This is a genomic window from Nocardioides sp. P4_G4, assembly GCF_056401085.1.
Window position 1 is genome coordinate 1 of the sequence record NZ_JBFUKA010000034.1, and the last position, 40,441, is coordinate 40,441.

The following is a 40,441-nucleotide window of genomic DNA, read 5'->3' on the forward strand; positions in this document are numbered from 1 at the left end:
GAGGTGGGCTTCGACGACGACGGTCGGGTGCTGGGCCTCGACGTGATGTTCTGGCACGACCACGGCGCCTACTCGCCGTACGGGCTGATCGTGCCGATCATCACCGCGACCCAGCTGCTGGGCCCCTACAAGCCGGGCGCCTACCGGGTGCGCTTCGAGTCGCTCTTCACCAACACCGTGATGGTCACGCCCTACCGCGGCGCGGGCCGGCCCCAGGGGTGCTTCGTGATGGAGCGGACCATCGACGCGATCGCCGCCGAGCTCGGCCTCGACCGGACGGCGGTGCGGGCCACCAACTTCATCCAGCCCGACGAGTTCCCCTACGACCACGGCCTGGTCTTCCAGGACGGCCGTGAGCTCGAGTACGACTCGGGCGACTACCCGGCGTCGCTGGACAAGCTCAAGGCGCTGATCGGCTGGGACGACTTCCCGGCGCTGAAGGCTCGGGCCGCCGCCGAGGGACGCCGGATCGGCATCGGCATCGCCTGCTACGTCGAGGGCACGGGCGTCGGTCCCTACGAGGGCGCCCACGTCCACGTCGAGACCTCCGGCAAGGTCAAGGTCGCCATCGGCCTCACCACCCAGGGCCAGGGCCACGCGACCGTCTTCGCCCAGATCGTCGCCGACGAGCTCGGCGTGCCGCTCGAGGACATCGAGGTCGTCTCCGGCGACACCCGCAAGATGCCGTACGCCGTGGGGACGTTCGCCTCCCGGGCCGCGGTGATGAGCGGGTCGGCCGTCCAGCTCGCCGCGCAGGCCGTGCGGGAGAAGGCACTGCGCATCGCGGCCGAGGCGCTCGAGGCGGACGTCGACGACCTCGAGATCGTCGACGGCCTCGTGCAGGTGCGCGGCACGGACGCCGCGCTCGCCCTGGGCACCGTGGCCGTGCTCTCCAACCCGCTGCGCTACGCCTTCGACGAGGCGTCCAAGGCGGCCACCCAGTTCGCCGTCGGCGACCCGGGCCGGCCTCCCGTGGCCGAGGACGACGAGCCCGGCCTGGAGGCCCGCGACTTCTACTCCCCGCAGCGCGCGACCTTCGCCTCCGGCATGCACGCGGTGATCGTCGAGACCGATCCCGACACCGCGGAGATCAGGATCGTGCGCTACGCGGTGGTCCACGACTGCGGTCGGATCATCAACCCGATGATCGTCGAGGGGCAGATCCACGGCGGGGTCGCGCAGGGCGTCGGCGGTGCGCTCTACGAGCGGATGGCCTACGACGACTCGGGCCAGCTGCTGAACGCGTCGTTCATGGACTTCCTGATGCCCTACGTCACCGAGGTCCCCGACACCATCGAGATCGACCACCTCGAGACGCCGTCGCCGCTCAACCGCCTCGGCATCAAGGGAGCCGGTGAGGCGGGCGTCATCCCCGTCTCCGCGGCGATCGCCGCCGCCATCGAGGACGCCGAGGGCTTCGTGATCAGCGCGATGCCCATCTCCCCGTCCGAGCTCCATGCCCTGCGCCTGTCGAAGGAGACCCCATGAAGATGTCGGGCGAGAACGTCCTGCACGCCCCCGTCGAGCGGGTCTGGGACGCCCTCCTGGATCCCGCCGTGCTGGTGCGGAGCATCCCCGGGTGCTCGCGGCTCGAGGCCACCGGCGAGCACGGCTACGACATGACCGTCACCGCCGGCGTCGCCGCGATCAAGGGCACGTACGCCGGCACCTGCCGGCTCCACGACCTGCAGGAGCACCAGTCCCTGCGGATGGACCTGCAGGGGGCAGGCGCCCCGGGCACGATCGGTGCCGATGTCGCCGTGTCGTTCGCCGACGCCGGCGACGGCACGACCCGGGTGACCTACGACGCCGACGCCGTCGTGGGCGGCATGGTCGGGGGAGTGGGACAGCGGATGCTGACCTCGGTGTCGCGCCGGATGGCGGGCGAGTTCTTCGACAACGTCGACGCGGTCCTCACCGGGGTCGCGCCCGCGACCGCCCCGCCTGCGGTCGCGCCCGGCCCCACGGGCGAGGTCGGGACCGTCGCCGGCCAGGTCTTCACCGCCCCCGCGGCGCCCGTCTCGCCGCAGACCGACTTCCTGCGGGGCGTCGCCGTGGGAGCCGGCCTCGTGCTCGCCGGCGTCCTGGCCGGGGCCGTCGCCGCCCGACGCCGATGAGCGACGTCACGCTCGACTCGACGGCGCGCGAGATGGTGGCCGCGGTCGCCGCGCGCGAGATCTCGGCCCGCGAGCTGCTCGACCTGCACCTGGCGCGCATCGCGGAGAGGAACCCCGGGCTCAACGCGATCGTCTCCCTCGACGAGGACCGTGCCCGCGCAGGGGCCGCCGAGGCGGACGAGACGCTCGCGTCGGGCGCCGGCACCGGTCCGCTGCACGGGCTCCCGTTCGCCTTCAAGGACACGCACGCGGTCGCCGGCTGGCGCACGACATACGGCTCGACGCTCTTCGCCGACCACGTCCCCGAGCACGACGAGCTCGTGGTCGAGCGGGTCCGCCGTGCCGGCGTCGTGACGATCGGCCGGACCAACGTGCCGGAGTTCGCCGCTGGATCGCACACCTTCAACCGTGTCTTCGGCACGACGCTCAACCCGGTCGACCCCCGGTTCTCGGCCGGCGGCTCCAGCGGCGGAGCGGCCTGTGCGCTGGCATCGGGGATGGTGCCCCTCGCGGAGGGTTCCGACATGGGCGGATCGCTGCGCAACCCGGCATCGTTCTGCGGCGTCGTCGGGATGCGTCCCTCGCTGGGCCGGGTGCCCGAGTGGCCGCTCTACAACCAGTGGGAGTCGACCTCGGTCGCCGGCCCGATGGCCCGCAACGTCGGCGACCTCGCCCTGCTGCTCTCCGTGCTCGCCGGTCCCGACCCGCGCGCACCGCTCGCCCTCGGCGACCCCGGGTCGACCTTCGCCCCACCGGTGACCGGTCACCTGCGCGACCTCCGGGTCGCCCTGAGCGTCGACCTGGGCGGAGCCTTCGAGGTCGACGACCGCGTCGCCGCCGTGGTGGAGGAGGCTGGCGGGACGTTCGCCCGCGAGGGCTCCCGGGTGTCGGCGGCCCACCCGGACCTGGGACTGGCCGACGACACCTTCCGCACCCTGCGCGCCTGGCACTTCCAGGCCAAGCTCGGACCACTGCTCGCCGAGCACCCGGAGGCCTTCAAGCAGTCCCTCGCCGACAACATCCGCCTGGGTGAGGACCTGACCGGCGCCGACGTCGCCCGCGCCTACAGCCAGCGCACGGCGCTCGCCGAGACGATGCGCCTGTTCTTCACCGAGCACGACGTGCTGGTGCTGCCGGTCTCCCAGGTGCCGCCGTTCCCCGCGGACCAGGAGTTCCCGTCGGACATCAACGGCCGGCCGATGGAGACCTACCTGGACTGGATGCGGTCGGCTTACTTCATCAGCGTCACCGGGTGTCCCGCCATCTCCCTGCCCGCCGGCCGCACGCCGGAGGGGCTGCCGGTCGGGATCCAGGTCGTGGCCCCGCACGGTGCGGACCGTCGGCTGCTGGAGATCGCGGCGGCCTACGAGGCCGCCGGCCAGGTGGGCTGAACCGGTCCGATCTGGCCCATCCGGAGGATGGTGCGGGCGGGCGGGGAGGACTATTTTCGAAGACACCAATCTGTCGCGCCCCGTGCGCCTCGTGACGCCCTCCGACGCCCCTGTTGCCCCTGCGTGGCACCTGTTGCCTGCGAGGAGGCCCCACGATGGACAGTGCAGCGCTCGCRTCCTTGCGCGAGAACGTCAGAGGAACCGTGATCACCCCGGACGACGAGGCGTACGACGAGGCCCGCCAGGTCCGCAACGGCATGATCGACAAGCGCCCCGCCGTGATCGTGCGGCCGGCCAACGCCGGGGACGTGATGTCGGCCGTCCGGTTCGCCGGGGACAACGCCATGACGGTCGCGATCCGCGGGGGCGGCCACAGCGTCCCCGGGTACGGCACCAACGACGACGGGATGGTCGTCGACCTCTCCTCGATGCGCGAGGTCCGTGTCGACCCGCTCACCCACACGGCACGCGTGGCCGGGGGTGCGACGTGGGGCGACCTCAACTCGGCGGCGTACGCGTTCGGGCTGGCCACGACGGGCGGCATCATCTCCACGACCGGGGTGGGTGGGCTGACCCTGGGCGGTGGCATCGGCTACCTCGCCCGCGGACTCGGCCTCGCCCTGGACAACCTGCTGTCCGCGGACGTGGTCGCCGGGGACGGCTCCTTCCACGTCGCGAGCGAGAAGGACGACGCGGACCTCTTCTGGGCCATCCGCGGAGGCGGCGGCAACTTCGGTGTCGTCACGTCGTTCGAGTTCCGGCTGAGCCCGGTCAAGGACGTCTACGGCGGGCCGATGTTCTTCGAGCTCGACAAGGCCGGTGACCTGCTGCGCCTCTACCGCGACTTCATCGCCGAYGCACCCGAGCAGTTCGGCGGCTTCCCGGCGTTCCAGGTCGCCCCACCCCTGCCGTTCATCCCCGAGGACCGGCACGGCGACCGGATGGCCCTCTTCGTCGCCTGCTGGGCGGGCGACCTCGACCAGGGGGAGCGGATGCTCAAGCCCTTCCACGACCTGGCCCCGGTCGTGGCCGAGCACGTGGGACCGATGCCCTACCCGGCGCTCAACAGCGCCTTCGACGCGTTGTACCCGTCCGGGCTGCGCCACTACTGGAAGGCCAACTTCGTCAAGGAGCTGACCGACGACGCGATCGCAGCGCACGTGGAGCACGGGTCCCAGGTGCCCGAGCTGACCACCACGATGCACATCTACCCGATCAACGGCGCCTGCCACCGGGTGGCCCCGGAGTCGACCGCCTTCGCCTACCGCGACGCCAACTTCGCGACCGTCATCGCGGGCATGTGGCCCGACGAGGCCGACGACGAGGCCAACACCGCCTGGGTCCGCGGCTACTACGAGGCCACGGCCCCGCACTCGCAGGAGGGCGGCTACATCAACTTCATGGCCGAGGACGACCAGTCACGGATCCGCGACAACTACCGCGGCAACTACGACCGTCTCGCCCAGGTCAAGCGCACCTACGACCCGGGGAACCTGTTCCGGCACAACCAGAACATCGTGCCCGCCTGAGACACCCACCGGAGCCGTTCCGGCGCAGGCATCGCTGGCATGACCTGACAGCCCGTCGCCGATCCGTCGGCAACATGTGACCTCGCCGGGCGGCGTACGGGATCGTTTGAATGGTCCGCATGCCTCCAGCAACGCGGCGCATCCGGATCGGCATCGACACCGGCGGCACCTTCACCGACGTGGTCGCGCTCGACGAGGACACCGGGGAGATGGTGACGACCAAGACCCCGTCGACGCCCGGCAACCCGGCGGACGGGTTCATGGCCGGCATCGACAAGGTCCTCGACCTGCTCGACCTCCCCCAGGGGAGTGGCGACGCCGTCACGGCGGTGAGCCACGGGACCACGGTGGCGACCAACCAGCTGCTGGAGGGCAAGGTCGAGGCGCTGGGCTACATCACGACCGCCGGCTACGACGCGATGCTGGAGATCGCGCGCCAGTCGGTGCCCGACGGCTACGGCAACTCCTACTTCTGGGTCAAGCCGCCCCGCATCGTGCCGCGCGACCTCGTCCGGGGCGTCGAGGGGCGCCTCGACTTCACCGGCGCCGAGGTGCGGCCCTTCGACGAGGAGGGGGCCCGGCGGGTGGCCCGCTGGTTCCGGGCCCGCGGCATCGACACCCTCGGCGTCTGCTTCCTGCACTCCTACGCCAACCCCGACCACGAGGAGCGGATGCGCGCGATCCTGCGTGAGGAGCACCCCGACGCGGTCGTCTCGCTGTCCAGCGAGGTGCTGCGCGAGTACCGCGAGTACGAGCGGGCGATGACCACGCTCGTCGACGCCGCCGTCAAGCCCCGCCTCAGCCGCTACGTTACCAACATCAGCCACCGCCTCGAGCAGTACGGCGGCCGGAAGGTGCCCTTCTACGTCATGAAGTCCAACGGCGGCGTGCTCTCCGCCGACGAGGTGGTCAACCAGCCGATCACGACCGTGCTCTCCGGCCCCGCCGCGGGAGCGCTCGGCGCCGCGCTGATCGCCCAGGTGGCCGGCTTCGACCGGGTGCTGACCAGCGACGGTGGCGGTACGTCGACCGACGTGTCGGTCGTGATCGACGGCGAGCCCACGCTCACCACCGAGGGCTCGGTCGGCGCCTTCCCGTCCAAGATCCCGATGATCGACGTGGTGACCGTGGGCGCGGGCGGCGGCTCCATCGCCTGGCTCTCGCCCGAGGGCACCCTGAAGGTCGGGCCGCAGTCGGCCGGGGCCGACCCCGGTCCGATCTGCTACGCCAAGGGCGGCGCCGAGGTCACCATCACCGACGCGCACGTGGTGCTCGGCCGCATCCCGCCCCACCTGCTGGGCGGTGAGATCCCGCTCGACGTCGAGGCGGCACGGGCCGGCATCGACGCCCTCGCCAGCCGGCTCGGGATGACGCCCGAGGCGTGCGCGAACGGCGTGCTCGAGATCTCCGCCTGGAACCAGGCGAACGCCTTGCGGCAGGTGACGGTCAAGCGGGGGCTCGACGTCCGCGACTTCACGCTCACGACGTTCGGTGGCTCCGGCTCCCTGCTGCTGTGCCGCCTCATGGACATCCTCGGCATCCCGACGGTGCTCGTCCCGCCCAACCCGGGCAACGTGTCGGCGTTCGGGTTGCTGACCGTCGACGTCAAGAACGACTACGTGCAGACCCACGTCGCCCTCCACCGGGCACTCGACGTCGCCACGGTCCAGGCGACGTACGACGCCCTGACGACGCAGGCGCGCGATGCACTGGACAAGGAGGGCTTCGACCGCGAGGTGCACCGGTTCGTGCGGACCGCCGACGTCCGCTACTTCGGGCAGGCCTTCGAGGTGCGCGTCGGCGTGCCGGACGGTCCACTCGACGCGGACGCGGTCGACGAGGTGGCCCGGCGCTTCCACGCCGAGCACCGGGCGCTGTACGGCTACGACTTCTCCCGCGACGACTCGCAGCAGGTCGAGTGGGTCAACCTGCGGGTCTCCGGGATCGGGCCGATCACCCGGCCCGAGATCCGCAGGAGCGACGGTGGCCTCGAGACAGTCGCCAGCGCGACTTCCTCGACCAGCGGCGGGGTCAACCGGCCCGTCTGCTTCGAGACCTCCGACGGGTACGTCGAGACGCCGGTGCTGTGGCGCCCCGACCTGCCACCGGGCCACACGGTCGCAGGGCCGGTCATCATCGAGGAGTTCGGCTCGACCGTCCCGGTCCACCCGGGGTTCGCCGCCCGCATCGACGACTTCCTCAACATCATCGTGACGCGGGAGGCACTCGCATGAGCCGCAGGGCGCCCACCCAGTTCCCCTACGGGATGCTCACCGACGACGCCGGAGCCAGTGCCGACCCGGTGCTGGTCGAGATCGTCCAGGGCTCCCTGGCCAGCGTGGAGATGGAGGTCGAGACGGCCATCGGCCGCACCAGCCGCAGCCCGATGATCCGCGACGCGCACGACTTCCGCGCCGGCATCCACGACCGCCTGCTGCGCAAGCTCACCGGTCGCTCCTACTCCGCGCTCGTGCACCCGGTCGCCCGGGACTTCCCGATCGAGGAGATGCGCGAGGGCGACGTCTTCTTCCACAACGACGTCTACCGCTCGGAGGGCGGCATCGGCCACCTGCCCGACCTGTGCGTGACGGTGCCGGTCTTCGCCGAGGGGCGCGTCGTCGCGTTCGTGCAGGCCTTCGGCCACCACGACGACATCGGCGGCGCCGTGCCGGGCTCGATGCCCAGCCACGCCACCAGCGTCTTCGAGGAGGGCCTGATGGTGCCGCCCATCCGGCTCTGGGACGCGGGGGTGCCCAACCGGGCGGCGCTGGCGATCATGACCCGCAACTCCCGGATGCCCGAGTCGCTCGCCGCCGACCTGGACGCCGAGTGCTCCGCCTGCCTGATGGGCGCACGCCGCCTCGGCGAGCTCTTCGAGCGGTACGGCGTCGAGGTCGTCGAGTCGTGCTTCGACGCGATCCTCGACCGCACGACCACGACGTACCGTCGCGAGATCCTCAGCCAGGTCCCGGTCGGCACGTGGACCTGGGAGGACTACGCCGAGCACGACGGCGTCGACGAGCCGCGGCTGCACACCCAACGGATCACCCTGACGCGCACGCCGGCCGACGACCCGGACGGTGAGCGGCTGGTCCTCGACTTCGACGGCACCGGCCCGCAGGCCAAGGGCCCGATCAACCACTGCGGCGACTACAGCGACGGCGTCTTCCTCAAGAAGTGGCTCGCGCCGATCCTGCGCAACCTGGCCGAGTCGCCCGAGCGGATGGCCGAGCTCGACGTCAACGAGGGCATCGTGCCGCTCATCGAGATGCGCTTCCCCGAGCCCGGCACGCTGCTGACGCCGGTCTTCCCGGCCCCGACCAACGCCCGCACGTTCGTCATCCTCCGGCTCCTCGGCGTGCTGGCCGGCGTCGTCGCCAAGGCGGTGGACGGCAGGATGCCGGCCGACCAGGAGACCATCCGCTACACCGGTGTCTACGGCGAGGACCGCGACGGCCGGCCGTACCTCATGCGCGAGGTGCTCGGCGGTGGCTCCGGGGGGCGCTACTACGCCGACGGCGAGGACACCATCCATGTGGTCCCCGACTCCCGCAACCTGCCCAGCGAGTTCACCGAGTCGCGCTTCCCGTTCCTGGTCGAGTCGCTCGGGCTGGCCATGGACTCCGGCGGCGCGGGCGAGCGCCGTGGCGGCCTCGGCTATGAGAAGCAGATCAGGATGCTCAAGGACGCTCACTTCATGTCCATCGCCGACCGCTCGATCCTGGCCTGCTGGGGTGTGCGCGGCGGGCGGGCCGGCAGGCCGTTCTCGGTGACCATCGACCCGGGCGGTCCCCACGAGCGCGAGGTCGACGCCCTCGCCGACGACGAGCCGGTGCGGGCGGGCGAGGTCATCCGGATCCGTACGACGGGTGGTGGCGGTTGGGGCGACCCGCTGGTCCGCGACCCGGCCCTGGTGGTGCGCGACGTGGTGTGGCGCAAGGTCTCGGCCGGGGCCGCCCTGGCCGACTACGGCGTGGTGCTGACGGGCTCGCCGGACACGGACGACCTGGGCTTCGACGCCGACGCGACGGCCGCCGAGCGCGCGGGGCGACCGCGGCAGGACGAGGCGTTCTTCGACCGCGGCCCGGGCTACGCGCGACTCTCCGGCGGCGCGAGCTCCGCGGAGGTGGACCACCTGTGACGCCGACGACCACCGAGATCAGGGCCGCCACGGCGCAGGACGCCGCCAGCGTGGCGCGCATCTGGGCGACGGGCTGGCGCGACGGCCACCTCGGCCACGTCCCCGACGAGCTCGTCGCGCTCCGCACGCCCGAGTCCTTCGCCACCCGGGCCGTCGCCAGGGTCGCGGACACGACGGTCGCGGTCGTCGGCGACGAGGTCGTGGGCTTCGTGATGGTCGTGGCCGACGAGGTCGAGCAGGTGTACGTCGACGCCGCCCACCGGGGGAGCGGCGTGGCCGACGTGCTCATCGACGAGGCCGAGCGCCAGGTCTGCGCCGGTGGCCACGCCACCGCCTGGCTGGCCGTGAACGCGGGCAACGCCCGCGCCCGCGCCTTCTACGAGCGTCGCGGGTGGAGCGACGAGGGCGACCTCGACTACCCCGCCGCCACGGCCGCGGGCACCTTCGTCGTGACGTGCCGCCGCTACACGAGGGCGACGACGTGAGGGCCCTGCTCGCGCTCGGCGGCAACGCCATGACCAACGCCGACGGGCGGGCGCGTCCCGAGGACCAGATCGCCGCGGCCGAGACCGCGATGGAGTCGGTGGCCGCCCTGGTCGCCGCCGGGGTCGACGTGGTCGTGACCCACGGCAACGGACCCCAGGTGGGCAACCTCCTGGTCAAGAACGAGCTCGCCGCCGCCGTCGTGCCGCCGGTGCCGCTGGACTGGTGCGGCGCGCAGACGCAGGGGACCCTCGGCTTCGTGCTCATGGACGCGCTCGACGCGGCGCTGGCCCGCCGCGGCGTCGACCGGCGCAGTGCCGCCGTCGTCACCCGCACGCTGGTGGACGCCGACGACGCCGGCTTCACCACCCCCACCAAGCCGATCGGCCGCTACCTGCCGCCGGAGGAGGCGCGCCACCTCGTCGAGCACGGCGAGACCTGGGAGGACCGGGGCGCGAAGGGCTGGCGCAGGGTCGTGGCCTCACCCGAGCCGCTCGAGGTCGTCGACGCCCCGGCCGTGCACGCCCTGGTCGAGGCCGGCTTCGTGGTGATCGCCAACGGCGGTGGCGGCATCCCCGTCGTACGCCGCGACGACGGCGTGCTGGCCGGCGTCGAGGCCGTCATCGACAAGGACCTCGGAGCCGCGCTGCTGGCCCGGTCGATCACCGTGGACGTGCTGGTCATCGCCACCGACGTGCCCCAGGCCGTGCTGCGCTTCGGCACCCCCGAGGCGACCCCCGTCGGCCGGGTCACCGTCGCCGAGATGCGGGCGCTGGCGGGCGACGGCCACTTCGCCAGCGGCTCGATGGGACCCAAGGTCGACGCCGTCTGCCGCTTCGTCGAGGACGGCGGCTCCCGCGCCGTGATCACCAGCCTGGAGCACATCGTCGAGGCGGTGACCGGCTCCCGGACCGGTGGCGCCGGCAGCGTCGGCACCGTCGTCGTACCGAACCAGTAGCACCCCACCCGAGAGGAACACCCATGCCCAGTGCCATCGAAGTCCGCAAGGTCCCGATCCACTCCGTCGCCGACGCCAGCGAGCTGGAGAAGCTCATCGACGACGGCGTGATGGCGGCCGACCGCGTGATCGCCATCATCGGCAAGACCGAGGGCAACGGCGGGGTCAACGACTACACGCGCATCATCTCCGACCGTGCGTTCCGCGAGGTGCTGGTCGCCAGGGGCGCCGACCCCGCGGCCGTCGCGCAGATCCCGATCGTGTGGTCCGGCGGCACCGACGGCGTGATCAGCCCCCACGCCACGATCTTCGCCACCACCGACGCGGAGCCCACCGACGAGCCACGCCTGACCGTCGGCTTCGCGATGAGCGAGGTGCTGCTGCCCGAGGACATCGGCCGGGTCGCGATGGTCTCCAAGGTGGCCGACGCGGTGAAGGCCGCCATGGAGAAGGCCGGCATCACCGACGTCGCCGACGTCCACTACGTCCAGACCAAGACGCCGCTGCTGACCGTGCACACCATCCGCGACGCGAAGGCGCGCGGCAAGACCGTGTGGACCGAGCACACGCACGAGTCCATGGACCTCTCCAACGGCTGTACGGCGCTCGGCATCGCGGTCGCGCTCGGTGAGATCGAGATGCCGACCGACGAGGACGTCATGCACGACCGGTCGCTGTTCTCGGCGGTCGCGTCGTGCTCCTCGGGGGTCGAGCTCGACGTGGCCCAGGTCGTCGTGGTCGGCAACGCCACCGGCGTGGGCGGTCGCTACCGGGTCGGCCACTCGGTGATGAAGGACGCCCTCGACGCGGACGGCATCTGGGACGCGATCCGGTCGGCCGGCCTCGAGCTGCCCGAGCGCCCGCACCACACCGACCTCGACGACCGGCTCGTCAACGTCTTCCTCAAGTGCGAGGTCTCCCAGGACGGACAGGTCCGCGGCCGGCGCAACGCCATGCTCGACGACTCCGACGTCCACTGGCACCGGCAGATCAAGGCGGCCGTCGGCGGGGTGACGGCCGCGGTCACCGGTGACCCGGCCGTGTTCGTCTCGGTGTCCGCGGCCCACCAGGGCCCCGACGGCGGCGGCCCGGTCGCCGCGATCGTGGACCTGGGGTAGTCCCCGGGGCCCGCCCGCCCGGCCATGCGACAGGATGGCGGCATGCGCGTCCTGATCGCGCCGGACAAGTTCTCCGGCACCCTCACCGCGGTCGAGGCTGCCGAGGCCATCGCGACCGGGTGGGCCCGGCACGCGCCCGACGACGTGCTCGACCTCGCTCCCATGGCCGACGGCGGACCCGGGTTCGTGGACGTCCTGCACGCCGCCCTCGGGGGCGAGCTGCTCGCGGTGACCGTGGAGGCGCCGCACGGCGAGCGCGTGCCGGCGACCCTGCTCTTCGTCGACGACGTCGCCTACGTCGAGAGCGCCCAGGCCGTCGGCCTGCACCTGATCGACGGGGGCGTGGAGTTCGCCAGCAGCAACGGCGTGGGCGAGCTGCTGATCGCCGCCGTCGAGAGCGGGGCCTCGACGGTCGTCGTCGGCCTCGGTGGCTCCGGCACCAACGACGGTGGCGCGGGCGTCCTGGCGGCCCTGGGCGCGCTCTCGGACGGGATCCTCGACAGTGGCGCCATCGCCCTGGACACCGTCACCACGGTCGACCTCGGCCCGGCCCGCGAGCGGCTGGCGGGCATCACCCTGGTCGCCGCCACCGACGTCGACAACCCGCTCACCGGACTCTTCGGCACGACCAAGTCCTTCGGTCCCCAGAAGGGCATCGTCGAGGAGCAGGTCGCCCTGATCGACGGGTGGCTGGAGGCGTTCGCGACCGCCACCGATCGTCGTACGTCGTTGGAGAAGGGGGCCGGCGCCGCCGGCGGCATCGGCTACGCGCTCCTGGTCCTCGGCGCCCGCCGCGAGCCGGGCATCGCCCTGGTCGCCGAGCACGTCGGGCTCGCGGCCCGCGCCCGGCAGGCCGACCTGGTGATCACCGGGGAGGGTGCCTTCGACTTCTCGAGCCGCTCGGGCAAGGTCCCGTACGGCGTCGCGGAGATCGCCGCGGAGGCCCTGCGGCCCTGCGTCGCGCTCGCCGGCCAGGTGCTCGTGGGCAGCCGCGAGATGCGCGCCCTGGGCATCGAGTCGGCGTACTCGCTGGTCGACCTGGTGGGGGAGGAGCGCGCGTYCAACGACCCCTCCGGGGCCCTGAGCGACCTCGCCGAGCGGGTCGCCCGCACCTGGTCGAGGTAGGCACCCCCCTCCGTGCGGGGGTGGGGCGGTGGACCGGGAGGAATAACCCGGCGTGTGCGACCATTGGGACAGGTATCCACCTCGACCGACTGATGGAGCAGCACATGACCGAGCAGGTCGACACCACCACTGACCGCCGCACCGACCAGATCAACCTGAGCGATGTTGCCGCGGGCAAGGTCAAGAGCCTCCTCGAGCAGGAGGGCCGCGAGGACCTGGCCCTGCGCATCTCCGTGCAGCCCGGCGGCTGCTCGGGCCTGCGCTACCAGCTCTTCTTCGACGAGCGCACGCTCGACGGCGACGTGACCACCGACTTCGACGGCGTGACCGTCGTGGTCGACCGGATGAGCGTCCCCTACCTCAACGGCGCGATGATCGACTTCGTCGACAGCATCGAGAAGCAGGGGTTCACGATCGACAACCCCAACGCCACCGGCTCGTGCGCCTGCGGCGACTCGTTCCACTGACCCGTTCCACCACGAAGGGCCCCCGCCGTCGGCGGGGGCCCTTCGTCGTCCGTGCGTCCGGCCGGGGACTACCTGCCGTAGAGGGCCTCGGCCAGGCGGGCGGTCGCCTCGCTGACCCGGATCTCCCGCTTGGCGACCTCGCGGGGGTAGTCCTCGTAGCGCAGGCTCGGGGGTGCGGACACCGCGGCCCGGGCGGCCCTCTCGAGGCGCAGGTTGCGACGCGTCGCGCGGCAGTCGTCGGCCATCTCGCTGGTGCTCGCGAGGTCGGCGTGCGGGAGGCGGGAGGCGCTCTCGGGGGAGGTCATGGCGCCGACGCTAGTGGCTACCGTGAGGTAGCCCCACCAGTACTCAGGGGTAGTCTTCGCTGGTGCCTCTGCTGATTGCCGGATCCATCGCGACCGACCATCTGATGTCCTTCCCGGGGAAGTTCTCCGACAGCCTCGTCGTCGACCAGCTCGACAAGCTGTCGGTGTCGTTCCTGGTCGAGGAGCTGGAGGTGCGCCGCGGAGGGTGCGCCGCCAACATCTGCTTCGGCCTCGGCAACCTGGGCCTGCGCCCGGTGCTCGTCGGCGCGGTCGGTGAGGACTTCGCCGAGTACCGCGCCTGGCTGGAGCGCCACAACGTCGACTGCACCGCGGTCCACACCTCGCAGACCCGCCACACGGCCCGGTTCGTGTGCACCAGCGACTCCGCGCACGCGCAGATCGCCTCGTTCTACGCCGGCGCCATGAGCGAGGCCCGCGAGATCGAGCTCAAGCCGATCGTCGACCGCGTCGGCACCCCCGACTACGTCCTGGTCGGCCCCGACGACCCCCAGGGCATGCTGCGCCACACCGACGAGTGCCGCCAGCGCGGCTACCGCTTCGTCGCGGACCCCTCCCAACAGCTCGCCTTCGGGGACGGCGACCTCATCCGGCCGCTCATCGACGGCGCCGAGATCCTCTTCTCCAACGAGTACGAGGCCAGCCTCATCGTCCAGAAGACGGGCTGGTCGGCCGAGGAGGTCCTCGAGCGCGTCGGCACGTGGGTCGTGACGCTGGGCGCCGAGGGCGTGCGCATCGACCGCAAGGGCGAGGAGTCCGTCGTCGTCGCGGCGGTCCCCGAGATCCGCAAGGTCGAGCCGACCGGTGTGGGCGACGCGTTCCGCGCCGGCTTCCTCGCCGCCCTCGACTGGGAGCTCGAGCTCGAGCGCGCGGCCCAGCTGGGCTGCCTGCTGGCCGTCTACGTCGTGGAGCAGGTGGGCACCCAGGAGTACACGCTGTCGCGAGTCGACTTCCTGCGGCGTCTCGAGGCGGCGTACGGGGCGGACGCGGTCGCCGACGTCTCGCCGCACCTGCGCACCCTGCACCCCTGACGGGTCAGGCGAGCCGCCGCACCAGGTAGCGCGGTGCCCCGTCGTCGGCGAGGTCCTGCCCGACGTACTCCTGCTCGCGCATGCGGCACCACGCCGGTACGTCGACGCGCGCGGCGGGGTCGTGGGCCACGACCGCGACCACCTGGCCGGGCTCGACGTCGGCGATGTGGCGGGCCAGCTCGATGACCGGCATCGGGCAGCGCAGGTCGCGACAGTCCAGCTCGAGGTCGGGTGCGCTCACAGGCCCACCCGCGCACGCAGGTCGCGCACGACCCCGGGCAGGACGTCGCAGAACGCATCGACCTGCGCGCGCGTGGCCTCGCGTTGGAGCGAGAGCCGCACGTTGCCGTGCGTGAGCACTCCCATCGCCTCCAGCACGTGGCTCGGCGCGAGCGTCGAGGACGTGCAGGCCGAGCCGCTGGCGATCCCGAAGCCGCGGCGGTCGAGCTCGAGGACGAGGGCCTCGCCGTCGACGTACAGGCAGGAGAAGGTCACGAGGTGGGGGAGCCGGGTGTCGGGGTCCCCGACCACCTCCACGTCCGGCACCTCGGTGGCGACCCGCTGGCGTACGACGTCGATGAGCCCGTGCTGGCGGACGGCGACCTCGTCGCGCTCGGCCACCAGCGCCTGCAGGGCCGCGGCGGCCGCCAGGGCCGCCGGCACGTTCTCGAACCCGGAGGAGCGCTCGTCCACGCGATCGTCGCCCGGGAACGGGTTGCGCCAGCGGGTGCCCTTGCGGACCAGCAGCACGCCGACGCCGGCGGGACCGCCCCACTTGTGCGCCGAACCGGCCGCGACGTCCCACCCGCCGGGCAGGGGCAGGCGTCCCATCGAGGCGCACGCGTCGGTGAAGAGGGGCACGCCTGCCGGCAGGGTGAGGCCGCCCAGGTCCTGCAGGGTCCCGACCTCGTGGTTGGCGCTCTGGAGCGCCACGGCGGCGACGTCCGGGCCTCCGGCCAGCTCGGCGACCTCCCGGGCGTCGGCGCGGCCCCGGCGATCGACGGCCACGGACAGGCCCCGGGCGCCCCAGGCGACGGCGTGCAGGACGGCGGAGTGCTCCACCGCCGGGTGGACGACGACGTCGCCACGGCGTGAGCCACGCACGAGGCCGAGCAGGCCACGGTGGACGGCGTCGGTGCCGCTGCTGGTGAAGGTGACCTCGTCGGGGCGCACCCCGAGCGCGTCGGAGGTGGCCTCGCGGGCGTTGTCCAGCAGCAGTCGCGCGTCCCTTGCGTGCCCGTGCAGGCGGCGCGGGTCGGCGTACCCCCTCTCCAGCGCGGCGCGCAGCACGTCGCGCGCGGCCGGGTGGAGCGGTGTCGAGGACGCGGCGTCGAGGTCGACCGAGCGCCCGTCGGTGGCGCTCGCGGGGCCGGGGCCGGACGCGTTGCTCACCCGCCGAACCTAGACCATGGCGACCCGCCCGGGCCCGGGTCGGGCCCGGGCGGGGCACTGTGCGCCGCGACACCCCACCCGCCCCTCGCCCGTACCCGGAATGGCGATAGTGTTCGTCCAGTCGAGACTGACCGAAAGAGAGGCTCGTTCGTGGGTCTGCAACTCCCCAAGCGTGCAGCCGTGCCCGTTCGTCGGGTCGCGACTGGCGTGGCGGTCACCGCCGTGCTGTTGTTCCTGAGCGCGTGCGATGCCGCTGACAGCGACCAGTTCGCCCGTCTGGCGATGCCGGAACCGATCACGGAGCAGGGCCCGGCCACCTTCGACCTGTGGAAGTGGGCATGGGTCGCCGCCCTGGCGACCGGCATCATCGTGTGGGGCCTGATCGGTTGGGTGGTGGTCCGCTTCCGCCGCCGCAGCGACGACGAGATCCCGGTGCAGACGCGCTACAACCTGCCCCTCGAGATCTTCTACACGATCGCCCCCATCATGATGGTGATCGTCTTCTTCTACTGGACCGTCAAGGTGCAGGACGACCTCGTCGAGCTCGACCCCCAGCCCGACCTGGTCGTCGACGTCGTGGGCCAGCAGTGGTCCTGGACGTTCAACTACACCGGCCAGGGCGAGGGCGGCACCACGCCGTACACCGCCGGCACCGCATCGCAGATCCCCACGCTGGTCCTGCCGGTCGACGAGACCGTCCAGTTCAACCTGCAGTCGCCCGACGTCATCCACGACTTCGGGGTGCCGTCGTTCCTCATGAAGATGGACGTCATCCCGGGCCGGGTCAACAAGTTCCAGGCCACCCCCACGGTCATCGGCGAGTACCGAGGCAAGTGCTACGAGCTCTGCGGCACCTACCACTCGCGGATGCTCTTCAACCTTCGTGTGGTCAGCCAGGCTGACTACGACACCTACCTCGCTGACCTGGCCGACCAGGGCTTCGTCGCCGACCAGCCCCTCCTCGGTGGCGCCGACGCGACGACGCAGGCCGGCCTCGACGAGAACAGCGACCAGGAAGGGAGCCAGGAGTGACCGCCACCGCGACACCCGGCACCGCCACCACCCCGGCCCCGGGCAAGAGCCTGGGCCAGCAGCTGGTCCGCATCATCACCACCACCGATCACAAGCTGATCGGCAAGATGTACCTGATCACGTCGTTCGGGTGGTTCATGGTCGCCGGCCTGATGGCCATGCTGATCCGCTCCGAGCTCGCCTTCCCAGGCCAGCAGGTCGTCAACGACGAGCTGTACAACCAGCTCTTCACGATGCACGGCACGATCATGCTGCTGCTCTTCGCGACGCCGCTGTTCTTCGGCTTCGCCAACGTGATCATGCCGCTGCAGATCGGCGCTCCCGACGTCGCGTTCCCGCGGCTCAACATGTTCAGCTACTGGCTGTTCCTCTTCGGCGGACTCATCGCCGCCTCGGGCTTCCTGACCCCGTCGGGTGCCGCGAGCTTCGGCTGGTTCGCCTACACCCCGCTGTCCGACGGCGTCCGCTCGCCGGGCGTCGGCGGTGACCTGTGGATCATGGGCCTGTGGATGGCCGGCCTCGGCACGATCCTCGGCGCGGTCAACTTCATCACCACCATCATCTGCATGCGCGCCCCCGGCATGACGATGTTCCGGATGCCGATCTTCGTCTGGAACGCGCTCATCACCTCTCTGCTCGTGCTGATCGCGTTCCCGATCCTGGCCGGTGCGCTGCTCTCCCTCGAGGCTGACCGACTGCTCGGGGCCCACGTCTTCGACCCATCGCACGGTGGCCCGATCCTGTGGCAGCACCTGTTCTGGTTCTTCGGGCACCCCGAGGTCTACATCATCGCCCTGCCGTTCTTCGGCATCGTGTCGGAGATCCTGCCCGTCTTCAGCCGCAAGCCGCTGTTCGGGTACGTCGGCCTGGTCGGCGCCACGCTCGGCATCGCGATCCTCTCGGTCGCGGTGTGGGCCCACCACATGTTCGTCACCGGCGCCGTCGACCTGCCGTTCTTCTCCGGCATGACGTTCCTCATCGCGGTGCCCACCGGGGTGAAGTTCTTCAACTGGATCGGCACGATGTGGGGGGGATCTCTGTCCTTCGACACCCCCATGCTGTGGTCGATCGGCTTCCTGACGACCTTCCTCTTCGGCGGCCTGACGGGCGTCATCCTGGCCAGCCCGCCCCTGGACTTCCACGTCTCCGACTCCTACTTCGTGGTGGCGCACTTCCACTACGTCGTCTTCGGCACCGTGGTGTTCGCGATGTTCGCGGGCTTCTACTTCTGGTGGCCCAAGATGACCGGCCGGATGCTCGACGAGCGCCTCGGCAAGGCCCACTTCTGGCTGCTGTTCGTCGGCTTCCACACCACCTTCCTCGTCCAGCACTGGCTGGGTGTCGAGGGCATGCCGCGTCGCTACGCCGACTACCTGCCCGAGGACGGCTTCACCACGCTCAACCAGGTGTCCACCATCGGTGCCTTCCTGCTCGGCGCCTCGACGTTGCCGTTCCTCTACAACGTCTACGTGTCGATGAAGTCCCCGATGGTCGGCGTCGACGACCCGTGGGGCTGGGGCCGCTCGCTCGAGTGGGCCACCAGCAGCCCCCCTCCGCGCCACAACTTCCACACCCTCCCGCGGATCCGCTCGGAGTCGCCGGCCTTCGACCTGCACCACCCGGAGATCGCGATGCTCGAGCTGGACGAGAACGACGCCGCGCGCCGGGGAGACGCTGCTGATGCACCTGAGATGCACGGTCGCGAGGAGATGCTGCGCGAGCGCGTCAGCGACGACGACACCACCGAAGGAGACGCCCGGTGAAGGCTGAGTCCTGGATCTTCATCATCACCACCATCTTCCTGGTGCTGGTGACGCCGGCCTACTGGCTGCTCGCCGGTGACTGGACGGGCACGTCGGCGCTGACGATGACCACCCTGCTGACGCTGATGATCTCGCTCTACCTCGGCTTCCACGCGGCCAAGATGGACCCGCGTCCCGAGGACCGCAAGGACGGCGAGATCGCCGACGGCGCGGGCGAGCTGGGCTTCTTCCCGCCCTACTCGTGGTGGCCGCTGTGGTGCGCCATGGCGCTCGGCACCGTGGTCTTCGCCACGGCCATGGCCGCGTGGTGGCTCCTGATCATCGGGGCTGCCGGCGGCATGATCGTGCTGTGCGGCTGGATCTTCGAGTACTACCGCGGCGAGCACGCGCACTGATTCTGCGCCCCACCGGGTCCCGGTTACCCTTGGGGAGACCTGGCTCCACGTCTCTTCGGGGGATCGCTCGCCCATGCACTCACTGGCCCGCCCCACCTCTTCCTCGGCACGCCGCGTCGTCGCCGCCCTGTCCGCAGTGCTCCTCTGCGCCTCGTTGGCTGCCTGCGACGCAGCCTCGGAGGAGCCCGGCGCCGCACCCGGTGAGGGTGCGTCCGCCCCGGCTCCGGAGAAGGTCGACCCGGTGCGCTTCGCACTGGGCGTCCGCAACGCGCGCGCCGTACCCATCGGGCAGCCCGTCGAGCTGTCCGCCGAGGGCGGCGAGCTCACCGCGGTGACGGTCGCCGCGAGCGACGGCACCAAGGTCGAGGGAAGCCTGCGCGACGGGACCTGGCGCTCCACCGGCCGCCTGGAGCCCGGGACGGACTACGTGGCACGGAGCACGGCCGAGCGGACCGACGGCCGGGCCGTGACGCGTCCGGTGCGGTTCCACACCCAGGAGCTCACCCTCGACCAGCAGACCTACCCCTCCGTCGCCCCGCTCGCGGGGGAGACCGTGGGTGTCGGCATGCCGGTGATCGTCACCTTCGACGTACCGGTCACCGACAAGGCGACCTTCGAGAAGCACATGTCGGTCACCAGCACGCCTGCGCAGCCCGGCACCTGGCACTGGATCAGCGACAACGAGGCGCACTACCGGCCCCGTACCTACTGGCAGGCCGGCACCGACGTCTCGGTCGACATCGACATCAACTCGGTGCCCGCCGGCAACGGCGTGTTCGGCCAGGAGAGCCGCACCGTGGACTTCCAGGTCGGAGACGCCCACGTCTACAAGGTCAACGCGCAGACCCACCAGATGCAGGTCTTCTCCAACGGCAGCCTGCTGCGGACGATCCCGATCACGACCGGCAAGCCGGGCTTCACCACCCGCTCGGGCACGAAGGTCATCATCGAGAAGTTCGAGGAGAAGCGGATGAACTCCGAGACCGTCGGCATCAGCGCCGACGACCCGGAGGCCTACGACATCGACGACGTCCAGTGGGCGATGCGGGTCACCTACTCCGGTGAGTTCATCCACGCCGCCCCGTGGTCGGTCGGCTCCCAGGGCCACGCCAACGTCTCGCACGGCTGCACCGGCCTGTCGACCGCGGACGCCGCCTGGCTCTACGCCATGACGCGCCGCGGTGACGTCGTCGAGTACTCCGGCACCGACGAGTGGATGACGCTGACCAACGGGTACGGCGACTGGAACGCCTCCTACGCCGACTACAAGGCCGGTTCCGCCCTGTCCTGACGCTGGGCCTGATCCACGCGCCCGGCGGGGAGGTCTCCCCGGCCCGTCCGGAGCCTGCCCGTCGTACGCCGTGCCAACTGGCAGCGTACGACGCGCGCGGGACCGCAGCGGGTGTCGCCCGCCGCCAGTGTGTGCCGGCGGCAGCCGGGGAGGCTCAGTCCCGGGGCCGCCCGGCGGGGGAGCCCGCGTCCTGGTGCTCTCCGGCCGCGACTGGCGGAGTACGACGTGGGCGGGGGCGGGGTGGGTGTCGCCCGCCGCCAGTGGTGTCGGCCGCGACAGGGAGCCCGCGTCCTGGTGCCGCCGACCGCACAAATGGCGGCGTACGACGTGCGCAGAGGCGGCCTGGGTGTCGCGCGCCGCCAGTTCCTCCGGCCGCGGCAGGGAGCGGCCACCCGGACTGACCCGCCCTCGAGCGCCACCACGGAACGGCCGGGTTCGGGTGCCTGCCGCCCGGAGACGCGACGTGCCCCGGACCCAGCAGGGTCCGGGGCACGCACGGTGCTGGTGCGGTGTGTCAGTGGCCGCCGCGCAGCGGAGCCTCGTCGACCGTGTGGTCGCTGTGGCCGTCGAACTGGTGGCCGTCGGCCGGGTGGTCGAGGCCGGCCTCGAGCTCGTGCTCGTGGGCGGCGTGGTGGTGCGCCTCCGCGAGCTCGTCCGCCGTGGGCTTCTGCACGTTGTGCTCGTACATCTTCTCCGAGAGCTTGGCCCGCAGCGCCTGGACCCGGGAGCCCGGGGCGACGACGCCGTTGGCGTCGGTGTGGCCGTCCACGGTGTAGGCCTCGTCGCGGTCACGTGCCGTGAGCCTGTACGCCGCCGTGTTGCTGATGGGCAGGTGACGCTCGGAGTAGCCGCCGTCGGGGGAGCGCATGATGATGCCGGTCTCGTAGCCGTGCAGCAGCTTCTCGTTGTCGTGACGCTGCAGCGAGATGCACCAGCGGCGGGTGATGAAGAACGCGATAGCCGGCCCGACGAAGATCATCAACCGCATGACGTGGGTGATGTCGTTGATGCCCACGTGGAACTTGATGGCGATCAGGTCGTTGCCGCCGGCGGCCCAGGCGAGACCGTAGAAGGTCATCAGGGACACCATCACCGCGGTCCGGGTGGGGGCGTTGCGCGGGCGCTGGAGCAGGTGGTGCTCGCGCTTGTCCCCGGTGATCCAGCCCTCGATGAACGGCAGCAGCATCAGGATGACGAGCATCAGCGGCGGCACGATGAGGATCGGGACCATGACGTTCCACGAGATCGTGTAGCCGAAGATCACCGACTCCCAGCCGGGCATGATGCGCAGCAGGCCGTCGGGCCACCCCATGTACCAGTCGGGCTGTGAGCCGGCCGTGACCTTGGTCGGGTCGTAGGGGCCGAACTTCCACACCGGGTTGATCGACAGCAGGCCACCCATGATGGCGGTGACGCCGAAGACGATGAAGAAGAAGCCACCGGCCTTCGCGGCGTACACGGGGAGCATCGGGAAGCCGACGACGTTCTGCTCGGTGCGGCCGGGTCCGGGCCACTGCGTGTGCTTGTGGTAGACGAGCAGCAGCATGTGGGCCGCGATCAGGCCGAGCAGCAGGCCGGGGATCAGGAGCACGTGGATGATGTAGAGGCGCGGGATGATCGCGTCTCCGGGGAACTCCCCGCCGAAGAGCAGGAACGACATCCAGCTGCCCAGGACCGGGGTGGCCTTGAGGAAGCCGTCCGCGGCCCGGACGCCGGTGCCCGAGAGCAGGTCGTCGGGCAGCGAGTAGCCGGTGAAGCCCTCGAGGGTGCCGAGGAGCAGCAGCAGGCAGCCGATGACCCAGTTGAGCTCACGCGGCTTGCGGAACGCGCCCGTGAAGGCGACGCGCAGCAGGTGCACCATCATCGAGGCGACGAAGAGCATGGCCGCCCAGTGGTGCATCTGGCGCATGAGGAGGCCGCCGCGGACGTCGAAGGAGATGTTCAGCGTCGAGGCCATGGCCTCCGACATCTGGATGCCGCGGAGCTGGTCGTAGGAGCCCTCGTAGTGGACCTCGCCCATGCTGGGGGTGAACCACAGCGTGAGGAAGACACCCGAGAGCAGCAGGACCACGAAGCTCCACAGGGCGATCTCGCCCAGCATGAAGGACCAGTGGTCCGGGAAGACCTTGCGGAGGTTCTTGCGCATCGCCCCGGCGAGACCGAGACGGTCATCGGCCCACGTGGCCACGCCCCCGATCGCCGAGGGCTTGGACGGGGTCGCGGCGCTCGATCCGTTGGTGCTGGCGACCTTGCTCGTGTCGAGACTCATTCCTTCTCACGCTCCCAGTAGCTGGCCCCCACGGGCTCAGTGAAGTCGCTCTGTGCGATCAGGTAGCCCTCCTCGTCAACTGCCAGGGGCAGCTGGGGGAGGGGACGGTGAGCGGGTCCGAAGATGACCTTCGCCGCGTCGGCGAGGTCGAACGTGGACTGGTGGCACGGGCAGAGCACGTGGTGCGTGGTCCGCTCGTACAGGGAGATCGGGCATCCGACGTGGGTGCAGATCTTTGAGTAGCAGATGATTCCGTTGACGGTCCAGTTCTCTCGCCCCGGTGCGGGGTCGATGTCGCTCGGCTCCATCTTGACGACGATGACCGCGCCCTTGGCCTTCTGCACCTGGAGCTCGACACCCTCGATCTCGGGGTAGCCGTTCTCCTCGGTGGGGAAGAGCGCCTCGGGAGCGGCGTTGACGAGGTCGCCGATCTCGAGCTCGGAGGCCATGATCGGCGTGCCGACCACGTCGCGCACGACGCGCATGCCCTTGGTCCAGATGGTGCTGGCCAGCTTGTCCTCCGGGGCGGGACCGAGGTCGCGCAGCAGGACGACGGCGGGCAGGCCCAGGAGGCCGACGGCGCCGAGGAGCGTGTTGCGCACCAGCGGACGGCGGCCGATGCCGGACTCCTCGCCACCGAGGGCCAGCGCCTCGAGCGTGGCCGCGCGGTCATCCTCGGAGGAGCCGGCCGGGTGGCGCAGCTCGGAGATCTCGTGGTCGCCCATGAGCTTGCGGGCCCACTGGATGATGCCGACGCCGATGAAGAGCAGGGCACCGCCGAGCGCGAGGCCGAGCGCCACCGTGGAGGCGCCGAGCCCGAGGAAGGTGTCGAAGTTGTCACCGATCTCGAGCGTGAAGTAGGCGACGACGAAGAGGAACGCGCAGATCATCGACAGGCCGAACATGCCGGCGATCTGTCGCTCGGCGCGCTTCTCGGCGTGCTCGTCGACGTCGGTGGGACGCCACTCGTGGGCGGGAAGACCGGGGTTGGCGATCGGCTCCTCCGGCACGGCCGGAGTGTTGTCGTGCGAGTCGGTCATGCCTTGGCACCTTCCTTGGTCTTCGAGCTGCGGGTGCTGTGGGCGGCGATCCAGACGCAGAAGCCGACGAGGCCGCCGATGCCGAGCACCCAGGCGAACAGGCCCTCCGACACCGGGCCGAGGCCACCGAGGCCGAAGCCGCCGTACTCGGGGGTCTCCTCGAGACTACCGAGGTAGGCAATGACGTCGCGCTTCTCGTCGGGGGAGAGGTTGCCGTTGCTGAACGTGGGCATCGCCTGCGGGCCGGTGAGCATCGCCTCGTAGATGTAGCGGGGCTCGACGCCGTGCAGGGTGGGTGCGTAGCCGCCGCGGGGCATCGCGCCGCCGGCGCCGTTGAAGTTGTGGCACGCCGTGCAGTTGGTGAGGAAGATCTGGCCACCGCGGGTGATGGCCTCCTCGCGCTCCTGCTCGGAGAGGCCGTCGATGGAGTAGTCCTCCGAGCTGGGGATCGCGGGGCCGGGGCCCAGCGAGGCGACGTACGCCGCGAGGGCGGCGACCTCGTCGTCGTTGTAGACCGGCTTCTTGCGCGGGGCCTGCTGGCCGGGGTTGGCCAGCGGCATGCGACCGGTGCCGACCTGGAAGTCGACCGCGGCGGCGCCGACGCCGACGAGGGAGGGGCCGATCTGCTTGCCGTCGCGGGAGGTGGAGATGCCCTCACCGTTCTGGCCGTGGCAGAAGGCGCAGCCCACGAGGAAGAGCTCGCGACCCTGGGCGACGAGCTCGTCGTCGCTGGTCGTGTCGGCCTGGGCCGGCGAGAACGCGGTGTAGAGACCACCGGTCATGAGCAGGCCGAGCACGAGCACGACGAGGCCGGCGAGGGGGCCGCGGCGGTGCCGGGAGATCCGACCTGCGGAGCGGTTCAACAAGCGCACAGTGAGTCCTAGCTGTCCGGGTTCCGGGGGCTTACTTGATGAGGTAGATCGTGGCGAACAGCCCGATCCAGACGACATCGACGAAGTGCCAGTAGTACGACACGACGATGGCGCTCACGGCCTGCTCGTGGGTGAAGCGGCGCGCGATGTAGGTGCGGCCGAGGACGAGGAGGAACGCGATGAGGCCACCGGTCACGTGGATGCCGTGGAAGCCGGTGGTCAGGTAGAACATCGTGCCGTACGCGGAGGACGGGATCGTCACGCCCTCGTGCACCAGCTCGGCGTACTCCAGGGCCTGGCCGCCGATGAACACCGCACCCATGCAGTAGGTGAGGATGAACCACTCGCGCAGTCCCCAGCCGCTGACCTTGAACACCGAGCCGGAGCGGCCGACCTGGCCACGCTCGGCGGCGAAGACGCCCAGCTGGCAGGTGAGCGAGGAGAGCACCAGGATCGCGGTGTTGACCGTCGCGAACGGGACGTTCAGCAGGCCGGTCTCCTGCGCCCACAGCTCGGGGCTGACGGCGCGGATGGTGAAGTACGCCGCGAAGAGGGCTGCGAAGAACATCAGCTCGCTGGAGAGCCAGATGATCGTGCCCACGCTGACCATGCTCGGCCGGTCGTGGTGCCCGTGCAGTCGGGATGCCGGAATCGCTGTTGCTGTCGCCACGGACGCCATTATGTCTGTGCATCCTCACGGAGGGCACCCCGACCCCCTCACTATCCGCGTCATATTGTTCACATCGTGATGACCGCCGTATGGACGACCGATCCGGTCCTCCCGAGATTCACCGTCAGCCGGGTGTTCACCGACTGGGGGATCGACCCGGTGCCCTTCGTGCTGGCGGTCTGGGTGGCCGGGCTCTACCTGGTCGGGGTGACGGTCCTGAGGCGCCGAGGCGACCGCTGGCCGGTGGGCCGGACGCTGTCGTTCGTCGCGCTGGGGATGGGCTCGTTCCTCGTCGCCACGTCCTCCGGGCTGGGGCGCTACGACACCACGCTGATCAGCGTTCACATGGTGCAGCACATGGTCCTGTCGATGGTCGTCCCGCTGTCGCTGGCGCTCGGCGCGCCGATCACCCTGGCCCTGCGGACCCTGCCCGGCTCGCCGCGGCGCTGGCTGCTGGCCGTTCTGCACTCGCGGGTCGCCAAGGTGCTGTCGTTCCCGCCGCTGACCTTCCTGCTCTACATCACGGCGCCGTGGGCGCTCTACTACTCCTCCTGGTACGACGCGTCGCTCGCGTCGCCGTTCGTCCACCAGCTCATGCACATCCACCTCGTGACGGTGGGCGCGCTGTTCTTCTGGCCGCTCATGGGCATCGACCCGCTCCCGGGTCGGGTGGGCTACCCGTTCCGGGTGTTGCTGACCGTGCTGACGCTGCCGTTCCACGCGTTCCTCGGCGTCACGATCATGGGGCAGACGACCTTGATCGGGGAGTCGCACTACCTCGCGCTGCGCGAGGGGCCGATGGGGGCGTGGCTGCCCCCGGCGCTGGAGGACCAGCACGTCGCGGGCGGCATCCTGTGGGCCTCCGGCGACCTGATCGGGCTCGTGTTCTTCGGGGTGTTGTTCGTCCAGTGGGTCCGCTCGTCGCACAAGGAGGCCGCGCGGGAGGACCGCCGCCTCGACCTGCTCGAGGCGAGGGAGCGACGCGACTCCCAGATCGCTGGTTGAGAAGGGCGGCCTGCGCCGCTCGATGGTTGAGGAGGGCATCCTGCGCCCGTCTCGAAACCATCCCCGATACGATGCCGACGTGACTCACACCACGTCCGACCGCACGCCGCTGAGGGTGCTCGTCTACAGCGACGACATCGACACCCGGCAGCAGGTCATCCTCGCGCTGGGGCGTCGTCCCCACCCCGACCTGCCCGAGCTCGAGTACGTCGAGGTGGCCACCCAGCCGGTGGTCCTCCAGAACATGGACGCCGGCGGCATCGCCCTGGCGATCCTCGACGGGGAGGCCGTGCCCTCCGGTGGCATGGGGATCGCCAAGCAGCTCAAGGACGAGATCTACCAGTGCCCGCCCGTGCTGGTGCTGACCGGGCGCCCCCAGGACGCATGGCTGGCCACGTGGTCGCGTGCCGAGGCGGCCGTGCCGCACCCGATCGACCCGGTGCAGCTCGCGGAGGCGGTCATCTCACTGCTGCGCCCCCGCGTGCCGGCCACGTCCTGACGCCACCATCATGGTGGCCATGTCCTCCGGCTCCAGCACCGACGCACACCTGACCTGGCCCGACGTGCTCACGACCCTGGTCGCGGGCACGGACCTGACCGGTGAGCAGGCGCGCTGGGCGATGGACCAGGTGTTCGCCGGCGAGGCGACGCCCGCCCAGATCGCGGGCTTCCTGGTGGCGCTGCGCGCCAAGGTCGAGACGGTGGACGAGGTGTCGGGGATCGCCGACGCGATGCTGGCCGCCGCCAACCCCATCTCCGTGCCGGGGCGGCTGCTCGACGTCGTCGGCACCGGGGGAGACCGGTCGATGTCGGTCAACATCTCCACCATGTCCGCCATCGTCGCCGCCGGTGCCGGCGCCACGGTGGTCAAGCACGGCAACCGCTCGGCGTCGTCCAAGTCCGGCTCGGCCGACGTGCTGGAGGCGCTGGGCATCCGGCTGGACCTGTCGGTCGCCCGGGTCGCCGAGATCGCCGGCGAGGCCGGGATCACCTTCCTGTTCTCCGCGGCATTCCACCCGGCGATGCGGCACGCCGCCGTGACGCGCCGCGAGCTCGGGATCGCCACGACCTTCAACCTCCTGGGTCCGCTGACCAACCCGGCCCGTCCCGCAGCCCAGGCCATCGGCTGCGCGGACGCGCGGATGGCTCCGGTGATGGCGGGCGTGCTGGCCGGTCGCGGCGTCGACGCGTGGGTCTTCCGCGGGGACGACGGGCTCGACGAACTGACCACCACGACGACGTCGACCCTGTGGAGGGTGCACGAGGGAGCGGTGTCGACCCACTCGGTCGACCCCGCGTCGTACGGACTGGCGCTGGCGACCACCCACGACCTGCGCGGCGGTGACGCCGCGCACAACGCCGACGTCGTACGACGTGTGCTGGCGGGGGACCGCGGTCCGGTGCACGACGCCGTCGTCCTCAACGCGGGTGCCGCGCTCGCGGTGTACGACACCCCTGGGACGCCGATCGACGACGCCCTGTTCGCCGGGATCGAGCGCGCCGCGGCGGCGATCGACGCCGGCCACGCGCAGGCCGCCCTCGACCGGTGGGTCGAGGCATCCGCGCGCTAGGTGCAGGTCAGCGGTAGAGGCCGCCGGCGATCGCGTACGCGTTGACGACGATCAGCACGGAGAACATCGAGCCGATGATGCGGTTGTCGTTGAGCCAGGCGATGGGGAACACGGACACTCCTCGAGTTGGCGTGCCTGATCGCCTACCCGCGGTCGTTGAACGTCAAACCTCGCCGCGTGTCGCCCGGGTCACTCAGAGGGCAAGGACCCACGAGTCGCCGTCGCGCTGGAAGCCGAGCCGATCGTAGTAGGGACCGACCATGGTGGGTGACGTCACCACGCGGCGGTAGCCGTGGTCGGCGAGCATCCCGCTGCGGCGCCAGACGAACTCGCCGGGGGAGAAGTCCCGGTAGCGGGGGGTGACGTAGTCGAGGAGCACGTGGGCCGTGTCGCCGTCGGCAGCCAGCAGCACCACGCCCACGGTCTCGTCGTCGCGCTGGACGAGGAAGGCGTCCTGGCCCGGTGCCGACGGGTCGTGCACGAAATCGGGGTTGAAGCGCAGGATGTCCTGGCCGTGGACGCGCAGCACGTGCCGCAGGTACTCGTCGTCGCCCCGGACCTCGAGCACCTGGAAGGCCGCCTCGTCGTGGCGGTCGCGCAGCAGCTGCACGATGAACCACACGTTGATGGCGCACAGCACCGCGTTCATGCCGACCATCGGCCACACGCCCACGAAGGCGTTGAAGGCGACCAGGATGACGCACGCGGCGAGGTTGAGCACCCGGAAGCGCAGCACCCTCGACTGGAGCAGGGAGTAGACGAGCAGGGCACTCCCGCCCCAGCCGAGGATGTCGAGCCAGTGGTCTTCGAGCCAGTTCACCCGCGGAGGCTACTGCCCACGGCCACCCGGACCCGAAACAGCGCGACCCACTACCTGCCGACCTTGACCACGAGCTTGCCCGCCGACGGTGCGACGACGCCGGAGCCGGCGTACGACACCTTCAGCTTGTGCTTGCCGGGCTTGAGCTTGGGCAGCTTGAAGACCAGCACACCCTTCTTCGTGCTCGACAGGGTGAGCTTCTTGAGCGTCTTCTTTCCGTCCTTGATCGTCAGCACCCCGGTGGGGCCGGTGACTCCCGGGGCCGTCACCGTGATGGTGAGCTTGGCCCGGACCTTCTTGGTGACCACGAAGGGGGAGACTCCCAGGGCGGTGGTCGAGCTCACCTTGGCGACCGCGACGGCCGCCGAGGTGGCCGCGCCCTGTCCTCGTCCGGTCCTGGAGGCCAGGACCCGCACGCTGATCTGCGTCGCCGCGTCGGCGCCGACGAGCCAGTAGGTGCCCTGGGTCGCGTCGGCGATGGGTGCGCCGTTGCGCAGCCACTGGTAGGTGAGGGAGGGGGAGTCCGTCCACGTGCCGGGGTYGGCGGTGAGCATGCTCCCGACCTTGGCCGTCCCCCTGACTGTCGGCGGGGTCACCGCCGACGGTGCTGCCCCGCGCGTCACGACGATCCCGGTGCTCGTGGACACCCCGTCGGGGAAGCCCGCCTTGCTGCCGGTGGCCCGCACCGCGATCGTCTTGTCGACGTCGTCCGCCGTGAGGACGTACGCGCTGCCGCTCGCCGACCACATGACCTGGCCGTCGCGCAGCCACTGGTACGTGGTGCTCACGGGTGCCTGGTTCCACGTCGGTGCGATCGCGGTGACGGTGGCGCCGACTCCGATGCCGGACGGGGCGGAGATCTGGACCGCGCTGGTCGCCGACAGGGTCTGGACGACCACGGGCTGCGACGTCGCGACGCCGTCGGAGTAGCCGGTCTGGCGAGCGGTGACCCGGATGGCGATCTGCCTCTCGGCATCGGCGGCAGAGACCTGGTAGAGCCCCGACGTGGCGCCCTCGATGACCTGGCCGTCACGCAGCCACACGACGCTGGTCGTGGTGGCCCAGCCGCCGGACCAGGTGCCGGCGTTGGCGCTGAGGTAGCTGCCCACCATGGGGTTGCCGGTCACGGTCGGGGGAGTCAGGTTGTTGACCGCATCACCCGAGGTCGTGGCAACGGGCAGGCTCGTCGAGACCCCGTCGAGGTACCCGGCCTTGCGTCCCGTGGCCCGCACGGTGACCGGCTTGCCGAAGTCGTCGGTGGACAGCACGTAGGTGGGACCGGTCGCGCCGTAGATCACGTCGCCGTTGCGGAGCCACTGGTACGTCGTCTCGACACCCGCCATGTTCCACTGCGGGGCGGTCACGCTCAGGGTCTTGCCGACGCCCGTGCCCCCGGGTGACTCGATGGACGGTGCCTGCAGAGCCATGATTTGCGCATCCACGACGAAGGTGGACTGGGCCTGCCCGATCTGGGCGTTGAGCGCGTCGCGCGCCGTGATCGTCCACCGGTAGGAACCCGTCTGGAGATAGCCCTGCGGGGCGTGTGCCGTGGCCACGGTGGTCGCGCTCACCGAGGTGCTCTGCCCCGAGAGAGGAGTCACCGCGACGTCGTAGGTCGTGGCCCCGACGACGGGCTGCCACTGCAGGACCGGGCCGTTGGGTGCCACCGACGCGTTGAGCGAGGGGGAGAGGAGGGTGACACTGTCGGCAGTCACCGTGAACCGGCCGGGCTGGGACCACGGGCCCGGGTTTCCGTAGGCGTCGATCCGACGGACGCGCCAGACGTAGGGCGTGGTGCTCGCCGGGAGGGGCGCCGACGGCGTGTAGGCGGCCGTCCTCACGCCGTAGCTCGCCGAGACGCGCGTGCCGGCCGCGAACGTCGTGTCCTCGTTGCGGTTGATCTCGACGTCGTACGACGCGCTGAACGCCTGCGGCTCCCAGCGGAAGGGCGTCGTCCCTGCCACGGCCGCGGACGCCACCGGGGACGTCAACGTCACCTGGGGGCTGCGCTTGACGACCTGCTTGGTCGTCGACCACGTGAGGCCGTTGTCGTCGGAGTCGATGGCCTGGACACGCCAGTCCAGCGTGCCCTCGGGATAGAGCCTGTCGGTCGCGGTGTAGGTCGTCTGGTCCACGAGCTGCTGGTCGATGACCGTGCCGTTGAAGGACACCTCGATGCGGTACTGCTTGCCCGCCTGCGGGCTGCGCTCGCCAGTCTGCGCCCACGTGTAGTCCTGGTTGGTGGCGTAGTAGTCGTCCCAGGTGAAGGTGATCTCGCCACCCGCCGGGTCGCTGCTGGTCAGGCCGGTCACGCCGGGAGAGCGCTTGGTGAAGGTTCCCTGGGCCAGGTCCTTCTGGGACATCGGGTCCGGGCCGCAGTTGCGCGGACCGCGGCAGGGACGGATGTGCCAGTAGTAGGCCTTCCCCGCCTGGTTGTCGGCGTAGGTCGAGTCGTCGTTGTCCAGGGCGGGCGCGTACAGGCTGTTGGTCGTGGCCGGGATCGCGTTCTCGGGCTCCAGGATGTTGGTGAACGACGCGTCCTCGCTGACGTAGACCATGTAGTAGGCGACCCGGGGGTCGGGAGTCCACCTGAGGACCGGGGTGGCCGGCACGGAGCACTGGCCGGTCGTCTGGGTGCAGGGGTTCTTGGGCCCGGTGTAGTTGGCGTCGAGCTGCTGGCCGCCCAACGCGACCGCGTGACCGGTGACGACGGCGATCTGCTGCACCGTGAAGCGACCCTCCGTGCCGACGCCGATGCGCAGGTTGTCCTTGTCGAACGCCTCGACCTGCCAGTCGTACGTTCCCGCCAGTGTCAGCCGGTTCGAGATCTCGGTCATGGCCGGGAAGGGCACCGGCTGGCCCAGCAGGTTGGTGTACTCCGGCGCGAACCACACCTGGTTGGTGTCCGAGGCGTTGCCGATGCTCACCTTGTAGTACGCCGCTCCCGTCATCGGCTCCCACGTCAAGGACGGCGTGGTGGTGATTCCTCCCGTGCTCGAGGTCGGCGAGAGCGGGGTCAGAGGAGCAGCGCCGCTCACGGGCAGGTTGCCGGAGATCTCGAAGGAGTTCGTGTACCTGAGCGAGCCGGGGCCCTTGGTCGAGCTGCCAATGATTGACCACGTGTAGCGCCCGGCGGGCAGGCGGGTGCCCCCCTTCGGTGTGTAGGAGTTGGCGTAGGTGGTCGCCGTGTCGACGACGGACCCGTCCTCGCGCTTGACCACGATGTCGAAGGTCTGGGCCCCGACGGTCGGCGTCCACGACAGGGTGGGCACGTCCACGACCGCCCCGTTGCGGGGTGTCATGTTCGTGATGCTGTTGGGGGCGTAGACGAAGGCCTGGGCAGCGGAGAACAGGCTCTTGACGCCCGGGAGGCTCCCCGGTCGAGAGAACGGTCGGTCAAGGCCCCGAACCCGCCAGTAGTTGATCTCGCCCGTGACCGGGGTGCAGACCTCGTTCTCCCGGAAGTCGGTCGGGATGCCGGTGCTGTTGACGCTGAACATGCCGGGCGTGTAGGTCGTGCCGGCAACGCGGCAGCTCTTGTACGTGCCGACGCTGAAGTTCTCCTGGGTCCCCACCTGGAGCTCGTACTCCGACGCGTGCTGGATGGGCTCCCACTGGAAGTACAGCGGGGCCGGCACCTCCTCGTTGCCGGCAGCGGCCGGGTAGACCGGCACCGGACGCATGGGCCACGTGCGGTTGAAGTTGTAGCGCGCCTCGGTCCACGGCGTCGGCTGGCCAGCCGTGTCCACGGCGCGCACGCGCCAGTAGTACTGGTTGTTGTCGTACGTCGTCGCCGGGGAGAAGCGGCTGCCGCGGATGCCCGTCCGACGCTCGATGAGCGAGCCGTCACTGAAGTCGGTGTTGGTGGCGACCTCGACCTGGTAGGACACGGCGCCGGGGACCGGCCTCCAGTCCAGCACCACGTCCTGGAGCTCGTGGTCCGCGTCGTCGGGGGGAGAGGTGATCTCCGGTGCCGGGATGGCGGCCACGACGAACGAGCGGGCGGCGCTCGGCTGCGACTTGAGGTTGTTGTCCTTGGCCGCGACGACCCGCCAGAACCAGTCACCGGCCGCCAGTGGGTCGGGAACGACCAGCGAGGTGCTCTTGACCTCGTAGGTGCTCGACCCTACGAAGTCGATGTCGCCGTCCACCTCGACCAGGTAGCTGGTCGCGCCCGCCGAGGGGTTCCAGGTCAGGACCGGAGGGTCCGTCGGCTGTTGGAGCTTCGTGTCGTTGGCCGGGGACACGAGCACCGGCACCTCGACGGCGGCCTTGGTGAAGGTCGACTCGGTGTAGCCGGAGGGGTCGCCGGTGGCGTTGAAGGCGCGCACGCGCCAGTACTGGGTGCCCGACTTGAGGTTCTGGGTGGGGGCGTAGGCGTTGCTGACCGTGCTGACGGACACCTCGGGGCTCACGAAGCCGGGGGTGTCGTCGACCTGGACGTCGTAGCGGGTGGCGCCCGGCGCGTGCTCCCACGACAGCACAGTGGTGCTGGAGTTGGGCTGCTGGGCCGCCAGGCCCACGGGCATCGGCGGCGGCACGGCCGAGACTGCCTGCGGCAGAGGGCCGGCGAGCGTGGCGACCAGGCAGAACGCCGTGGTGGCGACGGCCCGCCGCATGTGCGTCGGGCGAGCAGAAGTGCGAGACATCCCGGTGGTTCCCCTCTGAGGGCATGGCGCGGATTGCGACACGGTAGGACTGGGTGCACCCGGTGGAGCGGCGAATGACGCCCTAGTGGCCCGAAGTGACTAGTAGTCCCGACCGATCGGACGGGAGGGCGCCTCGGCCCGTGTCTGCCGCTACCGTGGCCCCATGATCACCGCCATCGTCTTCGTGAAGGCCGACGTCGCGCGCATCCCCGAGGTCGGCGAGGCCATCGCCGCTCTCGACGGCGTCAGCGAGGTCTACTCGGTCACCGGTCAGATCGACCTGATCGCCCTTGTGCGGGTGCGCGCCCACGAGGACGTGGCGTCGGTGGTGGCCGGATCCCTCAACAAGGTGGACGGGGTCACGGGCACGGAGACGCACATCGCCTTCCAGACCTTCTCCCAGGTGGACCTGGAGTCAGCCTTCTCGCTCGGCCTCGACTAGGTCCGGCCGGTCCTGCTCGGTCGTGCCGACGCGCCGGGCGAGCAGCAGCACCGCGTACGCCGACAGGGCCAGGACGGGCACGACCACGCCGAGCAACAGGCCCCACGGGCGTCCGTCGTCGTAGGGGCCGCCTGCCTCGCGCAGCCCGAGGCACAGCAGGCACAGGACGTGCGTCGTGACTGCAGCCGCCGCGACGACGACCAGGAGGGGCGGGCGCACCGGCCGCCCGCTGCGGTCCAGCGCCTCACCGGCGACCATCAGGATGCCCACGAGCAGGGGCAGCTCGTACCTGCCCTGCCATGCGACGCCCACGAGGGAGTACGTCGCTGCGGTCGCCGCCACCGGCACCAGCACCGCCACTGTGGCGGCGACGCCCATCGCGAGCCTGTCGCGGCGGGCACCGGCGCGGACACCGAGCACGAGGACCATGACGACGGGGACCAGGCCCACGGCGTAGACGACCGGCCACATCAGTCCGAAGCGGTTGGGCATCACACCGATCGTCTGGAAGACCCACAGGACTGCGTGTGCGGGCAGTGGGATGGCCTTGGTCTCGGCGACGAGCGGCTCCCCTGACCGGGGAGCGGTCGCTGCGTGCTGCAGCGTCCACGCCACCGAGGCGAGCACGGCCAGGACCACGAGGGCGGTCGCGGCGGCCCAGGCGCGGGGAGCCCGCACCAGGATCTCGTGCACACCCCGCCGTCCCCCCAGGACCAGTGCGGTGAGCACCGCCGTCGCGAGCCACACGACCCCCGTGGTGTGGGTCAGGACGAGGGTCGTGCCCCCCACGGCGCACGCGCAGGCTGCCACCGTTGTGGTCCCCGGGGTGCGCAGCGCGCTCAGCAACCCTGACCACAGGAGGACTCCGGCGGCGAACCCGAGCCCGTTGGGAGCAGCCACCGTCGTCGCGAAGGTGATCGCCGGCGTCAGGGCAGCGAGCAGCGCCACCGACGGCCACCCGGTGCGACGACCGCTCGTCATGAGCGCCCAGGCCCACGCGAGCATCGCCGACCCGAGCAGCGCACCGACGACACGCACGAGCCACGCGCCGGTCTCGCCGGTCGTGACGCGCAGGGGAAGTCCGACGACCGCGTAGTAGGCCGGGTTGTAGAGCGCAGCGGTGCTGCGTACGTCGACCGTGCCGTCCGGGTGGGACTCGGCCGGCCGGCACACCGACGGGTCGAAGTCCTCGCGGAGCACCAGGCAGGTGCGCTCGGCGTCGGCCGCCAGCGTCGCGTCGGCCCGCACGAGGAGGTCCTCGTGGGCGCCCGGGGCAGGCTGCCAGTGCCCGAGCGCGACGTTCGAGGCCCTCAGCAGGTGCTCGATCTCGTCCGGTCCCCGGAACATCGGCAGYACCAGCATCCACGCGGACTGCAGGAGCAGCACCGCGGCCAGGGCCGACACGAAGACAGCCCGAACGTCCTGGAGCGGACGGGAACCACCCTGGGCCGTCGGCTCCGTCACGGTCTGTCCCACGGAGGGCGAGGATGCCACCTTTCGGGGCGCCGCGAGGCCGAAAGTGGCAATGGACGAGATCAGCGCGTCGGGCGGTGGACGGTCGCAGGCAGTCGCTGCTCGTCGAACGGGACGAGCGACAGTCGTGACTGGTTGGCCGCGTCGTAGAGCGGCAGGTGCCGGGTCGCGCCGGCCACCGGGCAGACCCACTCGCCGTCGACGTCGACGAGCCGGATGCCGGGGGACTCGAGCCAGCGCAGGACCTTCTCGGTCTCCTCGGCCGTGGCGGCCGGGACAGGTCCGGGCGCGGTCCGGACGGTCTCGGCGCTCGCACGCAGCTCGTGGACGTACTGGTGGGCATCGGTCCCGGACGGGATCACCCCGGCGGCGGCCAGCCGGCCGTGTCGGACGACGTGGACGCTCCACCGTCCGTCGTCCTCGCGTCGGGCGGCAACGACCTCTGGGCAGCGGGTCAGGGCCGACAGACGCTGGGTGCGAGCAGCCGCTCGCACGAAGGTGGCCAACCGGTCGCGGTGCACGCCGGCCTCCTCGAAGCGCTCGAGGTCGGCCAACGACGTCATCCGGCGGTTGATCGCCTCGACCACCTCGTCGGGTCGGTGCAGCAGGGTGTCGCGCAGCTGTCGGACCACCGCGGCGTACGTCGCGGCGTCGACGCTGCCGTCGCAGGGCGACAGGCACCGGCCCATCTCGGCCAGGACGCACGCCGACCGTGAGGGCTCGCGGGCGAGCTTGTCGGAGCACTGACGGATCGGGAAGGTCTCGTGGAGAGCGGCCAGGCACTTCTCGGCGGTCTTCTTGGACGAGAAGGGGCCGAGGTAGTCCGCGTCGTCGTCGAGCACCCGCCGCACCAGCGACAGGCGCGGCCAGGCCTCACGGGWGAGCTTGACGAAGTGGACCTTCTCCGGGAAGCGGGAGCGGCGGTTGTACTTCGGCTTGTGCTCGGCGATCAGCCGCAGCTCACGCACCTCGGCCTCGAGCGGGGTGGCGCAGGGGATGCCGGTGACGGACTCGGCCAGCCCGACCATCTCGCCCATCCGGGTGCGCGTCTCGGAGGCGGTGAAGTAGGAACGCACCCGGCTGCGGAGGTCCTTGGACGTGCCCACGTAGAGCACGCGGAGGCGGTCGTCGCGGAAGAGGTAGACGCCGGGCAGGTGGGGGAGCCCCTCGGCGAGGTGTCGCTTGCGGCGCTGGGCCTGCGTGACCCGCGACGAGAAGGTCGCCAGCTCCTCGAGCGTGTGCACGCCCTGGCCGCCGAGCCGCTCCATCAGGCCGTGCAGGACGTCGACGGTGGCGCGTGCGTCCGACAGGGCACGGTGGTTGGGCGTCGTCGTGGCGTTGAAGAGCTGGGCGAGGGAGCTGAGCTTGCAGTTGGGTGCGTCGTCGCGGGTGACCACCCGGCGCGCGAGCCTGGCCGTGTCGAGCACCTCGAACCGGGGCCAGGGGTGCCCCTGCTCGGCGGCGAAGTGCTTGAGGAAGCCGACGTCGAACGGTGCGTTGTGGGCGACCAGGACGCAGCCGGCGGCGAACTCCAGGAACGCGGGCAGCGCCGACTCGATCGACGGGGCGTCGCTCACCATCGAGTTGGTGATGCCGGTGAGCACCGCGATGAACGGGGGGATCTCGGCGCGCGGATTCACCAGGGTCTGGAACTCGCCCAGGATCTCGCCCGCGCGCACCTTGACGGCGCCGATCTCGGTGATCATCGACCCGCCCGCCGCGGACCCGCCCGTGGTCTCGAGGTCGACCACGCAGAACGTGACGTCCCGCAGCGGCCGGCCCAGCTCGTCGAAGCTGCGCTGGGCCTCCCAGCGGGAGGCGGTCGGGACGGCGCTGCTCATGGTGGGGACGCTAGATCGCGGCACCGACAACGGACGGGAGGTCAGGCCCCGCGCGTCGGTCACTAGGCTGCTCCGGACCGTCCGTCGACCCACGCCGATCCCCTGGAGGCACCGTGCCCGCACAGATCCCCGACGCTACGAACCGCTGGCGCTGCGGAGGTTGCGGCAACCTGACCCGCTTCGACGTCACCCGCACCCGGCGTACGACGGAGTTCTGGCACTTCGACCTCGCCGGCGACCACGTCGTCGAGGAGGAGACCGTGCGCGACGAGAGCGTGGAGTCGGTGTCGTGCCGCTGGTGCGGACGTGACGACGCGATCGAGGTCATCGACCGCAGTGCCGCGGCGCCCGGCCCGGAGTCCTCCGCTGTCGACTAGCCCGGTCGCGGTCGACGCGGCGTCCGCCCCGACGAGTGCTCGGCTCTCCGGGTGGAGGTGGTCGGGTCTCGCGGTCGTCGTGTGGATCGGACTGCTGGCGGTGTTCGCCCGCATCGCGGCGGACTGGGAGTGGCTGGTCGCCGTGGGCGACCACGTGAGGCGCACGGGTGGGATCCCCGACCACGTCCCGTTCGCGGCGGCGCCGTCGGAGGGGTGGCACGACGTCCCGGTGCTGGCCCAGCTGGTGGCCTCGGTGGCGGACGACCTCGGTGGCACGTCGGCGACGGTCGCCCTCCACCTCCTCGCCGTCACGGCCACGCTCCTGGTGCTGGTGGCCTCGGTCAGGCACCTGGGCGCCTCGGACGCCCGGGCGGCGGCGCTGGTGGCCGTGCTGTGCCTGGGGGCGCTCCCGGCGCTGGCCCTTGTCAGGCTGCAGACGTTCTCGCTGGTGATGTTCGCCCTGCTGGTCTCGCTGCTGTGGCACCAGGCCGCGCGTGCCACCAAGCACATCTGGTGGCTGCCGGTCCTCGTCGCCGTCTGGGGCAACCTCCACGGCGCGGTGCTGCTCGGCGTGTGCGTTGCCGGGGCCTACCTGCTGCTCGGCCGCATGCGCGAGCGGGTCGCGGAGACGATCGCCGTCGGCGCGGCGACGCTGCTGGCCCTGTGCGCGACGCCGCAGGGGGTGGACACCATCGCCTACTACGCCAGCGTGCTGGACAACGAGGCGGCCGCGCGCGGTGAGGGCCTGTGGGCCCGGCCGGACCTGACCCACCCGTTCGACGTGCTGATGCTCGGAGCGGCCGTCGTGCTGGGGGTCGTGGCCCTCCGTCGCCGCCGGGCCGCCTGGGAGTACGTCGCCTGCCTGGGCCTCGCGGCAGCGACCGCGGAGGCCGCCCGGCACGGGGTGTGGCTGCTCGTCGTCCTGTTCATGGTGGCTGCCGTACCGGCCGCGGGGACCGGGCCGACCGCAATGCCGCGCGAGCGATGGGCCCGGCGGCCCGTCGCCGTCGTGGCGGCCGTCTCGATGGTCCTCGCAGTGATGGTGGTCGGCTGGCGCGGCGACAGTGTCGCCGGTGTCGACCCGGCCGTGGTCGAGGCCGTGGTGACCGAAGCCGGTGACGACGTCGTGCTGGCGCCCGCGCCGTTGGTGGAGTCGCTGGCCGCCCGTGGGGTCACCGTGTGGGCAGGCAACCCGCTCGACGCCTTCACGCCCGGGGCGCAACGCGCGTACCTCGACTTCATCGCGGGGGAGCCGGGGATGGAGCCCGCGGTCGAGGGCTCCGACCTGGTCGTCGTCGTCGAGGACTCGGCGAGCGACCGCGGCCTGTCGTCGCTGGACGAGACGCTCGAGCGCCGCGGGCTGCCGGGCGGGTACGTCGCCTACCTGCGTCCCTGAGGAGTCCACGACACGCGGTGCGACCCGCGCGGAGGGGCCGTTGTCGGTGGCTCCTGCCAGCGTGCGCCACATGACGACACGCATCGACTGTGACACCTGTGTGGTCCGTGCCCTGGCCTGCCACGACTGTGTGGTGACCGTGCTCCTCGGACCACCCCCCGAGCTGACGCTCGACGACGACGAGCGCGAGGCACTCGCCGTGCTCGCGCAGGGCGGACTGGTCCCGCCGCTGCGGCTGGTCGAGCCCGTGGCGGGCCCGGTGGTCGAGTCCGCCTGACGAGTGTGACCCAGATCACCCCGACGACACGTTTCAAAGCTGGGGACCAGGGATTGGTGGACGGTCGCCCCCCGGTCTACAGTGACGGCTGGTGTGCGTGGCAGTGGGCCACAGGGTCCATGCGCAGACCGCGTCTAATCCACACGCCACCGGTGCGAGCCGGCGGTGCCAGGAGCCGGGGAACCATGTCCCACCTGGGGTGAATCGGCCTCGAGAACAGCCACCGCTGTGGAGGGGTCGTAGGGCATGTCGTTGCCCGAACCCGTCAGCTCACCCGGTAGACGTGACGACAGTGAGGGAGAACTCCCGCTCGTGACACACGACCGGAAGCGACTCGGCAGCGCCCTGCTGGGAATCACGGCGATCGCCGCCATCGGATTCGTTCCGGCCTCGCCGGCCCAGGCCGAGCCGGACGTCAAGGACGTCAAGCAGCGCGTCGAGCGGCTCTACCACGAGGCCGAGCAGGCCCAGGAGCGCTACAACGACGCCAAGCTGGACCTCGCAGACCTCCGCAGCGAGCTCGGCTCCCTCCGCGCCGACGAGCGCCGCCAGGACGACCGGCTCGAGGCCGTCCGCGCGCAGGTGACCGACTCGGTCCGCCGCCAGTACGAGGGCGAGAGCATCTCCACCGTCGGGCAGGTGGTCGTCTCCGACGACCCCGCCGCCTTCCTCGGTCAGCTGTCGACCATGTCGTCGTACAGCCAGCTGCAGGACACCCTCTTCGCCGACTACTCGACCGAGGCCGAGGCGATGGCGCTGCGCGAGGAGGCCACCGCGGACCGCGCCTCGGACATCGCCGCGACGACCGAGCAGCTCGGCACCGAGAAGAAGGCCGTCGATGCCAAGCTCGACGAGGCCAAGGACCTCCTGGCCGACCTCGAGGCGGAGGAGCGCGAGCGACTCCTGTCCACCTCTCGGTCGACCACCAGCAGCCGCATGCCGGTGTCCGCGCCCGCCTCGGGCAACGCGGCCGCAGCGGTCAGCTACGCCATGGCCCAGGTCGGCGACGCCTACGTCTACGGCGCCACCGGCGACAGCGCCTTCGACTGCTCGGGACTCACCATGCGCGCCTGGGGCGCTGCCGGTGTCGGCCTCCCGCACTCCTCGAGCGCGCAGTACGGCTCCGGCCCGCACATCGCGGCGAGCGCCCTGCAGCCCGGCGACCTGGTCTTCTACTACAGCC

At 71.1% G+C, this 40,441-nt stretch carries 35 protein-coding genes and 1 riboswitch; of the genes, 24 read left to right on the forward strand and 11 right to left on the reverse strand.

What is annotated here, in order from left to right:
• The 11 genes from cutA to erpA all read left to right on the forward strand — a co-directional run.
• A partial coding sequence (gene cutA / locus AC1DQF_RS09730) for an aerobic carbon-monoxide dehydrogenase large subunit (RefSeq protein ID WP_477525026.1) occupies positions 1-1,488 on the forward strand: 1,488 nt, incomplete at its 5' end.
• Positions 1,485-2,117: an SRPBCC family protein gene (locus tag AC1DQF_RS09735; RefSeq protein WP_477525027.1), complete on the forward strand. Its 633-nt coding sequence runs from the start codon at positions 1,485-1,487 to the stop codon at positions 2,115-2,117. The genes cutA and AC1DQF_RS09735, both read left to right, overlap by 4 nt.
• Entirely contained in the window at positions 2,114-3,508 is a 1,395-nt protein-coding gene (locus AC1DQF_RS09740; protein WP_477525028.1) for an amidase, read from the forward strand. Before AC1DQF_RS09735 ends, AC1DQF_RS09740 begins: the two co-directional genes overlap by 4 nt.
• A gap of 203 nt (positions 3,509-3,711) precedes the next feature.
• On the forward strand, positions 3,712-5,037 hold the full coding sequence (locus AC1DQF_RS09745) for an FAD-binding oxidoreductase (RefSeq protein ID WP_477525029.1): 1,326 nt from the start codon (positions 3,712-3,714) through the stop codon (positions 5,035-5,037).
• 119 nt (positions 5,038-5,156) lie between these two features.
• Complete coding sequence (locus AC1DQF_RS09750; protein ID WP_477525030.1) at positions 5,157-7,271, forward strand: hydantoinase/oxoprolinase family protein; 2,115 nt, start codon at positions 5,157-5,159, stop codon at positions 7,269-7,271.
• Positions 7,268-9,178: a hydantoinase B/oxoprolinase family protein gene (locus AC1DQF_RS09755; RefSeq protein WP_477525031.1), complete on the forward strand. Its 1,911-nt coding sequence runs from the start codon at positions 7,268-7,270 to the stop codon at positions 9,176-9,178. The genes AC1DQF_RS09750 and AC1DQF_RS09755 overlap by 4 nt, the downstream gene beginning before the upstream one ends.
• Positions 9,175-9,663, forward strand: coding sequence for an N-acetyltransferase family protein (locus tag AC1DQF_RS09760; protein ID WP_477525032.1), 489 nt, complete (start codon positions 9,175-9,177; stop codon positions 9,661-9,663). Before AC1DQF_RS09755 ends, AC1DQF_RS09760 begins: the two co-directional genes overlap by 4 nt.
• Positions 9,660-10,619: a carbamate kinase gene (locus tag AC1DQF_RS09765; protein WP_477525033.1), complete on the forward strand. Its 960-nt coding sequence runs from the start codon at positions 9,660-9,662 to the stop codon at positions 10,617-10,619. The genes AC1DQF_RS09760 and AC1DQF_RS09765 overlap by 4 nt, the downstream gene beginning before the upstream one ends.
• A gap of 23 nt (positions 10,620-10,642) precedes the next feature.
• Positions 10,643-11,737 (forward strand): barbiturase, encoded by a 1,095-nt coding sequence (gene bar, locus AC1DQF_RS09770; RefSeq protein ID WP_477525034.1) that lies wholly within the window; start codon positions 10,643-10,645, stop codon positions 11,735-11,737.
• 42 nt (positions 11,738-11,779) lie between these two features.
• Positions 11,780-12,862, forward strand: coding sequence for a glycerate kinase family protein (locus AC1DQF_RS09775; protein ID WP_477525035.1), 1,083 nt, complete (start codon positions 11,780-11,782; stop codon positions 12,860-12,862).
• Positions 12,863-12,966: 104 nt separating this feature from the next.
• Entirely contained in the window at positions 12,967-13,329 is a 363-nt protein-coding gene (erpA, locus tag AC1DQF_RS09780) for an iron-sulfur cluster insertion protein ErpA (RefSeq protein ID WP_477525036.1), read from the forward strand.
• A gap of 68 nt (positions 13,330-13,397) precedes the next feature.
• Here the strand turns inward: erpA and AC1DQF_RS09785 are convergent, their stop codons facing one another.
• Positions 13,398-13,634 carry a hypothetical protein gene (locus AC1DQF_RS09785; RefSeq protein WP_477525037.1) on the reverse strand — a complete coding sequence of 79 codons (237 nt, stop codon included), beginning with the start codon at positions 13,632-13,634 and terminating at the stop codon, positions 13,398-13,400.
• Positions 13,635-13,696: 62 nt separating this feature from the next.
• Here AC1DQF_RS09785 and AC1DQF_RS09790 point away from each other — a divergent pair, with 62 nt between their 5' ends.
• A complete protein-coding gene (locus AC1DQF_RS09790) occupies positions 13,697-14,683 on the forward strand; it encodes a carbohydrate kinase family protein (protein WP_477525038.1) in 987 nt (328 codons plus the stop codon).
• A 4-nt stretch (positions 14,684-14,687) separates the two neighbouring features.
• On the opposite strand, the gene AC1DQF_RS09795 is transcribed toward AC1DQF_RS09790, so the two are convergent.
• Both AC1DQF_RS09795 and AC1DQF_RS09800 read right to left on the reverse strand, forming a co-directional pair.
• A complete protein-coding gene (locus AC1DQF_RS09795) occupies positions 14,688-14,924 on the reverse strand; it encodes a sulfurtransferase TusA family protein (protein WP_477525039.1) in 237 nt (78 codons plus the stop codon).
• On the reverse strand, positions 14,921-16,075 hold the full coding sequence (locus AC1DQF_RS09800) for a cysteine desulfurase family protein (RefSeq protein WP_477525040.1): 1,155 nt from the start codon (positions 16,073-16,075) through the stop codon (positions 14,921-14,923). Before AC1DQF_RS09800 ends, AC1DQF_RS09795 begins: the two co-directional genes overlap by 4 nt.
• A 180-nt stretch (positions 16,076-16,255) precedes the next feature.
• On the opposite strand from AC1DQF_RS09800, the gene ctaC reads away from it, so the two are divergent.
• The 4 genes from ctaC (at position 16,256) to AC1DQF_RS09820 (ending at position 20,556) form a co-directional block, all read left to right on the forward strand.
• Entirely contained in the window at positions 16,256-17,107 is an 852-nt protein-coding gene (gene ctaC / locus AC1DQF_RS09805) for an aa3-type cytochrome oxidase subunit II (RefSeq protein WP_477525041.1), read from the forward strand.
• A gap of 50 nt (positions 17,108-17,157) precedes the next feature.
• The gene (gene ctaD, locus AC1DQF_RS09810; protein ID WP_477525058.1) at positions 17,158-18,870 is read left to right on the forward strand and encodes an aa3-type cytochrome oxidase subunit I; all 1,713 of its coding nucleotides are present in this window, start codon (positions 17,158-17,160) and stop codon (positions 18,868-18,870) included.
• Complete coding sequence (locus AC1DQF_RS09815) at positions 18,867-19,265, forward strand: cytochrome c oxidase subunit 4 (RefSeq protein ID WP_477525042.1); 399 nt, start codon at positions 18,867-18,869, stop codon at positions 19,263-19,265. The genes ctaD and AC1DQF_RS09815 overlap by 4 nt, the downstream gene beginning before the upstream one ends.
• Before the next feature lie 73 nt (positions 19,266-19,338).
• Positions 19,339-20,556 carry a L,D-transpeptidase gene (locus tag AC1DQF_RS09820; protein ID WP_477525043.1) on the forward strand — a complete coding sequence of 406 codons (1,218 nt, stop codon included), beginning with the start codon at positions 19,339-19,341 and terminating at the stop codon, positions 20,554-20,556.
• Between the two features lie 514 nt (positions 20,557-21,070).
• Here the strand turns inward: AC1DQF_RS09820 and qcrB are convergent.
• From qcrB to ctaE, 4 genes are read right to left on the reverse strand one after another with little or no spacing between them, the layout of a single operon-like run.
• A complete protein-coding gene (gene qcrB, locus AC1DQF_RS09825; protein WP_477525044.1) occupies positions 21,071-22,825 on the reverse strand; it encodes a cytochrome bc1 complex cytochrome b subunit in 1,755 nt (584 codons plus the stop codon).
• The gene (qcrA, locus tag AC1DQF_RS09830; protein WP_477525045.1) at positions 22,822-23,865 is read right to left on the reverse strand and encodes a cytochrome bc1 complex Rieske iron-sulfur subunit; all 1,044 of its coding nucleotides are present in this window, start codon (positions 23,863-23,865) and stop codon (positions 22,822-22,824) included. The genes qcrB and qcrA overlap by 4 nt, the downstream gene beginning before the upstream one ends.
• Entirely contained in the window at positions 23,862-24,737 is an 876-nt protein-coding gene (gene qcrC / locus AC1DQF_RS09835; RefSeq protein ID WP_477525046.1) for a cytochrome bc1 complex diheme cytochrome c subunit, read from the reverse strand. The genes qcrA and qcrC overlap by 4 nt, the downstream gene beginning before the upstream one ends.
• 31 nt (positions 24,738-24,768) lie before the next feature.
• The gene (gene ctaE, locus AC1DQF_RS09840; RefSeq protein ID WP_477525047.1) at positions 24,769-25,416 is read right to left on the reverse strand and encodes an aa3-type cytochrome oxidase subunit III; all 648 of its coding nucleotides are present in this window, start codon (positions 25,414-25,416) and stop codon (positions 24,769-24,771) included.
• Between the two features lie 69 nt (positions 25,417-25,485).
• Here ctaE and AC1DQF_RS09845 point away from each other — a divergent pair, with 69 nt between their 5' ends.
• The 3 genes from AC1DQF_RS09845 to trpD all read left to right on the forward strand — a co-directional run bounded on the left by AC1DQF_RS09845 (position 25,486) and on the right by trpD (position 27,983).
• Entirely contained in the window at positions 25,486-26,412 is a 927-nt protein-coding gene (locus tag AC1DQF_RS09845; RefSeq protein WP_477525059.1) for a cytochrome c oxidase assembly protein, read from the forward strand.
• A 79-nt stretch (positions 26,413-26,491) separates the two neighbouring features.
• Positions 26,492-26,911 carry an Rv3143 family two-component system response regulator gene (locus tag AC1DQF_RS09850; RefSeq protein ID WP_477525048.1) on the forward strand — a complete coding sequence of 140 codons (420 nt, stop codon included), beginning with the start codon at positions 26,492-26,494 and terminating at the stop codon, positions 26,909-26,911.
• 19 nt (positions 26,912-26,930) lie between these two features.
• On the forward strand, positions 26,931-27,983 hold the full coding sequence (gene trpD, locus AC1DQF_RS09855) for an anthranilate phosphoribosyltransferase (RefSeq protein ID WP_477525049.1): 1,053 nt from the start codon (positions 26,931-26,933) through the stop codon (positions 27,981-27,983).
• A gap of 193 nt (positions 27,984-28,176) precedes the next feature.
• Here trpD and AC1DQF_RS09860 read toward each other — a convergent pair whose 3' ends face one another.
• Both AC1DQF_RS09860 and AC1DQF_RS09865 read right to left on the reverse strand, forming a co-directional pair.
• Entirely contained in the window at positions 28,177-28,803 is a 627-nt protein-coding gene (locus AC1DQF_RS09860; RefSeq protein WP_477525050.1) for a GNAT family N-acetyltransferase, read from the reverse strand.
• Positions 28,804-28,853: 50 nt separating this feature from the next.
• Positions 28,854-33,452, reverse strand: coding sequence for a hypothetical protein (locus AC1DQF_RS09865; protein WP_477525051.1), 4,599 nt, complete (start codon positions 33,450-33,452; stop codon positions 28,854-28,856).
• Between the two features lie 163 nt (positions 33,453-33,615).
• Between AC1DQF_RS09865 and AC1DQF_RS09870 the strand changes: the two genes are divergently transcribed.
• Complete coding sequence (locus AC1DQF_RS09870) at positions 33,616-33,894, forward strand: Lrp/AsnC family transcriptional regulator (protein ID WP_477525052.1); 279 nt, start codon at positions 33,616-33,618, stop codon at positions 33,892-33,894.
• Here AC1DQF_RS09870 and AC1DQF_RS09875 read toward each other — a convergent pair.
• Together AC1DQF_RS09875 and AC1DQF_RS09880 are read right to left on the reverse strand one after the other, a co-directional pair.
• Positions 33,868-35,370 (reverse strand): DUF2142 domain-containing protein, encoded by a 1,503-nt coding sequence (locus AC1DQF_RS09875; protein WP_477525053.1) that lies wholly within the window; start codon positions 35,368-35,370, stop codon positions 33,868-33,870. The genes AC1DQF_RS09870 and AC1DQF_RS09875 overlap by 27 nt on opposite strands.
• A 59-nt stretch (positions 35,371-35,429) precedes the next feature.
• Positions 35,430-37,208: a DEDD exonuclease domain-containing protein gene (locus tag AC1DQF_RS09880; protein WP_477525054.1), complete on the reverse strand. Its 1,779-nt coding sequence runs from the start codon at positions 37,206-37,208 to the stop codon at positions 35,430-35,432.
• A 113-nt stretch (positions 37,209-37,321) separates the two neighbouring features.
• Between AC1DQF_RS09880 and AC1DQF_RS09885 the strand changes: the two genes are divergently transcribed.
• The 4 genes from AC1DQF_RS09885 to AC1DQF_RS09900 all read left to right on the forward strand — a co-directional run.
• On the forward strand, positions 37,322-37,585 hold the full coding sequence (locus tag AC1DQF_RS09885; protein ID WP_477525055.1) for a hypothetical protein: 264 nt from the start codon (positions 37,322-37,324) through the stop codon (positions 37,583-37,585).
• A gap of 79 nt (positions 37,586-37,664) precedes the next feature.
• Positions 37,665-38,981, forward strand: coding sequence for a hypothetical protein (locus tag AC1DQF_RS09890; protein WP_477525056.1), 1,317 nt, complete (start codon positions 37,665-37,667; stop codon positions 38,979-38,981).
• 70 nt (positions 38,982-39,051) lie between these two features.
• Complete coding sequence (locus AC1DQF_RS09895) at positions 39,052-39,258, forward strand: hypothetical protein (RefSeq protein ID WP_056924785.1); 207 nt, start codon at positions 39,052-39,054, stop codon at positions 39,256-39,258.
• A 150-nt stretch (positions 39,259-39,408) separates the two neighbouring features.
• Positions 39,409-39,558: riboswitch (cyclic di-AMP (ydaO/yuaA leader) on the forward strand.
• 12 nt (positions 39,559-39,570) lie between these two features.
• The coding region (locus tag AC1DQF_RS09900) for a C40 family peptidase (protein ID WP_477525057.1) at positions 39,571-40,441 on the forward strand (871 nt) is incomplete at its 3' end.

Bases quoted from the DNA above. Each gene is read 5' to 3' on its own strand.
- qcrA (WP_477525045.1), bottom strand. From the start codon at position 23,865: ATGACCGACTCGCACGACAACACTCCGGCCGTGCCGGAGGAGCCGATC.
- AC1DQF_RS09785 (WP_477525037.1), bottom strand. From the start codon at position 13,634: ATGACCTCCCCCGAGAGCGCCTCCCGCCTCCCGCACGCCGACCTCGCG.
- qcrB (WP_477525044.1), bottom strand. From the start codon at position 22,825: ATGAGTCTCGACACGAGCAAGGTCGCCAGCACCAACGGATCGAGCGCC.
- erpA (WP_477525036.1), top strand. From the start codon at position 12,967: ATGACCGAGCAGGTCGACACCACCACTGACCGCCGCACCGACCAGATC.
- AC1DQF_RS09755 (WP_477525031.1), top strand. From the start codon at position 7,268: ATGAGCCGCAGGGCGCCCACCCAGTTCCCCTACGGGATGCTCACCGAC.
- AC1DQF_RS09845 (WP_477525059.1), top strand. From the start codon at position 25,486: ATGACCGCCGTATGGACGACCGATCCGGTCCTCCCGAGATTCACCGTC.
- AC1DQF_RS09870 (WP_477525052.1), top strand. From the start codon at position 33,616: ATGATCACCGCCATCGTCTTCGTGAAGGCCGACGTCGCGCGCATCCCC.
- AC1DQF_RS09740 (WP_477525028.1), top strand. From the start codon at position 2,114: ATGAGCGACGTCACGCTCGACTCGACGGCGCGCGAGATGGTGGCCGCG.
- ctaE (WP_477525047.1), bottom strand. From the start codon at position 25,416: ATGGCGTCCGTGGCGACAGCAACAGCGATTCCGGCATCCCGACTGCAC.
- AC1DQF_RS09820 (WP_477525043.1), top strand. From the start codon at position 19,339: ATGCACTCACTGGCCCGCCCCACCTCTTCCTCGGCACGCCGCGTCGTC.
- bar (WP_477525034.1), top strand. From the start codon at position 10,643: ATGCCCAGTGCCATCGAAGTCCGCAAGGTCCCGATCCACTCCGTCGCC.
- AC1DQF_RS09750 (WP_477525030.1), top strand. From the start codon at position 5,157: ATGCCTCCAGCAACGCGGCGCATCCGGATCGGCATCGACACCGGCGGC.
- AC1DQF_RS09735 (WP_477525027.1), top strand. From the start codon at position 1,485: ATGAAGATGTCGGGCGAGAACGTCCTGCACGCCCCCGTCGAGCGGGTC.
- AC1DQF_RS09895 (WP_056924785.1), top strand. From the start codon at position 39,052: ATGACGACACGCATCGACTGTGACACCTGTGTGGTCCGTGCCCTGGCC.
- trpD (WP_477525049.1), top strand. From the start codon at position 26,931: ATGTCCTCCGGCTCCAGCACCGACGCACACCTGACCTGGCCCGACGTG.